This is a genomic window from Rhodococcus sp. AG1013 (assembly GCF_003350365.1).
In the GTDB taxonomy this organism is placed as follows: domain Bacteria; phylum Actinomycetota; class Actinomycetes; order Mycobacteriales; family Mycobacteriaceae; genus Prescottella.
This window is the reverse complement of the sequence record NZ_QQAT01000020.1, coordinates 1-56,569: the sequence shown is the minus strand read 5'-3', so window position 1 is coordinate 56,569 and position 56,569 is coordinate 1. Positions and strand designations below refer to the sequence as shown.

Sequence of the window (56,569 nt, the reverse complement as noted above, 5' to 3'; positions counted from 1 at the left end):
CGACTGGGGTTCGGTGTTCCTGGTGACGGTGCCGCTCGCGCTGGTCGCACTGGGGTTCGCCGTGTTCTTCGTGCCGAGCCACGTCAACGAGTCGACCGATCCGGTGGACCATCTGGGCGGGATCGTTTCCGTGGTCCTGGTGGCTGCACTGGTGTTGGGGATCAACTTCGCTCCCGTCGACGGTATGCGCATGACCGCGTTGTCGATGCTGCTGGTCGCGGCCGCCGCGGGCATTGCGTTCGGAATACGGCAGTTGCGGGCGAAGTACCCGCTGTTCGACCTGCGGGTGGCCCGCCGGCGGATCTTCTGGGTGGCGGCGGTCGCGGGCATCGTCGTGTTCGGCACCCTGATGGGGACGCTGTACATCGGGCAGCAGTTCATGCAGAACGTGCTCGGCTACTCCACGCTGGCCGCGGGCTCCGCGGGTCTGCCCGCGGCGGCCGTCATGGTGGTGGTGGCGCCGCAGTCGGCCAAGCTGGTCGAGTCGCACGGCGCGCGGTTCACCCTCTTGCTGGGATACACGGCGATCGTGCTGGGACTGCTGGTGGCCCTGCTGCTGTGGAAGGAGGACGCGCAGTACTGGAAGATCGCGCTCGGCTACATGTTCCTCGGCGCGGGCGTCGGACTCGCCGGCACGCCCGCCTCGCATTCGCTGACCGGGTCGGTGCCGGTGTGGCGGGCGGGAATGGCGTCGGGCACCGCGGACCTGCAGCGCGACCTGGGTGGCGCCATCGTGCAGTCGGTGCTCGGCGCGCTGCTCACCGCCGGATACGCGGCCTCGTTCGCTGCCTCGATCGCCGCCAGTCCGGACTCCGGCGCCGTCAGTGATCAGACCGAGGCCGCGTTGGAGAAGTCGTTCGCCGGTGCCGAGAACGTCGCGGAGCGGTACCCGCAGTACGCGGACGCGATCACCGCCGCCGCCCGTGCGGCCTTCCTCGACGGTGACACCCGCGCGTACAGCGCGGCGATCGTGATCGTCCTGGTCGGTGCGGCGCTCGTCTTCTTCGCCTACCCGCACCGCGATCGGGAACGGGAACTGTTCGCGCAGTATCACGAGACCGACGAGGCGACCGAGCGCGCCGACCGGTGATCCTGAGTAAATCGCGAGTACCGGGCGAGGTGTCGGTGAACACTGGTGGATGTCACCCGCACACTCCGACGGAAGGACTCCCATGCCTACACGTACCGCACACACCGCCTGGAACGGGACGCTCGAAAAGGGTTCGGGCCAGGTCGAACTCACCAGTTCGGGGGCGGGCACCTTCGAGGTGTCGTTCCCGAAGCGGGCCGCCGAGGACGCCGGGGGCACCACCAGTCCGGAGGAACTGATCGCGGCCGCGCACTCGTCCTGCTACGCGATGCAGTTGTCCGCCCTGATCGGCGAGGCGGGTGGGGTCCCGCAGAGTCTCGACATCCGGGCCGACGTATCGCTCGGCCCCGACGATCCGGGCTTCAAGCTCACCGGGATCACGCTCACTGTCCGCGGTGAGGTGGACGGCCTGGACGCTGCGGGGTTCGCCCGTGTGGCCCAGGCCGCCAAGGAGTCCTGCCCTGTGAGTAAGGCCCTCACCGGCGTCACGATCACGCTGGATGCCGCGCTCGAGTAGTCCGTATGGCGGGTGCTCGAACGTTACTGTGGCGGAATCGCTTCCGGTGACCTTGCGGTCAGGCTCGTTCGAGCCTCGCCCGGATCCGGTCCATCTTCGCCTTCAGTTCGTCCTGCGTGACGATGCCGCGGTCGAGCAGCGTGTGCGCGGTGGTGATGGCGGACCGGGAGTGGACCGGGAACTCGCTGTAGATGGTTTCGCCCAGTTCGTCCTCGGTGTGCCGGCGCTCGAGGTTGTCCCACGCGCCGCGCCACGACAGGCATTCGACCGTGGCCTGCATTGCCGACTCCCACGGGTCCGGCTTGCGGTCGGTGTCGGGGAGGGCTCCGCCGCGCTCGGAGCCTTCTTTCAGTGTGCCGAGGATGATCTCGTATCCCTGTGCCGTGGTCACTTGCCACCTCCCGAAGACGGCGCGGACGGCGCCTCGGATGCGTCCCAGTCGGCGGACGGCAGTGCCACACCGATCATCGTGTCGCGGGTGACGATCTTCTCGAGCTGTTCCTCGGTCCAGCCCTCGGTGCCCCCGGGGCGCATCGGCATGACCATGAACCGCGACTTCTGGTTCGAATCATGCACGCGCACTTCCACATCGGACGGTAAGTGTAGTCCGAACTCGGCGAGAACCTCGCGGGGGCGCCGCACCATGCGTCGACGGTAGTTCGGCGTCCGGTACCAGTCCGGCGACATGCCGAGGACGGGGCGCGGGTAGCACGAGCACAGCGTGCACACGATCACGTTGTGCACCGTCGGGGTGTTCTCGAGGACGTAGAAGTAGGTGTAGTCACTCGGTGTTCCGGAGCCGGTGGGGTCGGTCCAGTCGATGCCCACCTCCTTACAGGTCTCGGTCCCGTCCTCGAGCAGGCGCTTTTTGAACTCGGGATCGGTCCAAGCCTTGGCCACGAGTTTCGACCCGCCGGAGGGTCCGATCGACTCGGCCCACTCGGAGAAGCGGCGGTGATCCTCGGCGGAGAACAGACCCTTCTCGATCGCGAGTTCGCGCAGCGCGAGTTCCAGGACCTCGAACTCGCTGACCTCCTCGGAGGCCTGGATGGGCGCGTGTGCATCCTTGCCGGAATGGCTGTGTGAGTCGCTCACTTCTCCTCCTACTGGCCCTTCTCGGGAGCCCGGAGCCAGCCCTCCGCGCATTCGGTCTCGAGCGTGTCGATGTCGTACCCGGTGTAGCGGGGCCACAGATCGGTCTGCTTGAACGAGACGACGTAGAACGGTTCCTTGCGGCCGGTCTCGAGCTTGTCGAAGGCCTCGTCCTCCGGAATCACCCATTCGGGTCGGTGCGCGACGACGGTGCCGGTCTGGTTGCGCACGTAAGCCTGTGTGCGCGTGTGGAAGAGGCTGGTCTGGTCCTTGACGACCACGCGGTCGCCGACTTTGAACTTCGGCATCACTTCCTCGCCTCCTGCAGCCGTGCCCGCACCTCGTCGATCTTGTCGGAGAGTTCGTCGAGCGGAATCAGCCCCTTGTCGACCATCACCTTCGCGGCGACGGTGATCCATCGTGCGTAGTACGGGAGCCCGAAGTACTGGGTCTCACCGAGGTCGACCTCGGCCCGGCGGCGCATCTCGGAGTTCCACGAACCGCGCCACGCGAGGCATTCGCACGTGAGGTACGTGTTCATCTCCCAGTCCTCTTCCGGCTTCTCCTTGTACTCGACCGGGAGTGCCGGCTGCCCGCCGACGTCGTGCAGGACGTGCCGCAGGATGTCGTACTGCGCGTTGGTGATCGAGTACGGCGAGTCCTGCGCGTCGTGGACTGCGGGGGTGATCTTCGCCAGACCGTCGGTGAGGGTCTGGAATTGTGCCTGGGTGGTGCTCACGGAGGTCTCCCTTCCAAGTGGGTCCGGTGGTTCGTGGTGCTCCGAATCCTCGTCAGGTCCCCTCCTACGGTCGTGAGGTGCCGGTCGGCGCCTGCCCCGGCGTGGATGCGGGTGCCGTGGTGGGGGAGGCCGGGCCGCGCTGTGCCCGTTCGGTGAGGTAGGCGTAGACCAGTCCCAGGCTCAGCCACAGCGTGGCCTGCGTCGCCAGCGACGACACCCGGAACTGCCACAGCAGAGTTGCGGGGAAGTCCTCTCCCACCTCGTTCACGGTCGGCAGCAGGAGATAGCCGACGGTGACGATCGCGAGGAAGGTGACGATCGCGGAGGCGGTCCGTACCGTCCAGTAGTGTTGCGGCGCAAGCACCTTGGCGACGTAGACGGCGGCCCCCACGGCCGCGAGCCCGAGTACGAGGGCGGCCAGCCACAGCAGCGCCCGCTCGTTGATGGTGTCCGGATCGCCGACTGCGGGTGGATTGGCCGGGTACTTGAAGAACGGAACAGCTTCGATGGCGAGCCACCCCGCCCCGGCCGTGCCGAGCGCGAGGAGCGGGCCGGACATCGCGGTGAACCGGCGCGCATAGTGTGCGGCGACGCCGAAGATCGCGCCGATCGCGACCCCCGCCAGCGTTGTCGCAAGGATCAGCCCGGCCCGTTGTCCGCCTCGCGAGACCAGAGGTTCGTCGCTGTCGGAGTGCGAGTGCGTGGCGGCGGTGTCCCCGTGATCGTGGGTGGCGGCCGCATCGCTCTCGGGCGCGGATTCCTCGACCGTGATGGCAGTCGTGACGTGCGGTTCACCGAGCGCGAAGGCGACTGCGCCGGTGAGGAGTCCGGCGATCAGCCCGGCGAGAAGGCCTCGCAGCAGCAGGCTCTTCAACGATCCTGCTAGTGGCACGGGAGCCCCAGGAGGTGGCGGCCGTCGTGCATCAGTTCGTGCATGTACATCCCGGTGCGGGAGATCGCGCCCTGGTCGAAGCCGACGAGATAGAGCGTGAGCAGGGCGAGGAGAACCACACCCACCGCGACGAGCGCGATGCCGAGTGATTCGATCGCCCGATTCGGGCTGTGGACGAGAGTCATGGCTCCTCCTGGGGTGCGTCCGAACACCGCTGGCTTGTCATGCGCTGCGATCGAAGCGGCCGGAGAACTCGATTCGGCCGGGCGGCCGAAGCCGTGGGCGACCGCCGACTGTGGGAGCGGCCGACGGCCGGGCGGAAGGCGTCACTGACGCTACGCGGCCGATGCGGTGGATCTCGCGGACTTGTGGACTTCACACAACTGCGGATGCATCGTCGGACGCGACGGAACGAGACGGGATGTCGGGCAAACGGGTACGACTCCGGAAACCGGACTTTCGGCCGATTCGCCGACGTGGTCTGTGCAGTACTCCGCCCACTGACGACGGGGAGCTGGTCATGCGTGGGGGCGGCTACGTAGTGGATCCGGGTGGCGACAACGCGCTCGCAATCGCATTCGGTCTGCTCGGCGACGAGTGGAATCTGTGGATCCTCGACCATGCCCTGCGCGCGGCGCGACGGTACAGCGACTGGGCGGGTAGGGGAAGATCTCGAACTCGGTCCTGACCGGACGGCTCGCCTGGCTGACCGACGCGGGCCTGCTCGACAAGGTCGTGTTCCCGATCGCTTCGGCGCGGCCCGAGTATCTGCTCACCGATCGCGGCCGCGCGGTGTGGCCGATCCTGGCGGCGATGTGGTCGTGGGAGCGTGAGTGGGCGCCGGACGGTCCGGCCGGTCTGTTGCGGGTGCGGCACGTCGACTGCGGGGCCGAGTTCACCCCGGTGATGGTGTGCGCGCGGTGCCGGGAGCCGGCCGGGGTGGACGACGTGACTGCGAGTCTCGGTCCGAGCGGTGGCGCATCGCGCAGCATCCCGGCGGCGGCGAGTCGCCGTCGCACCGGGGCGGCCCGTCGGCGCGCGCAGCTGCCGCACACGATGGAACTGGTCGGTAGCCGGTGGTCGGCCGCGTTGCTCGGTGCGGCTCGTTCGGGGCGACGAGGTTCGGGGTGTTCGCGGAGTGGACGGGCGCGCCGTCGGCCGTCCTGGCGGATCGTCTGCGGGTCTTCACCGAACTCGGCGTGCTGAGCGAGCGCCCCGCGCCGGAGTATCCGGGACGGGTCACCTACCACCTGACACGGAAGGGCAGGGCGTTCTTCCCGGTCCGGGCGCCCAGGTCGCGCGTGGATAACAGTCCGTGGTAAATCTAGTGACCTAGATCACACCGCTAACTGAAGTGACGACGGTCGGGGCGTCGGATCGACGGAAGGGAAGGCACATGGGGAGCCTGAAGATTCACCCTCAGATCCGGATCACCGAGTACACCGCTTCCGGCGCATGGACTCCGGAGACAGTCCGACAACTCTTCGCCGATCGGGTGCGGGACCGTGGATCCCAGCTTGCGGTGGTCGATCCCGTGAACAAGGCCGAGCAGGTCGACGCGCTGCCGCGTCGGGTCACGTGGGCCGAACTCGATGTCGAGGTCGACCGGTTGGCGGCGGTGCTGCTCGAGGCCGGGATCAGGGCCGGCGAGGTGATCGCCGTCCAGTTGCCGAACACCGTCGAACAGGTCGTCGTCTTCCTCGCATCCTGGCGGATCGGTGCGATCGTGTCGCCGCTGCCGGTGCATTCGACCGATGCGGAGATCGTCGAGACGTGCAACGAGTCGTGTGCCAGCGCCTTCGTCACCGCGGGTCGGATCGGATCGAGCCCCGTCGCCGGTCGGGTGATGTCCGTGCGGCCGCAGATCCCCACGCTTCGGGTCGTCCTCAGCTACGGGGTGGGTGTGCCCGACGGCGTCGTGCGGATCGGGCACACGGTGCCGACGGCAGCCGACATCGAAAGGGTTGCCGAGTACGCGACAACGCACGTCGTCGACCCCAACGACTGCATCGCCATCTGCTGGACGGCAGGAACGGAGGGCGAACCCAAGGGGGTGCCGCACGCCCACTACGAGTCGCTCGCCCAGGCTCGGGCCCTCGTCCGATACGCGTCGCTGACCGTCGACGACGTGATCCTCAACCCGTTCCAGATGATGACTGCCGCGGGGATCGTCGGAACGCTGCTGCCGTGGCTCTCCGTCGGATGTGTGCTGGTGCAGCATCAGCCGTCCGACCTCGATGTCTTTCTGCGTCAGATCGCGGAGGAGAAGGTCACCTACACCGCGGGGCGGCCGGCGGCACTCGCTGAGATCGAACGGCGTGAGGGGCCCACGGTCGACCTGTCGACCCTCACCCGGATCGGCGTAGGCGCCGGACCGATGTCGCCCGACACGGTGCGGAAGTGGAAGGAGAGCTACGGGGTCGAGTTGATCAACTTCTTCGGCACCGTCGAGGGCGTGAGCCTGCGCTCGGCGCCGACGGGCGTGGCGCGGGGACAGCGGACTCTGCTGTATCCGCGGGCAGGCGACGCCACGAGAGCCGAGGTCGATTTGGTGGACGGCCGCACCGGAGACGAGATCGTCGTCCCGGGCGTTCCCGGGGAACTCCGGGTCAAGGGGCCGACGGTGTTCGCGGGGTACCTCAACCCGGCGCGGGACCGGGATCCGTTCGACGAGGACGGCTTCCTCCGGACCGGCGACCTGTTCGTGATCGACGGTCCGGGCGACGGGTACCTCAGGTTCGTCGACCGGGCTGCCGACCTCATCGTGCGCGACGGCGTCCCGATCGGGTCGGCCGAGTTGGAGATGCTGATCGCGGAGCATCCCTCTGTCGCGGAGGTGGCGGTCGTCGGATGCCCCGACGGCGGGACGGGCGAACGCGTCGTCGCGGTCGTGGGATGTCGGCCCGGATCGATCCTCGATCTCGACGAGTTGGTCGAGCACCTCGAGAGCCGGGGTGTCGGCGCCGACGAGGCGCCGCAGCGCCTGGTCGTCTCCAAAGCCCTGCCGCGCAACCGGTCCGGCAAGATCCTCAAGCGGGAGTTACGGGAGCAGTTGAGTCGCGGCTGACCGCCCCCGGTGGGCGCGGAACAGGATGCGGGCGGCATGTGTTCGAATGGCTCGTGACCATCGAGAACAATGCCGCCGTATCCGAATCCGATCAGCCGACCGTTTTGGTCGAGGTGTGGTCGGACATCGCCTGCCCGTGGTGCTACATCGGTAAGCGCCGCTTCGCGGCGGCCCTCGCCGACTTCCCGCACCGCGACCGTGTCGAGGTGGTGTGGCGGTCGTACCAGCTCGCTCCCGACACCCCGGTGGGTGCCCGGCGCAGTCAGCTCGAGGTCGTCGCGGAGCGTCGGGGCGTGCCGGTCGAGCAGGCGCGGGAGTTGTACGAGCACGTCGCCCGTACGGCTGCAGTCGACGGTTTGGTGATGGATCTCGACACCCTGACCGCGTCCAACACGTTCGACGCCCATCGCCTGCTGCATCTGGCCGGCGATCGGCAGGACGAGCTGCTCGAGGCGTTGTTCCGGGGATACTTCACGGACGGCAAGGTGATCGACGACCGGACCGTGCTCGTCGAGCTCGCCGCGAGCGCCGGCCTGGACGCCGACGAGGTCACGGCGGCGCTCGACGGCGACGCCGGCGCCGACCTGGTGCGGGCCGACATCGAGACGGCCCGCCAGCTGCAGGTGTCGGGGGTGCCGTTCTTCGTGGCGAACCGGCGTCTCGCGGTGTCGGGCGCGCAGCCGGCGGACGTGTTCGCGGAGCTGCTCCGTCAGGCGTACGACCAGACGGCAGGCGAAACCAGTGCAGCCCCCGGCGGTGACGCCGAGGGCTGCACTGACGATACGTGCGCGATCTGATCTAGCGGGTCACGCGGCGGTGGGCGCGTTCCGTGAGGAACGCGAACGCCAGCCCCAGCGCGAGCCCCAGCATGGCCTGCGTTGCGAGCGAAGAGACCCGGAACTCCCACAGCAGCGTGGCCGGGAAGTCCTCGCCGACCTCGTTGATGCCGGGAAGCGCGATGTACCCGATTGCAGCCACGACGAGGAACGCGGCCACCTGGCCGATGACGCGCAGCGTCACCAGTTGCTGGTTGCGCAGTGCGCGCCCCACGTACACGGCCACGGCGGCCAGTCCCAGGATCACCGACGCGAGCCACAGCAGGGTGCGCTCGTTGATGGTGTCCGGGTCGCCGACGGCCGGCGGATTCGCCGGGTACTTGAAGAACGGCACGGCTTCGATTGCGAGCCAACCGCATCCGGCGACGGCGATCGCCAGTAGCGGCCCGTTCAGGGCGGTGAAACGGCGTGCGTAGTGCGCGACGACCGCGAAGATCGCACCGAGCGCCAGCCCGGCCAGCGCGATTGCGAGGAACAGGCCTGCGCGCTGGCCGGTGCGGCGGACGAGGGGTTCTTCGTCACCGTGGGAGTGTCCCGCGGACTCTTCCGCGGCGCCGGGATCCGTGGTGACCTCGCCCGCGTGATGGTCCGCTGCAGGCGCCTCGGCGGCTGCTGCCGACTCCTCGATGTTGATCGCGGCCTGCACGTGCGGCTCGCCGAGCGTGCAGGCGACGGCACCGGCGAGCAAGCCCGCGATCAGGCCGGCCAGCAGCCCGCGGAGGAGGAGGGTCTTGAAACTGTCCGTGAGCGTGGTCAGTGGCACGGCAGGCCCAGCAGGTGCCGACCGTCATGCATGAGCTCGTGCATGCGCATGCCGCTGCGGGAGATTGCCCCCTGGTCGAATCCGACCAGGTAGAGGGCCAGCATTGCGAGGAGAACTACTGCGACGGTGATGGCTGCGATCGCTGCCGGTTCCGTCGATCCATCGCTCTGTCGAGCGCACTTTTGCACCCGGGGGTCACGGTGTCAATCGAGCGATGGACACCGTGACCGAACCGGACGATTTGTCCGATGTGGAGGGGGATTCGTCAGGAACCGGACGCCGCTGCGACGTCGAGCACCACGTCGAACTCGAGCAGCGACGCACCGCTGGCGACCGGCTTCGCGCGCTCGCCGGCATGGGCTTCGCGGGCCGGGCCGCTAGCCCACGCCTGGAACGCCTCGTCGGACTCCCACTGCGTGACGACGAAGTAGCGGTTCTCGCCCTTCACCGGACGCAGGAGCTGGAATCCGAGGAACCCGGGGGAGTTCTCGACGGCGTGGGCGCGAGCGGCGAACCGCTTCTCCAGCTCGGGGCCGGCGCCCTCGGGGATCTCGATTGCGTTGATCTTCACGACTGCCATGACGTGAGGGTACTCCGGACGTCGGTGGGTTACCGTCGGTCTTGTGTTGCACGACGAGGGTGGGACGGGCCGGCCGATACTGCTGCTCCACGGGCTGATGGGCAGCTCGCGGACGTGGGTGCGGCACGTGCCCTGGCTGCGGGACCACGGCCGTGTCTACACATTCGACGCCGCCGGGCACGGACGCCCCATCGCGTCGGCTCCCACGACCGAACTCTTCGTGGCCGACCTCGCGGACGCGCTCGACGCCGTCGACGAGCCGATCACCGTCATCGGCCATTCCATGGGCGCGCTGCACGCGTGGTGCTTCGCGGCCGCCCATCCCGGGCGGGTTCGCGCGCTGGTGCTCGAGGACATGGCGCCGGACTTCCGTGGTCGGACGGCAAACGATTGGGCGGCAATGGTTTCCGCGTGGCCGCAGCCGTTCCCCACCGAGGAGTCCGTCCTGGACTACTTCGGAGAGGTGGCCGGCCGCTACTTCCTCGAGTCGTTCGAGCGCCGCGCCGACGGTTGGTACCTGCACGGTGACGTCGAGACGTTCCGCGACATCTCCGAGGAGTGGGGCACCCGCGACTTCTGGGCGCAGTGGGAGTCCGTGACGGCCCCCACGCTGCTGATCGAGGGCGAGTTCACGATCACCCCGGAGGGACAGATGCGCCGCATGCTCGACGGCCACGACGACGCCCGCTACATGTGGGTCGCCCAAGCCGGGCACCTCGTCCACGACGATCAGCCCCAGCGGTACCGTGACGCCGTCGAGGAGTTCCTGAAGACGTTGGACTGATCGTCAGTTGCCCTCGCCGGCGAGGGCGAACAGTCCGTCCTCGGTCTGCTCGATCAACCCGTCGACGAGGAGCGAATCGAGTGCGCGATCGCGCTGCCCGGGGTCGCTGAGCCACACGAGGTCGAGTCGCGCGCGCTCCACCGGGTGGGAGCTGTCGCGCAGCACGTCCATCAGCTTCCCGCGGACCTGGCGATCCGTTCCCGCGAACTTCTGCACCTTGCGGGACTCGCCGACGTGCGCGGGCCGCCCGGCCTCCACCCATGCGCAGGTCGGCAGTGGGCAGCTCGCACAGTCGGGAGTCCGGGCGGTGCACACCGTGGCGCCGAGCTCCATCAGTGCGGCGGAGAACCGTGCGGCGCGGGCCCGGGTGCGCGGCAGGAGCGCATCGACGTCCGCCATGTCGCGCTTCGCGGACGGATTGCCCTGATCCGCCCGGCCGTGAACGGCACGCGCGACGACGCGTCGAACATTGGTGTCCACCACGGGAACTCGCTGCCCGTATGCGAAACATGCGACGGCACGGGCGGTGTAGTCGCCGATCCCCGGCAGGCCCAGCAGGACGTCGACGTCGGTGGGCACCTGGTCGCCGTGCCGGTCGGCCAGCACGCCCGCGCACTCGTGCAGGCGCAGTGCCCGGCGCGGGTAGCCGAGCTTTCCCCACGCGCGCAGCACGTCCGCCTGGCTCGACGCGGCCATCAGCGACGGCACCGGCCAGCGCCGCACCCACTCCTCCCAGATCGGCGCGACGCGGACGACGGGGGTCTGCTGCAGCATGATCTCGCTCATCAGGATGTGCCAGGCCGTCACGCCGTCGCGACGCCACGGCAGGTCCCGGGCCTGCTCGTCGTACCAGCGCAGCAGTGCTGAACCGTCCACCGACATCGAAACTCTCACCCTTCTCCGCACACTGCCGGGCGCTCGTCGCGCCGTCGCCATCGGTCCAACCGAGACGGCGGCCACGCGAAGGTGCACAATTGCCGCATGCCCAATTCCAACCCGATCTCCGCTTGGAAAGCCCTCAAGCAGGGTAACGAGCGCTTCGTCAGTGGCACCCCGCTGCATCCGAGTCAGGGTATTGCCGACCGCGCGAAACTGGTCGACGCCCAGCACCCGACGGCAGTGCTCTTCGGTTGCGGCGACTCCCGCGTCGCCGCCGAGATCATCTTCGACGTCGGTCTCGGCGACATGTTCGTCGTCCGCACGGCCGGTCACGTCATCGACAGTTCGGTGCTCGGGTCCATCGAGTACGCCGTCGAGATCCTCAACGTGCCGCTCATCGTCGTGTTCGGCCACGACGGCTGCGGCGCGGTCAAGGCCACGCTCGACGCCCTCGACAAGGGCCGGATCCCCAACGGCTTCATCCGCGACGTCGTCGAACGCGTGGCTCCGTCGATCCTGATGGGTCGGCAGGAGGGCCTCACGACCGTCGACGAGCTCGAGGGCCGGCACGTGGTCGAGACCGGTTCGCTGCTGATGCAGCGTTCGCGCATCATCGCCGACCGGGTGGAGAAGGGCACGTGCGCCATCGTCGGCGTCACCTACAAGCTCTCCGACGGCGACATCAAGCTGCAGGGTGTGGTGGGTGACATCGGCGAGTCGGTGGACTGAGGCCGAGCCGAACGTGTCCACTCGGCCACCGCGGCCGTGTTCGCAGACGCGACACGCCGGGACCGAAGAAGCGAGGGCAGGTCGTATGGAATTACGGTTGAGTCGTGCTTGAACCGAACGGACCGTTGCCCCCTGAGATCTACTGGCGTCGACGGGCGCTCGCCATCGGTGGTGTCGTCGTGGTCGTCGCGCTGCTGGTGTGGATCATCGCGTCGGTCCGTGGTGGCGGAGACGACCCGGAGTCGGCGGCCGCGGCGGGCACCTCCGAGCTCACCGAGGCGACCACCACCCCGGCGGCCGAGCCCTCGGACGGGTCGGGGTCCTCGACGGCCGATGCCTCGGGCACCAGCGTGTCCGGAACGACTGCGGCCTCCACGAGTGCCGGCCCCGAGGTGGCCCCGTGTGCCGACCAGTCGTTGGCGTTGAAGGTGTCGCCCGACCGTCCCCAGTACAAGGCGGGTGACGAGCCCAGCTTCTCGATCGCGATCACGAACATCGGTACCAGCAAGTGCGAGCGGGACCTGGGCTCGGGACTGCAGCAGGCGCTCGTCTACTCGCTCAACGGCAGCAACCGGCTGTGGTCCAACGTCGACTGCTACCCCGATGCGGATCCGGCGATGCAGGTCCTCGAGCCGGGTGGGCAGGCACGATTCACCGTCAAGTGGTCGGGCACCACCTCGGAGCCGGGATGCAAGGCCCCGCGCGTTCAGGTCGCGCCGGGCGCCTACTCGGTGGTCGCGCAGCTCGGCGAGCTGCGTAGCTCCCCGGAGCCGTTCAATTTCTCCTGACGCGGCGAACTAGTCGTACGGTCCGCTGATCGATGCCTCCGCGAGCCGTGAGAGGCCCTCGCGGATGTGCCGGGCCCACAGGCCACCGATGCCGTCGACGGACTGCAGGTCCGCGGCCGTGGCCGCGAGCAGCCCCTGCAGGGTCCCGAACGAGCTCACCAGCCGGTGGATCTGCAGGAACTGCAGCCGGGGCACCCGGGTGAGCACCCGGTAACCGCGCGGGCTCATCGGCGCGTCGAGCGCCTCGATGGTGCCCGGGTAACCGAAGGCGCGGGCCAGGGTGGTGAGGTCGAGCAGATCCACGTCGGTGAGCTTGTCGAGCGCGGACAGCGTGCTCTCCACCGCCGTCGTCGAGGCGGGCTCGGATCCGGCCAGGTAGTCGCGCACCATGAGCTGGCGGACCGTGTCGTTGTCGCCGACCAGTTCCTCGAGCTGCAGCGCGAGCTGCCGGCCGTCGGTGCCCAGCTCGAGCACGTCCTGTTCGATCTCGACGGACACCCGGCGCACCATCTCGAGGCGCTGCACCACGGTCAGCGCGTCGCGCAGCGTGACGAAGTCCTCGATCTCGACGACCGACAGCTGACGGGTGACCCCGTCGAGCCGAGCCTTGTACCGCTCGAGGGTCGCGACGGCCTGGTTCGCGCGGGACAGGATGGTCGCCGACCCGTTGATGACGTGTCGGATTCCGCCGACGTACACGCTCACGATGCTCATCGACTGGCTCACCGACACGACGGGGTAGCCGGTCTCGATCGCGGTGCGCTCGGCCGCGCGGTGGCGCGTTCCGGACTCCACGGTGGGGATCTTGTGGTTCGGCACCAGTTGCACGTTGGCGCGGACGATGCGGGTGCCGTCGGTGGAGAGGACGACGGCACCGTCCATCTTCGACAGCTCGCGCAGGCGGGTGGGCGCGAACTCGACGTCGAGCTCGAATCCGCCGTCGCACAGCTCCTCGACCTGGTCGTCGTATCCGAGCACGATCAGGGCGCCGGTGCGGCCGCGCAGGATGCGCTCGAGTCCGTCGCGCAGCGCGGTTCCGGGGGCCAGGCGCGCGATCGTTTCGCGGAGCACCGCGGACGGCGTGGCATCGTTCATCGCGAAATCCCCCCTCGTGCGGTCGGCGCTTTCCGGTCGGCGCCTCGGGTCCGATCGGACGGAATCCCGAGTGCGTTCGACGTCACATCTGGCCGAGCCGCATTCCGGCCGCGGTCGGGCCGCCTCTACATTACCTAGTTGTGAGCAGTACTTGGACCTTGCCCGATGACCTTGTCCTTCCCGAGCTGCCGGATTTCTTCCCGGCGCCGGGAGAGCCGCTTCCCCAGCACTGGTCCAAGTGCTTCGGCTGCGGTGACGACCAGCCCGCCGGTATGGCGATGACCTTTCTCGCGGGAGAGAACCTGTCCGTCACCGGGCGCCTCGAGGTTGCCAAGCGTTACCAGGGTGGCCCCGGCGTGATCCACGGCGGCATCCTCTCCACCGCGTTCGACGAGGTGCAGGGCATGGCGTGCATGGTTCTCGGCGGCCCCGTCGTCACCGCGCACCTCGAGATCGACTTCGCGCGTCCGATCCCGCTGGGTTCGGTGCTCGAGTTCCGTGCCCGCATCGAGGGCACGGTCCGCCGCAAGGCGTACACGACCTCGGAGGCGTTCATCGTGGAGGGGCCCGGCGTCGACCCGGAGACGCCCGTCGCGACCTCGCGCGGCCTGTTCCTGACCGTCAACCCCGAGCACTTCGCTCCGACGGCGGCCTTCGTCGACGGCGAACCGATGTCGCCGTTCGGCACGTCGGCGGTCTGACCCTCACCGAAGATTCAAGGCCCGCAGGGCATCTCCGACGTTTCCCACTTCGACGGGACGGATGCCCTTCGGGAGTTCGCCGGAGTCGAGCGGAACGACGGCGCGGGTGAATCCCAGCCGGGCGGCTTCCGCGACGCGGCGGCTCACACCCGCCACGCGTCGGACCTCACCAGCCAGGCCGACCTCGCCGAGCACCACGGTGCCGGCGGGGATCGACCGGTCCTTGCCGGCCGACGCGACCGCGACCGCGAGCGCTAGATCGCACGACGGGTCGGTCATCCGCATGCCGCCGACCGTCGCGGCGTAGACCTCGCGGTCGGAGAGTTTGATGCCGTGGCGGCGTTCCAGGACGGCCAGCACCATCGACACCCGCGCCGAGTCGAGTCCGCTCACGGCGCGACGCGGCGACGGGTTGTTGGTGGGCGCGACCAGTGCCTGGACCTCGCCGAGTAGGGGACGCTTGCCGTCCATCGTGACCGTGACGGCGGTGCCCGGCACCTCCTCGGCCCGGTGGTGCAGGAACAGCCCGGACGGGTCGCTCACCCCGACGATGCCGTCCTCGCGCAGTTCGAAGCAGCCCACCTCGTCGGCCGCACCGAAACGGTTCTTGATGCCGCGGATCATCCGCAGCGTCGAGTGCTTGTCGCCCTCGAAGTGCAGGACCACGTCCACCAGGTGTTCGAGCGATCGGGGACCGGCCACCGCGCCGTCCTTGGTGACGTGGCCGATCAGCAGCACCGGAACCCCGCTGGCCTTCGCGAGCGACGTGAGCGCACTGGTGATGGCCCGCACCTGCGTGACGCCGCCGACGACGCCGTCGACGTCGGCGGCGAGCATCGTCTGCACGGAGTCGACGATCAGCAGCGTCGGGCGGACCTGCTCGACGTGTCCCAGTACTGTCGCGAGATCCGACTCGGCGGCCAGATACACCCGTTCGTGCACCGACCCGGTGCGATCTGCGCGCAGCCGGACCTGACCCGCGGATTCCTCGCCTGTGACGTACAGCGCGCGGTCGTCGGGTCCGCGGCACGCCCACCGGTGCACGACCTCGAGCAGCAGCGTCGACTTGCCGACGCCGGGCTCGCCGGCCAGCAGCACCACCGAGCCGGGAACGACGCCACCGCCGAGGACCCGATCGAGTTCGTCGACGCCCGTCGGCTTGGCGCGAGTGGCGGTGCCGTCGATCTGGGTGATGGGGGACGCCGGCGTGGTCGGCAGCAGCGCGCTGGCACCGGCGCGTGCCAGTGACGCGCCCGGACGGGACGCGACCGCCGCGAGGACCGGAGCCTCGTCCATCGAGCCCCACGTGCCGCACTCCGGGCAGCGGCCGACCCACTTGGCCACAGTGTGCTGACACGACGAACACCGGAAGCTCGATTTAGCTTTTGCCACGCGCGCAGCCTAGTGGTCCCGACCGACAGAAGAGCCCGGGCGACGGTGTCGCCCGGGCTCTTCCGGAAGTACGTCCGATCCGACGGATCAGTGATGACCCTCGGCCACGTCGGGGGACATCTCCGACTCGTGGCGCTCGGTCTGCGGGCCGGCGTCGACCGGCACCTGCACGACGATGTCGCCGGCGTTCTCGAAGGAGAAGGTGACCGGGAACGTCAGGCCGGGCCGGACGCCCTCGCGGATGTCCTCGAGCGTGACGTCGATCAGGCTGACGTGCTCGGGCGCCTGCTCGGGCACCGTGACGTCGGGGTTGCCCGCACCGAGCGAGGCCTGCGGCTTGATGTCGCGGCCGCCTTCCTTTTCGTCGATGGTGACGGCGCCGGCGAAGTCGGTCTTGATGCCCTTCAGGCGGTCGGACTCGTGCTCGCTGAGGTTGATCGCGGTGAACGCGAGCTGCGCGTTGCCGCCCGGTTCGATGCTGAACTCCTCGGAGTTCGGGTACACGACGTGCACGTTGCGCAGTGCGATGTCGCCGCTGGTCGCCTTGTTGCCGTTCACCGCAGCAACCTGGGTGGCGGTCTGCGAGACCTGACCTGCGCCGCACGCGGACAGCACGAGCGTCGCGCCGGCAGCGAGAGCGACAGCGGCCATGACTCGGCGAGTCGGCGACGCATTGAGAGCAGTCACGGGTTGTCCTCCATGGGTCAGGTTCACAATCCACTAGGCAGAGTAGTAGTCGGCTCGGAGCGGCTGTGCGCTGGGTACTCGTTACGAGGTCGTGTCGGGCGCACAACGGTTGTCCGCGTGCAGGTTCGGTGGCGCCTCGCGGGTCGCTCGGCAGGCGGTTCGCGCGGCCCGAAATGCACGGTTGGTGCGGCCTGTCAAGCCCTAAGATCAGGTAAGGACGCCCCTGACCTGCACCGTTGATGGGACGATCGATTGGTCACGTGTTAAACTCGAAAGATCGAAAGGGGCACGGGACAGATGATTTTTAAGGTCGGAGACACCGTCGTATACCCCCATCACGGAGCGGCGCTGATCGAGGCAATCGAAACCCGCACCATCAAGGGTGAACAGAAGGAATACCTCGTTCTGAAGGTCGCGCAGGGCGATCTCACCGTTCGCGTTCCCGCGGAGAACGCCGAGTACGTCGGCGTGCGTGACGTGGTCGGCCAGGAGGGTCTCGACAAGGTGTTCCAGGTGCTTCGTGCGCCGCACACCGAGGAGCCGACGAACTGGTCTCGCCGGTACAAGGCGAACCTCGAGAAGCTGGCCTCGGGTGATGTGAACAAGGTCGCAGAGGTCGTTCGTGACCTGTGGCGGCGTGAGCAGGACCGCGGCCTGTCCGCGGGTGAGAAGCGGATGCTGGCCAAGGCGCGGCAGATCCTCGTGGGTGAGCTCGCTCTGGCGGAAGGCACCGACGACGCCAAGGCCGAGATCATTCTCGACGAGGTCCTCGCCGCCGCGTCCTGACAGTGGGTGAGAACCGAGGACCGGTCGTAGCGCTGGTCCCTGCGGCCGGACGTGGAGTCCGGCTGGGCGAGTCCGTCCCGAAGGCGTTCGTCGAGTTGGGCGGGCGCAGCATGCTGCGCCGAGCCGTCGACGGACTCCTCGAGTCGGGCGTCGTGGACACGGTCGTCGTGATCGTGCCCGAGACGCTCGTGGACGAGGCGCGGGCGGATCTGCCCGACGGCGTCGTCGTGGTTGTCGGGGGCGAGGAGCGGACCGACTCGGTCCGCGCCGGACTCGCGGCAGCCACGGGCGCCGAATTGGTGCTGGTGCACGACGCGGCGCGCGCTCTGACGCCGCCGTCGCTGATCGCTCGAGTGGTCGCGGAACTTCAGGCGGGACGCAAAGCGGTCATTCCGGTGCTGCCCGTCAGCGACACCATCAAGACGGTCGACGTGCTCGGTGCCGTCACCGGCACACCACCACGCTCGGAGTTGCGCGCCGTCCAGACGCCTCAGGGTTTCGAGGCGTCGCTACTGCGCCGCGCCTACCTGGACGTCGACGGCGACGCGACGGATGACGCCGGCCTCGTCGAGCGACTTGGCGAGCGGGTGCGCACCATCGTCGGTGAGCCCGAAGCATTCAAGATCACCACACCGTGGGATCTCGCTCTGGCCCGGATTCTGCTGGGGCAGGCGGGACCGGCGGAGTCCGAGTAAGTCTGAGTAAGTCTGAGTTTTTTTCGAGCACAGGGAGCCCTACGCGTGCGAGTCGGAATCGGCACCGACGTCCATCCGATCGAGCCCGGCCGTCCGTGCTGGATGGCAGGGTTGCTGTTCGAGGACGCGGACGGATGCTCCGGGCATTCCGACGGCGACGTCGCGTCGCACGCGCTGTGCGACGCGTTGTTGTCGGCCGCGGGCCTGGGCGATCTCGGTTCGGTGTTCGGCACCGGTCGTCCGGAGTGGGACGGCGTGAGCGGTGTGCGGATGCTCACCGAGGTCCGGAGCCTGCTGTCCGACGCCGGATACGTCGTCGGGAATGCGTCGGTGCAGGTCATCGGCAATCGGCCCAAGATCGGTCCGCGTCGGGAGGAGGCGCAGCGCGTCCTCGGGGACGTGCTCGGCGCACCGGTGTCGGTGTCGGCGACGACGACCGACGGACTGGGTCTCACGGGTCGCGGAGAGGGCATCGCTGCCGTCGCGACCGCGCTGATCATCCCCGCTGATCGCGACCGGTAGAATCGCACGTCGTGACCTTGCGCCTATACGACACCGTGACACGGGCTCCGCGTGACTTCGTTCCGCTGACCCCCGGACATGCCTCGGTGTACCTGTGTGGCGCCACCGTTCAGGGCGACCCCCACATCGGGCACGTGCGCAGTGGCGTCGCATTCGACGTGCTGCGCCGCTGGCTGCTCGCGCACGACTACGACGTCGCGTTCGTGCGGAATGTCACCGACATCGACGACAAGATCCTGAACAAGGCCGCCGAGGCGGGCCGCCCCTGGTGGGAGTGGGCCGCGACGTACGAGCGGTCGTTCGACTGGGCGTACCAGCAGCTCGGTGTGCTGCCGCCGTCCGTGGAGCCGCGGGCGACCGGGCACATGACGCAGATGGTCGAGATGATGCAGCGCCTCATCGACAACGGCCACGCGTACGCGTCCGCCGGCGACGTCTACTTCGACGTGGTCAGCTACCCCGACTACGGCAAGCTGTCCGGTCACAAGCTCGACGACGTCCACCAGGGCGAGAGCGTGGCCGAGGGCAAGCGCGATCCGCGGGACTTCACGCTGTGGAAGGCCGCGAAGCCGGGCGAGCCGTCGTGGCCGACGCCGTGGGGCCCGGGACGACCGGGCTGGCACCTCGAGTGCTCGGCGATGGCCGAGTTCTACCTCGGTAAGGCGTTCGACATCCATTGCGGTGGAATGGATCTGGTGTTCCCGCACCACGAGAACGAGATCGCGCAGGCGAAGTGCGCGGGCGACGACTTCGCCCAGTACTGGTTGCACAACGGCTGGGTCACCATGGGTGGCGAGAAGATGTCGAAGTCGCTCGGGAACGTGCTGTCGGTGCCGAACGTGCTCAAGCAGGTTCGCCCGCAGGAACTGCGGTACTACCTCGGCAGCGCCCACTACCGGTCGATGCTCGAGTACTCCGAGACCGCGCTGCACGAGGGTGCGGCCGCCTACCGTCGCTGCGAGTCGTTCGTGACGCGCGTCGTGGAGCGGGCCGGTGAGGTCCCGGTGGGCAAGTGGACGGCGGAGTTCGCCGCCGCACTCGACGACGACCTGGGTGTGCCGTCGGCGCTGGCCGAGATCCACGGCCGGGTCCGCGAAGGCAACATCGCGCTCGAGTCCGGTGATCTCGACGGTGCTCGCGCGCTGGCGTCGCAGGTGCGGGCGATGCTCGGCATCCTCGGTGTCGATCCGCTGGATCCGCAGTGGGCGTCCGCGACTGACAACTCGACGGCGCTCGATGCCCTCGACGTCCTGGTTCGGGCCGAGCTCGACCGGCGTCAGCAGGCCCGGGCCGACAAGAACTGGGCAGTGGCCGACGAGGTCCGGGACCGGCTGGCCGAGGCCGGTATCGAGGTCACGGACACCGCGAACGGGGCCGAATGGTCCCTCAAGCAAGCTTCTAACGAATCGGGACAGTGATGGCTGGAAATTCGAGCAGGCGCGGCGCGATCCGCAAGGACGGCACCAAGAAGGGGCAGGTCAGCGGGTCCGGCGGCAAGCATCGCCGGGGTCTCGAGGGCCGCGGCGCGACGCCTCCGGCGGAGGCCCGCACCAAGCATCCCGCCGCGAAGCGGGCCCGGGCCGCGGCGAAGGCGGCGCAGCAGCGTCCCACCGGCGGCGGCCGCCCCGGCGCGGGTCGTCTGCCGGCCGGCCGCAAGGCCGAGGACGGTCCGGAGATGGTGCTGGGCCGCAACCCGGTCGTCGAGTGCCTGCGCGCGGGTGTCCCAGCGACGGCGCTGTACGTCGCGGTGGGCGCCGAGAGTGACGATCGCCTCAAGGAATCCGTGCAGCGTGCGGCCGACATGGGGATCTCGATCCTCGAGGTGCCGCGCACCGACCTGGACCGCATGAGTGCCAACGGACTGCACCAGGGCATCGGCCTGCAGGTGCCGCCGTACAAGTACGCGCACCCGGACGATCTGCTGGCGTCGGCCCGCACCAACCAGGAGCCCGCGCTGCTGGTGGCCCTGGACAACATCACCGACCCGCGCAACCTCGGCGCCGTCGTTCGTTCGGTTGCCGCGTTCGGCGGTCACGGTGTGGTGATCCCGCAGCGTCGCAGCGCCAGCGTCTCCGCTGTCGCCTGGCGCACCAGTGCCGGTGCCGCGGCTCGCCTGCCTGTCGCGCGGGCCACGAATCTCACTCGCACACTGAAGGATTGGCAGTCCAAGGGTGTCCAGGTCGTCGGCCTGGACGCCGGCGGCGACACCACCCTCGACACCTACGATGGCACCGGCCCGGTGGTCATCGTGGTCGGTTCGGAGGGCAAGGGACTGTCGCGGCTCGTGCGCGAGACGTGCGACGCCGTCCTGAGCATCCCGATGGCCGGACCGGTGGAGTCGCTCAACGCGTCCGTCGCCGCGGGCGTCGTGCTGTCCGAGATCGCGCGTCAGCGTCGTAGCTGACGGAACTTGATCCGACATCCCGGTCGCATCTGAGCTGCGGCCGGGATGTCTTCTTCCACGACCACGGCGATCACGGGATAGCCCCCCGTGACCGGATGGTCGGCGAGGAACAGCACCGGCATGCCGTTCGGCGGCACCTGTAGCGCGCCGGTCACCATGCCCTCGCTCGGCAGTTCGCCGTGACGGGAGCGGTGCAGCGGTCCCGGCCCGTCGAGGCGTGCGCCCACACGGTCGGTGTCGGTGCTGACCGTCCACGTCCGGTGCACCAGGGCGGCCAGGGATGCAGGGGTGAACCAGTCGTCGCGCGGACCGGTGCGAACGCGTAGTTCGACGGGATCTCCGGGCGGCGCGGGTGGCGGGATCAGTTCCTCGATCGGCAGCTCGCCGTGGAGGCTTCCCACCGGCAGGCGGTCGCCGTCCCGGATCGGTTCGGGGCCGATGCCGGAGAGGGTGTCGGTGGCGCGGCTGCCCAGGATCGGCGTGACGTCGATGCCGCCGCGCACCGCAAGGTAGGTGCGTAGTCCCGCCGTGGCCAGCCCCAGCACCACCTCGTCGCCGTCGCGCACGTGCAGGGTGGAGTAGTGCGGGCGGGGTTCCCCGTTCACCGTGAGCGGTGCCCGCGCGCCGGTGACGGCGAGGGTGGCCGGCCCGACCGCCCGCACCCGCAGACCACCGAGGGTCACCTCGAGCGTCGCGGCGCGGGGATCGTTGCCGACGAGGCGGTTCGCGCCGTCGTGCGCGACGATGTCGGCGGCCCCCGAGACGCCGACGCCGAGACGCGCATACCCGGGCCGTCCCCGATCCTGGACGGTGGTGCGTGCGCCGGCGCGCAGGACTTCGAGCCATGCCATGGGTCGATTGTCCTCGATCCCGGCAGGAGGTCGCAGTGCTTACTACGATCGATCGATGCTGACAGCTGCGCTGTACGGTCTCGGGACGGCTCTACCGTTGCTCTTCGGTGCGTGGGTGGGCCTGCGCTACAGCCTGCCGCGGCCACTGCTGGCCGCGCTCATGGCCTTCGGCGCCGGCACGATGGTGGCGGCGGTGTCGTCCGAGCTCTTCGCGCCGGCGTTCGCGATCGAGGGCGTGTGGGTCGCCGGGACGGCGCTGCTGGCCGGCGCCCTCGTGTATGTGGTGGCCGATCACCTCATCGAGAACAAGCTCGGTCCCGCGGCGCTGGGGTGGGCGCTGATGCTCGGGGCCCTGCTCGACGGCATCCCCGAGAACACCGCCCTGGGCGTCTCGCTCATGGAGGGCGGGGGAGTGGTGCTGTTGGTCGCGGTCGCGGTCGGCAACGTGCCCGAGGCCGTCGCCGGCGCCGCGTCGATGCGCGAGCAGCCCGGCTTCAACTCGCGGCGGGCGTTCGGGGTGTGGGCCGCCACTGCCGCGGTCCTGGTGCTGGTCGTCGTCGCGGCCAACGCCGTCTCCGACACCATCCCGGACAGTCGAATTGCCGTCATCCAGGCCTTCGCCGGTGGGGCAACCATTGCGGTGCTTGCGGATTCGTTGATGCCGGAGGCGTACCGCGAGGGCGGTTGGTGGGTGGGGATCTCCACCGCACTCGGGTTCCTCGTGGCGTTCGCGCTGGGCGCCTAGGAGTGCGAACGCCACGAGCCACTCAGTCCGTGCGGAAGACGGTCCTGTGCCACGCCTTCCGGGCGTCGCGCGAGAGGTCGAACATCACGTGCTTGACGGTGGTGTATTCCTCGAACGAGTAGGTCGACATGTCCTTGCCGAATCCGGACTGCTTGACCCCGCCGTGCGGCATCTCGCTGATGATCGGGATGTGGTCGTTGACCCAGACGCAGCCGGCGACGATCTCACGGGTTGCGCGCAGCGCGCGGTGCAGGTCGGTGGTCCACGCCGATGCGGCGAGCCCGTACGGGGTGTCGTTGGCGAGGGCGATGGCCTCGTCGTCGTCGCGGAACGGTGTCACCGTCAGCACCGGGCCGAACACCTCGTCGCGGTAGATCTCGCTGTCGACCGAGGCTCCGGTGATCAGCGTCGGACGGTAGTACGCGCCCGTGGCGAGGGGTCCGTCACCGGCGCTGCCGCCGGTGACGATCGTTGCGTAATCGCGTGCGCGCGAGACCATTGCAGCGACGCGGTCGCGGTGTGCGTACGAGCTCAGGGGGCCCATGTCCGTCGCCTCGTCGCCGGTCGGACCCAGCGTGACCGACTCGTACAGCTCGGCCACGCCCGCGACGAACGCGTCGATCACCGACTCGTGCACGATCGCGCGGGTTGCGGCCGTGCAGTCCTGTCCGCCGTTGATCAGGCTCGCGGCCACGGCCCCGTGGACGGCGGCATCCAGATCGGCGTCGTCGAACACGACGAACGGTGCCTTGCCGCCCAATTCGAGGTGGACGCGCTTGGCATTGGTGGCGGCGCCCTCGAGGATCGAGCGCCCCACCGCGGTCGATCCGGTGAACGAGATCATGTCGACGCCGACGTGGCGTGCCAGCGCCGCGCCGGCCTCCTGGCCGCTGCCGACGACGATGTTGACGACGCCGTCGGGGACGCCGGCCTCGGTGATCGCCTCGGCCAGCAGCAGCGCGGTCAGGGGTGTGATCTCGGCGGGCTTGAGGACGACGGTGTTCCCGGCGGCGATCGCGGGGAAGATCTTCCACACCGCCATCTGCAGCGGGTAGTTCCACGGCGCGACCGCCCCCACGACGCCGAGCGGCTCGCGGCGGATGCTCGAGGTGTGCGTCGGCGAGTACTCGCCCGTCGCCTTTCCCTCGAGGATGCGCGCGGCGCCCGCGAAGAATTCGATGTTGTCGATCGAGCCGGGGACGTCGAACTCCCGTGCCAGCCGGATCGGCTTACCGCACTGCCGGCTCTCGAGCGCCGCGAGTTCGTCCGAGCGGCCGCGCAGGATGTCGGCGACGCGGAGCAGGAGCGCCGAGCGTTCGGCCGGGGTGGTCCGCGACCACGATCCGAAGGCGCGGCGCGCGGCTGCGACCGCGCGGTCGACGTCGTCGCTGCTCGCGAGGGTGACGGTGACGATCGTCTCGCCGGTCGAGGGGTCGATCACGTCCTGGGTGCAACCGGAGGCCCCTTCGCACCGGATCCCGTCGATGTACTGGTGCATCGTGTCCATGCTTTCGTCGTCGGAGTCTGAGAGCCGGGTGGTCAGGAGATGTAGATCTTGCGGAGCGTCTCGCGCACGGTCCACACGGTGCGCTGTCCGGCGTGCAGGCGGACGAGGGTGCCGGGGCGGAGATCGACTGCGGGAGAATCGTCCTCGAACTCGAGGGTGCCCTGGCCGTCGACGACGAAGAACACCTCGTCCGCCTCCACGTCGCGCGAGGTTCCCTGGGTGTGCTCCCATACCCCGATCGTCAACCCCGACAGCGACGACAGGGCCTGGTGGGCGGTGGTCGGCGATCCGTCGACGACGAGTTCGTCCGGGAGGGCCTTGTGGTCCAGAGTGACGTCGGGAACGACGACGCTGTCCTGGTGCGGGGCGGGCTGTGGATGCGTGGAAGTCATTGGTGGGCCTGTCGAGTCGTGTTTCGAGTAGTGAGGGTCGGACCCGAGCGAGGCCTGACACGGGCGCCCCCGAACGGGTGCGCCCATGCCGCGGTCACTCGTCGAGCTCGACCGGTGCGGTGTCCGCCGAGACGACGCCGTGGAGCATCGGCGGGTTGCCGACTCCCCAGCCGTACGCCAGCTTGCCCACCTCGAGCACGAAGAACGACTCGGTGGAGAGCACCCCGTCGATGGCGTGCAACTGGTCGTGCATCAGGCGGGTGAAGTCCTCGGTGTCCTTGCAGATCACCTCGACGATGACGTCGTACCGCCCCGACGTGACAATCACGTAGCTCGTCTGGGGCAGCGCCGCCACCGCCTGGCACACCGAGCGTGCGGTGCCGGCGCGGGTGTGGATGCCGACCATCGCCATACGGTCGAAGCCGATTCGCATCGGGTTGGCGATCCCGACGATCTGCAGGATCCCGGCCTCCTCGAGTCGCTGCACGCGGTATCGCGCCGACGAGGCGGGGATGTCGAGCGCCTCCGCGATCTGCCGGTACGGGAGGCGACCGTCCTTCTGCAGGAGCTCGATGATCTTTGCGTCGATCGTGTCGATGCTCGGTGTGTTCAAGATGACCTCCGAACCGGTTCGGTACGACTAGGAATCGAATCCCAGTCCTATGCTGTCGAGGAGTCGCAACCACAGGTTGCGGCGACCGTGGTCGTCCTCCCTGGCCAGCGACCATCTGGTCGCCTGGACACCAAAGTAACGCACCGGTTCCGGGGGAAACGGAACGGCGGGGCGCCGGATCATCGCCAGTTCCGTCCGTTCCGTCTTGCGTCCGGCCAGACGATCGAGCATCACCTGCGCACCGAAGCGGGTCGCGGTGACGCCCAGGCCGGTGAAGCCCGTCGCGTAGGCGACCCGTCCGCCGTACGCCGTTCCGGCGGTGAGGCAGAACCGTGTCGACGAGTCGATGATGCCGCCCCACGCGTGGGTGAACTGCACGTGGGCCAGTTGGGGATACGTCGTGGCGAAGTTCGTTGCGAGCCGCGCATACGTCTCCGGTCGGTCGAGGAGATCCTCGTCGCGACGGGAGCCGTAGTGGTAGATCGCGTCGTAGCCACCCCACAGGATCCGGTTGTCCGCTGTCTTGCGGTAGTAGTGGAACTGGTTGGAGGCGTCGGTGAGACCGAGGTCCCCGGTCCACTTGATCGACTCGAAATCGGCGTCGCTCAGCGGTTCGGTGACGAGCGAGTAGTCGTAGACCGGGATGGTCGTGTTCGTGAGCCGGCGCAGAAGGGGCTTGAATACGTTGGTGGCCAGCGCAACTCGCTGGGCTTCGACCCGTCCTCCCCGCGTGGTCGCGGCGATGCGCCCGTCGGGCGTCTTGTCGATCGACGTGACGGGTGTGTTCTCGTGGATCTCGACACCGAGGTCGAGGCATGCCCGCCGGAGCCCGAGCACGAGCTTGTACGGATCGACCAGCGAGTAGTCGGGCAGGTACAGACCGCCGACGTACGCGGGCGACGCGGTCCAGTCGCCGACCTCGGACGGCGGGATGAACTGCGACGGCTCGCCGTAGCCGCCGCTCATCTCGGAGTAGGCGCGCAGACCTTCGAGTTCCCAAGTGGTGCGGGCGAAGCTGACCTTGCCCGGCCGCCGGTAGTCGGCGTCGATGCCGTAGCGCTCGAGGGTCTGCTCGATCCCCGCGAGGTTGTCGAGCCCCATCCGGTGCATGGACGCGGCCTCGGACGGCCAGCGGTTCACGCCGTTCATGAGGCCGTGCGTGATGCTGGGGGAGCAGAAGCCGCCGTTGCGCCCGCTCGCGGCATGCCCGACGGTGTGGCCCTCGAGGAGTACCACGCGCTGGTCGGGGTCCGATTCTTTGGCCATCAGTGCGGTCCACAGGCCGGTATAGCCTCCGCCCACCACCAGCAGATCGGCGGACAGCGTCGTCGCGAGCGCCGGGAGGGGCGTCGGGGCGGGCGTCACGTCGAACCAGTACGGGGAGCGGCGCACCCCGTCGATCGTCGACGGGCTGGTGGTGGGCATGCGGAGACCTTTCATTGGAGAGCGTGTTCGTCGCGAATCAGCGGTTCAGGTGCATGACACCGGTGCGCAGGTCGGACATGTCGATCAGCGTGTGCTTGCCGCCGATCCGGCCCCAGCCGGTGCCCTTGCCGCCGGCGCCACCGAACGGCATGTTGATGTCCCAGAATCCGGTGCTGTCGTTGACGATCACCTGTCCGGTCTCGACCTCCTCGACGAATCGGTAAGCCTTGGAAAGGCTTTCGGTGAACACCGCTGCCTGGAGGCCGAGCGCGTCGCTGTTGGCCAGGCGGAGCAGTTCGTCGTCGTCGCGGCCGGTGATGACCGGCACGACCGGGCCGAACGACTCCTCCTTGCTGAGGAGGCCGTCCGGCGTGACGCCGTCCACGACGGTGAAGTCGTAGTACAGGTCGGTCGGGAAACCTGCGCGTCGACCGCCGCCGACGAGGATGTCGAACCCGCGCTCGCGGGCGTCGGCCAGGTGGCGATCCATCTTCGCGGCGACGCCCTCGTTGTTGAGCGGGCCGAGGTTGACCGCGGAGTCGAACGGGTCGCCGAGGCGGACCGTGTCGGAGTAGGCGACGAGCGCCTCGACGAAGGCGTCGTGCACGTCGGCATGCACGAGGGCACGCTCGGTGGCGCAGCAGACCTGGCCCGCGCAGTAGTACGCGGCGTCGGCGGCGGCCTTGGCGGCGGCCTCGACGTTGGCGTCGGCGAGCACGATGAGGGGGCCGTTGCCGGAGCACTCCATGATGGACCGCTTCAGGCCGGCGGTCGCCTGGATCTTCGCGCCGGTCTGCGACGAACCGATGAAGCCGATGGCGTCGATGCCCGGATGCGAGACGAGGGCGGAGCCGAAGTCGCCTTCTCCGGGAAGGACGTTCACGAGACCAGCCGGCAGACCGGCGGCCTCGAACGCCTCCATCGCAGCCAACACGGTCAGCGAGGTGTGGGTCGGCGGCTTGACTACGTGAGCGTTGCCGGTGGCCAGGCCCGGTGCGACGAACTCGGTGAGCATCAGCAGCGGGAAGTTCCAGGGCGTGATGATGCCCCAGACGCCGACCGGCCGGTAGAAGGTCCACATCCGCTTCTGCGGATCGTTCGACGGCAGGGTCTCGCCGTGCAGGCGGACGGCGTCCTCGGCGTGCAGGTGGAACAGCTGTGCCGCCTCGGTCACGTCGGCGATGGACTCGGCGAGCGGCTTGCCCTGCTCGAGAGTCTGCAGGCGGGCGAGGACGTCGATGCGCTTCTCGAGCTCGTCACCGATGCGGTGGCAGATCTCGGCGCGCTGCCAGACCCCCACCTTGCGCCATTCGGCCTGGGCGCGATGGGCGGCGTCCACGGCCTTGTCGAGATCCGAGGTGGAGGGGACCGGGATGGTTCCGATGTGGCCGCCGGTGACCGGGCTGATCACCTCGACGGACTCGCCGGTGCTGCCGTCGGTGTACGCGCCGTCCACGTAGAGCTGCTGGCGCGGGGCGGTCGGGATGGATGTCGTCATGAGAAACCCTCTTGGTGTGGGGTAGGGCTGCCGATGCCCTCGGAGTCTGTGCTGGGGATCACTCGTTCCGTGCGAGTGTGGTCACGATAACTGCAATCGGGGTCGATGTCACCCCCGATGGGCAAATAATGCGTCTTAAAGTTGTTCAAAGAGCAAATTTGAAGCTGATCTTCAGCTCAATGTGCGGTGCTGTCGAATGAGCTGTCCGATGCGCCAGGGGACAGTCGTTCGCCGGTCAGTGCCTCGATCACACGCGCGAGATCGTTCGAGGACAGGCCGCCCTCGGACCGACCGGCACGGCGTTCTACCTGCGGATGGCGCTGATTCTTCATGGCGCGAAGTCCTTTCGGGTGCCAGGGGTGTCGGTGGTCGAGCCGAGTTACAGGGCGCCCAGCGCTGCGGTCCCCGCGGCGCGACCCGAGTCGAGGGACGAGCTGACGGTGCTGGTGACCATGCCGGCCCAGAACACGGTCCGGTCGATCGGTTCGTACAGCCCGTCGCGGCGCGAGGTGGGCCCCGGGTAGGCGCCCCGGGCGTATTCGTCGAGGGACCAGTCGTAGGTCGACGCGGCCACGGTCTGCAGACCGGCATCACCGGCCATCGACCTGACCGCGTCCACCGACTGGGCCAGGCGCTCGGCTTCCGGCAGGGAGAGTAGTTCCCGCGCCTCGTCTCCGGTAGCCCAGGCGACGACGACCTGTCCCGAGTAGCCGGGTGCCGCGGCGGACCCGTTCCACAGGGTCGGCGGGTTCACCAGGTAGTCCTCCGCGAGGTCCCAGCCGTCCGGCAGGACCGGTGCGGAGAACTCCAGCAGGCCCTTGTAGACCGGCAGATAGACCACCTCGGAGATCCCCGAACGCTGGGTCGACGGCAACGGTGGGTCGAATGCGATCGCCTCTCGCTGTAGCACGCCCGCGGGCAGCGCGATCACGAGCTTGCGGGCGGTGAACCGGGTGCCTCCGGCGAGCACCTCCACGCCGTGGGAGGTGTAGGCCACCCGGGTGACCTCGTGATTCATTCGTACGTCGATTCCCTCGGCGAGAATCCGGACGATCTGGTCGTAGCCGCCGACGACTCGGAAATCCCCGTAGCCGTCGCTCGGAATCTCGCCGCTGTCCGGTGCCGTGAGCGCGGTCTCGAGATCCTCGACGACGTATCTGGCGGGGAGCTTGTCGAACTGCTCGCTGTCCACCTCGATGACCAGGAAGGCGAGCGGGTAGTTCGACCGGGTGATCCCCAGCCGTGCGAGGTAGTTCTCGGCGGTCTCGCCGGGATTCGGGGCAGGAGGCGGTGACGGCAGATCCGGCTTTCCCTGCGGGAAGTTGTAGAACTCCCACGTGTTCTGGTCCACCCAGGGCGAGCTCGGATCGAATCGGGACATCTCGGTTCCCCAGCGATGTGTCGAGATGTTCGCCGGCTCGACGATGTCCCACGTGGAGACGTCGGCGCCGTGGATGAGCTCGGCGCCCCGTTCCACCGGGATGCCCATGGTCGTTCGATCCGTCCACAGGCGCCCGCCGATGCGGTCGCGGGCCTCGAGGACGATTGCCGATCTGCCCGCGTCCACGACCGTTCGCGCCGCGCCCAGACCGGACACGCCGGCGCCGAGCACGATGACATCCGCGTCGTTCGAGGCGAGCGATCCGAGCGATCCGGTCTGCGCTCGGGCCTGCGGGGTGCGGGCGAAGAGGACCGCGGAGAGGCCGACGGCGCCGCCGTATCCGAGCAGTCGGCGTCGCGTCAGTTGGATATCTGGACCGTTGACTGGTTTCACCTGGGTTCTCCTGTGACGGCGTGCTGTGTGATGTGGCGCTGCCGACGCCATGAATGTGTGCTGAGTCACTCGTTCCGTCGAGTGCGGCCACGATAGCGACTCGGGAGGCGCCTGTCACTTCGATGAGCAAAAACAGCGGGTTCGTACTGTCAATTGAGCAAGTTCGATGCCGGAATTCTTCCGGCATCGGCAAGGATTACGAGGCGGTTCTGTCCAACGCCTACGGGCGTGAGTGAGGCTGTCGGGGCTTGTCATCGCTCGCGGCGTGATCCATACTTCGTCCGCCGCATCGACGTCGTCGGGTTCCGGGTTTCCGGGTCGATGGGTTCGATCCCCTTGCCGCGGGGGTCGATTCCGCACTGTTCCGTCCGAGTCACCGTCATATCCGGGTGCCCCTGTGGCGCCCCCCAACGGGACTTAGGAATGCCATGGCCGAAACAACGTCCACCGAACAGACCTCCACCTCACTGCACAAGACGATGCGCTGGTACGACGGCTTCGCGATGTCGCTGACGATGCCTGCCGCGTTGATCGCCTCGCTCGGCGCCTCGATCGTCGGCCTCGGCGGATGGGGTGCAGTGCTCCTGTGGAGCGTCTCGATGCTCCTCGCAACCGGGGCGAACTGGATCTACACCGAACTCGCCGCGATGTTCCCGGAGTCGTCGGGAGGTATCGCGGCGTACGCCGCCGAGGCGTGGAAGAAGCGTGCGCCGATCGTCGGACCGCTCGCCGCCATCGGGTACTGGTTCCCGTGGACCACATCGTTATCCGTCTACGCCGGCATCATCGGCGCCCTCGTCCAATCACAGTGGTTCCCAGATCAGGACTGGTCGTGGGAGGTGGGGCCGATCGAGCTGAACTTCCCGATCGTGGTCGGCCTGAGTGTGATCGGAATCCTCTACCTGCTCAACGTCGTCGGCGTTCGCATCACCATGACGTTCGTGTACATCACGGGCGGCATCCTGCTCATCCCGCTCGCGGTGTTCATCGTCGGACCACTGCTGTCCAACGGCTTCGACGTCTCCGGTCTGACCTGGAACCTGCACGGCGTCGAAGGCCTGCGCACGGCTCTCGTCTGGCTCTACGTCATGGCATGGACGTCGTTCGGCGTCGAGGTCTGCGCGACGTTCGCGCCGGAGTACCGGAACACCGTCTCCGACACGGCCAAGGCCCTCAAGGCGGGAGTCCTGTTCTCGCTCGGCGTCTTCGTGCTGCTGCCGCTCATCCTGACCGGGTACGTCGGCGAGGGCGCGATTGCGGACGCGCCCACCACGTTCTACGTCGAGGCCTTCCAGAACCTGGTCGGCGGCGCGGCTGACATCATGGTTCTGTTCCTGATCTGCTCGCTGCTGCTGATCATGGTGACCGGTCTCGCCGACGGCTCGCGCGTTCTCTACAACATGGGCAAGGAGGGAACGAGCCTCCGGCAGCTCGGCGTGCTGAACAAGCGCGGTGTTCCCGTCCGGGCGCTCACCGTGGCGCTGGTGGTCAACGTGCTGGTCCTGACCGTGCTCAAGACGCCGCTCGCGATCATCGTCACGGGCAACCTGGGCTACATCCTGACTCACATCTTCGCGCTGTCGGGTTTCTTCCTGCTGCGCAAGGACCGCCCCGACCTGGCCCGTCCGATTCGCCTGCCGGCAGTCTTCGTTCCGCTGTCGCTGGTGCTCTCGGCACTCCTTGCTGTCATTCTCGTCGTAGGAGCCACGGGATTCGAGGTCACGGGGTACGGCGGCTTCAAGGAGCTGTCGGTGGCGTTCGGCGTGCTGGCAGTGGCGGTCGCGCTGTGGCTGTACCGACGCAACGTGCAGGATCGGCGTTCCGTCCCCGAACAGGTGCAGTCGTGAGCGCTTACGGACTGCTCGCCGGCGCGATCGCATGCGAGGTCGTCGCGACGCTCTCGCTCAAGGCCGCCGACGGCTTCAGCCGGCTCGCACCGTCCGTGATCGTCGTGATCGGCTATGCGATGGCGTTCGCGCTGCTGGGGTTCGCCCTCCAGCGCGGCCTGGACGTCGGTGTCGGCTACGCGATCTGGTCGGCCGTCGGAACGACGGTCGTCGCCCTGCTCGGCGTTCTCGTGTTCCGGGAATCGCTGTCCCTCACGGCAATCGCGGGGATCGCGCTGATCATCGCCGGCGTCGTGCTCGTCGACCTGGGCCACCGCACGCAGGCGCCGTCGCCAGAGGGACCGGAAAGTGCTGCCGCCGTCGTGGAGGGCCACTGACGGTGCGATGACGGAAGGCCCCCGGTACCCGACTTGGGTACCGGGGGCCTTTCTCCGTGTCCGGGTCTCAGGCGTCGCGCGACGTGCGCGCGGCCCGTGTCGGCGCGCTGGCATGACTGTCGAGGATCAGTACGGCGGCGTGCAGCGACGTTCGGGACTCGGCGTCGTCGAGGTCTACGCCGAGGAGTCGTTCGACGGTCGCGAGCTTGGCGTACAGGGTGGGACGCGAAATCCGCAGTCGCTTGGCGAGTTCGGCCTTGTTGCCGCCGAGTTCGAGGTAGGCGCGCAACACGTCCAACAGGTCGTCGTCGTGCCGTGCGCGGTGCTCGAGCAGTCCGCGCAGTTCGGCCTCGGCGAAGGCCTGCACGCGCTGATCCGTGCGGATCAGGGCGATCAGCCCGCGTAGTCGGATGTCCGCGGAGCGGTGACAGACCTTGCCGTCCTGCGGCAGCGACTGCGCGACGTCGGCGATGTGCGCCGACTCGGCGAGGCCCCCTGCCGCGTCCAGCAGGCGCGTCGAGTCCGGGCCGACGCCGACGGTGCACCGCACGACGCCGTCGATCCGGCCGAGCGCGGCGTGGATCTCGGTGCACAAGGAGTGCAGGGCGTCGGGGCCGGAGCCGCTCGGGGGTTGCGAGACCAGGAGGTCGAACCATCCGGTCCGGGGATTGGTCGTGAGCGCCGTCAGCCGTGACGTCCGCACGGCGTGACGGATGGCGTCGAGCATCCGAACCCGCCGGCGCTGTGTGAAAACCTGGTCGGCGCTGGGTGTTTCACTGACGCGGATGGTCACGGGCAGATATGTCAGCGCGGGGCGCAGCCCCAGGGCATGCGCGCGGGCGGTGGCCTCGGCTTCGTCCTGGATGCGACCGCGGCGCAGTTCGTCGACCAGGCCGCTCTGCGCCTGCTGCTCGAGTGCGGTGCCCTCGCGTTCGACCATCCGGCCGAGTGCGAGTGCCTGCGCCGCGCGTTCGAGGGTCATCCGGGTGCGTGCGTCGTTCCCGATCGGGCGGGGAGCGACCAGTCGGCCCCACTCCTGGCGATGGGCGCCCACCGGGGTGGTGATCCAGGATTCCGGACCGCAGACCTCGGTCTCGTGCGAGACGGGCGTCAGTCGCGACCGGCGTTCCCAATCCGACAGCAGTTCCGCGGTCTCGACGTCCTGCGCGGCGAAGGCGAGGACCTGCCGTGCGAGGTCCTCGAGGACAACCGGTGCATCGAGGATGTCGGCGGCGGCATCGACGATCTCGCCGGGCGACGCCCGCTTCATGCTCAGGTCGGTGAACGCCTCGTGCGTGTTGCGGGCGAAGGCCACCTCCGCGTACTGGTCGGCCACGATCGAGCGATGCACCTCCTCGGTGACCTCGACGAATCGGACCTCCCGGTGCAGTGCGACGACGGGCAGAGCGAGTCGGTCGGCGGCCTCGGCGGCCTCCGGCGGGATCGCGTCGACGTGCAGACCGAGCTCGACGACCAGGCCGATCGCGTTGGCGGCGGCCAGGCCTTCGAGGTAACCGACGGGGTCGTCGACGAGCGCGCGCCCCGTGGTGAGGACCAGTTCACCGCCCTGGAGCAGGTTCGAAAGGTCGTACAGATCGCTGACGTGTACCCATCGGACCCGGCGGTCGAGGGAGCCGCCCCCGACCACCTCCGGTTCGCCCCGCTGGAGGACGGGGAGGTCGAGAATGTCGCGGACCGTCGGCTGCATTTACGAAGTGTAAAGCGCAAGTCGGATTCTCTTACAGAGTGCAGGCCTGCGGGAGGCGGTGAAGCGCAGACAGTGGAAGCAGCACGCGTGATCGCGCGTGTCGATCCACTCAGACAGGACTCCATTCATGACCCACAGCGACGGCGCGGCACGGACGATCGCGCACTGGTCCGACGGCAAGAGCTTCGCCGGCACGAGCGGCGACACCGCCCCGGTCACGAATCCGGCGACCGGCGCCGTGACGGGCCGGGTCGCGCTCGCGAGCGTGGCGGACGCCCGCACGGTGATCGCGGCGGCGTCGGCGGCGTTCCCGGCGTGGCGGGACAGTTCGCTCGCCAAGCGCACCGCTGTGCTGTTCAGGTTCCGGGAGCTGCTCAACGAGCGCAAGCACGAGCTCGCCGAGATCATCACGGCCGAGCACGGCAAGGTGGTCTCCGACGCGCTGGGTGAGGTGACTCGCGGCCAGGAGGTCGTCGAATTCGCCTGCGGCATTGCGCATCTTCTCAAGGGCGGGATGACCGAGAACGCGTCCACGTCGGTGGACGTGGCGTCGATCCGTCAGCCGGTGGGCCCGGTCGCGATCATCTCCCCGTTCAACTTCCCGGCGATGGTCCCGATGTGGTTCTTCCCGATCGCCGTCGCGACCGGCAACACGGTGGTCCTCAAGCCGTCCGAGAAGGATCCGACCGCATCGATCTGGATGGCCGAGCTGTGGGCCGAGGCAGGTCTGCCCGCCGGTGTCTTCAACGTCCTGCAGGGCGACAAGACCGCGGTCGACGAGCTGCTCACCTCCCCGGACATCAAGGCGATCTCGTTCGTCGGCTCGACCCCGATCGCGCAGTACGTCTACGCCACCGGAACCGCGCACGGCAAGCGGGTGCAGGCGCTGGGCGGTGCGAAGAACCACGCGATCGTGCTGCCCGACGCCGACCTCGACCTGGCGGCGGACGCGATGGTGAACGCCGGCTTCGGGTCTGCCGGTGAGCGCTGCATGGCCATCTCCGTGATGGTCGCGGTCGGTGACGTAGCCGACGAGTTGGTCGGCAAGATCGCCGAGCGCACGCGGGCCCTCCAGACCGGTGACGGCACCCGTGCGGTGGACATGGGTCCCCTGGTGACCAAGGCGCACCGCGACCGCGTCGCGTCGTACGTCGACGCCGGGGAAGCGGCCGGCGCGGCCGTCGTCGTGGACGGTCGCGGCATCGAGGCGAACGGGGGAGCGGACGGCTTCTGGCTCGGCCCCACGCTGCTCGACCACGTCACCCCCGACATGAGCGTCTACACCGACGAGATCTTCGGCCCGGTGCTCTCGGTGGTCCGCGTCGAGTCTTACGACGAGGCCCTCGCTCTGGTGAACTCGAACCAGTACGGCAACGGCACCGCGATCTTCACCAACGACGGTGGTGCGGCACGCCGCTTCCAGAACGAGGTCGAGGTCGGCATGGTCGGCATCAACGTCCCGATCCCGGTTCCGATGGCGTACTACAGCTTCGGCGGCTGGAAGAGTTCGCTGTTCGGCGACACCCACGCCCACGGCGCCGAAGGCGTCCACTTCTTCACTCGCGGCAAGGTCGTCACCACCCGTTGGCTCGACCCGAGCCACGGTGGCATCAACCTCGGCTTCCCGCAGAACAACTGAGCCGGAAAGGGACACCCGACATGACGATGACAACCGACGGCCCCGTCGTTCTTCCGACCGGCCAGGATCTGTCCGCCGCGCGCGCCGACGGCGAGCGTGCCTACGCGCTCGACCGCGCGCACGTCTTCCACTCGTGGTCTGCGCAGGCGCAGATCGCGCCGATGACCATCCTCGCCGCCGAGGGCTCGTACGTGTGGGACGGCGCCGGAAACCGACTGCTGGACTTCTCCTCCCAGTTGGTCAACACCAACATCGGGCATCAGCACCCCCGGGTGGTCGAGGCGGTGCAGCGCCAGGCTGCGAAGCTGTGCACCATCGCTCCGCAGTACGTCAACGACGCGCGTTCGGAGGCCGCCCGGTTGATCGCCGAGCGCACCCCCGGCGACCTGGACAAGGTGTTCTTCACCAACGGCGGCGCCGATGCGAACGAGCACGCGGTGCGGATGGCGCGGCTGCACACCGGCCGCTACAAGGTGCTGTCGCGGTACCGCTCGTACCACGGCGGCACCGACACCGCGATCAACCTCACCGGAGATCCCCGCCGCTGGCCCAACGACTACGGCAACAGCGGTGTCGTGCACTTCGACGGCCCGTTCCTCTACCGGTCGGCGTTCCACTCGGAGAACGAGGCGCAGGAGACCGAGCGCGCCCTCGAGCACCTCGATCGTGTCGTCCGACTGGAGGGCCCCGACACGATCGCGGCGATCGTCCTCGAGTCGGTCCCCGGCACGGCCGGGATCATGGTCCCGCCGCCGGGCTACATGGCCGGGGTCCGGGAGATCTGTGACCGCTACGGGATCGTCTTCATCGCGGACGAGGTGATGGCCGGATTCGGGCGGACCGGAAAGTGGTTCGCCATCGATCATTTCGACGTGGTGCCGGACCTCATCACCTTCGCCAAGGGTGTCAACTCGGGGTACGTCCCGCTCGGTGGCGTGGCGATCAGCGCGAAGATCGCCGCCACGTTCGCCGATCGTGCGTACCCCGGCGGCCTGACGTACTCGGGTCACCCGCTGGCGACGGCAGCGGCCGTCGCGACGATCGAGGCGATGGAGGACGAGGGCGTCGTCGACAACGCCGCCCGGATCGGCGCCGAGATCCTCGGCCCGGGTCTGCGCGCACTCGCGGAGCGGCACCCGTCGATCGGTGAGGTGCGCGGGCTCGGTGTGTTCTGGGCGATCGAACTGGTCGCCGACCGCGCCACCAGGGAACCGCTGGCACCGTACGGCGGGTCGAGTCCGGCGATGAACGAGGTCATCGCGGCGTGCAAGTCCGGCGGACTGCTGCCGTTCGCCAACTTCAACCGGATCCACGCGGTACCACCGTGCACCGTCACCGAGACCGAGGTGCGCGAGGGGCTCGCGATCCTCGACGCCGCGTTCGATATCGCGGACAACCACGCCGGTCGGTGATCCGACCGGATCAGTGATCCAGCCGATCCGCCCCTGGAGTCCATGGCGTCTCCAGGGGCGGATCGGCCTGTCGCCCGGGCTATCCGGTGGAAGGAGGAAGGCAGACACGGCACATCGGTGCACGGCAGCCTGCCGGGCTGCCCCAGGAAGTTCTGAACAAGATCGAAGACAGAAGGAGTAATTCCATGGGTTCGTCCACCACTCAGCTCGGTCAGATCGGCGCTGTCGCCGGCCTCGTCTCGGCGTTCGCTGCCCTCGTGGGAGCTGCCATCGGCGCCGCGACTCTGTTCATGTAGTCCGGGCACACAACGAAGAAGGCCGGAGGCAGAGCCTCCGGCCTTCTTCGTTGCGTTGTCGGGTCAGGCCGTGAACCCGATGTACTTGGTGTCGAGGTACTCGTCGATGCCTTCGACGCCACCCTCGCTGCCCAGCCCGGACTGCTTGACTCCGCCGAACGGTGCGGCGACGTCGGAGACGACGCCGCGGTTGACTCCCACCATGCCCGACTCGAGCGCGTCGGCCACCCGCAGGGCCCGGTCGAGGTTCTGCGTGAAAATGTATGCGGCGAGACCGTATTCGGTGTCGTTGGCCGCGGCGATCGCCTCCTCTTCGGTGTCGAACCCGGTGATCGCGGCGACCGGACCGAAGATCTCGTCGCGGACGATGCGCGAGTCGGTCGGCACCTGGTCGAGGACGGTCGGCTCGAAGAAGAAGCCGGGGCCGTCGACGGTCCGGCCGCCGGTGCGCACCCGGGCGCCCGCCGCGACCGCCTCGTCGACGAGTGCCGCCACGCTCGCGCGCTGCTTGGCGCTCACGAGCGGACCGACGTCGACGCCCGGCTCGTGTCCGGGTCCGACCTTCAGTGCGGCGATCCGCTCGGTGAGCTTTGCGGTGAACTCCTCGCGCACGCTGTCGGCCACCATGATTCGGTTCGCGGCCGTGCACGCCTCGCCGCCGTTGCGCATTTTGGCTGCCATCGCCCCGTCGAGGGCCGCGTCCAGGTCCGCGTCGTCGAACACGATGAACGGCGCATTCCCGCCCAGTTCCATCGACGTGCGCAGGACGTTGCGTGCCGACTGTTCGATGAGCACGCGGCCCACCGGGGTGGAGCCGGTGAAGGTGACCTTGCGCAGTCGCGGATCGGCGAGCAGCGCGCCGGACACAGCGGCGGCGTCCGACGTCGGCAGCACCGAGACCACACCGGCCGGTAGGCCGGCCTCGTCGAGGATCTCCGCGAACGCCAGCATCGTCAGCGGCGTCTCCGCCGCGGGCTTGACGATCATCGTGCAGCCCGCGGCGAGCGCGGGGCCGATCTTGCGGGTGCCCATGGCGAGCGGGAAGTTCCACGGGGTGATCGCCAGGCAGGGGCCCACCGGCACCTTGTTGACGAGGATTCGGCCGGCGCCGCCCGGCGATCGCGTCGAGCGACCCTGGATTCGAACCGCCTCCTCGCTGAACCAGCGCAGGAACTCGGCCCCGTACGCGACCTCACTGCGGCTCTCCGGCAGGGCCTTTCCCATCTCGGCCGTCATCAGCAGTGCCAGTTCCTCGGTCCGCTCGACGACGAGTTCCCAGGCCCGACGGAGGATCACGGATCGCTCGCGCGGGGAGGTGGCCGCCCACTCCGCCTGGACGCGGCACGCCACGTCGAGTGCGCGGATGGCGTCGTCGGCGCCGGCATCGGCAACCGTCGTCAGTGCCTCACCGGTGGCCGGATCGAACACCGGGAACGTGCCGCCGCCGACCGGCGCGGTGGACTCGCCGTCGATCCACAGCCCGGTCGGGACGCGGGAGACGAGGGTGGAGACATCAATCATCGTTCTGCTTCCGGTAGGTCCAAAGTGGATTGAGCGTCAATGACGTTCGGTGATCACACCGAGGCGCGGACGGCGTCCTCGATCACGTCGAGCGCGTCGGTGAGCAGATCGTCGCCGATGACGAGCGGCGGGAGCAGGCGCACCACGTTGCCGTACGTGCCGCAGGTCAGCAGGATGACGCCCTGTTCGAGCGCGTACGCGACGACCTTGCGCGTCAACTCGGCATCCGGCTCGGTGGTGCCCGGCACCACGAACTCCATCGCCAGCATGGCGCCGCGGCCGCGGACCTCGCCGATCGCGGGGATCTCCTCGGCCAGCTTCCGCAGGCGGGTCGTCACGACCTCCTCGATGTGGCGGGCCCGCGCGGGAAGGTCGAGTTCGCGCATCGTGTCGATCGCCGCGAGCGCCGCGGCACAGGCGATCGGGTTGCCGCCGTAGGTGCCACCGAGGCCGCCGGCGTGCACCTTGTCGAGCAGTTCGGCGCGGCCCGTGATCGCGGACAGCGGAAGTCCGCCGGCGATGCCCTTGGCCATGGTGATGATGTCCGGCACCACCTCTTCGTGGTCGCACGCGAACCACGACCCCGTGCGGGCGAACCCGGTCTGGACCTCGTCGGCGATGAAGACGACTCCGTTGGCGCGCGCCCACGTGGCGAGCGTCGGCAGGAATCCCTCTGCGGGAACGATGAACCCGCCCTCGCCCTGGATCGGTTCGATGATGATCGCGGCGAGCGAATCAGCACCGATCTGCTTCTCGATCTGGGTGATCGCACGCTGCGCCGCCTCCGGGCCCGTCAGTCCGCGCTCGTCCCGGAACGGGTACGACATCGGCATCCGGTACACCTCGGGGGCGAACGGGCCGAAGTGAGCCTTGTACGGCATCGACTTCGCGGTCAGCGCCATCGTCAGGTTGGTGCGGCCGTGGTAGGCGTGGTCGAACGCGACGACGGCGGTGCGCCCGGTCGCCAGACGCGCGACCTTGATCGCGTTCTCCACGGCCTCGGCGCCGGAGTTGAACAGCACGGTGCGCTTCTCGTGGTCGCCCGGCGTGAGCGCCGCAAGCTCCTCGGCAACCTGCACGTATCCCTCGTAGGGCGTGACCATGAAGCACGTGTGGGTGAAGCGTCCGGCCTGGTCGCGCACGGCATCGACGACGGCGGGATTCGACGCGCCGACATTGGTGACCGCGATGCCCGAGCCCAGGTCGACGAGCGAGTTTCCGTCGACGTCGACGATCACACCGCCGTCGGCGTCGGCGGTGTAGACCGGGACGCTGGACCCGACCCCTGCCGCGACGCTGGCGCGGCGGCGCTCCGTGAGTGCTCGCGAGTTCGGACCGGGCAGTTCGGTGACGAGGTTGCGCTTCTGCGGAAGCCGGTAAGCGATGGTGGTGGTGTTCATATCGTGGAGGACCCCTGTCGTGAAGATCTGACTGGTTCTATTCTGGGTCGCCGTGGAGCGCGGATCACCTGCCAGAATGGAGTGGGGGACTGCCCACGATTCACCATTTCGGACCGCACTCGGGCCGGGTCAGGAGTTGAGATGAGCGTGACCGTCCGGTGGGTGCTGGCGCAGCCGGAGTTGTCCCTGCGCCTGCGCGGTGGTGCTTCCGGACTCGACCGCGACATCGAGTTCGCGATCACGACCGAACTGTCGGACCCGTCGCCGTGGCTCTCGGGTGGCGAATTGCTGCTGACGACGGGTCTCGGGGCTCCGTCCGCGGTGGACGGCTACCGGGACTACCTGCGCCGTCTGTTCGACGCCGGGGTCGCGGCGGTCGGCTTCGGGGTGGGACTGACTCACTCCGAGATCCCGGAGGCGCTGATCGCGGCGGCCGACGAGACCGGACTGCCGCTGCTGGAGGTGCCGCTGCCCACCCCGTTCGCGGCCGTCACGAAGCGGGTCATGGACTGCCTGGCCGAGCAGCGTTACGACGCACTCCTGCGAGCGTCCCGCGCCCAGCCGCGGATGACGCGGGCCGTGGTCCAGGGCGGCGCCCGTGCCATCGTGCGGGAGCTCGCCGTGGCGACCGATGCGACGGTCCTGCTCTTCGACCGGCGCGGTCGGCTCCTCGAGCGCCATCCGACGAACGTGGACGGTGAGACGGTGACGGAGGTGTCCGACCTGATCGACTCGGTGTCGGAGGCTGCGTCGAGCATTGTCGCCCAAGCACATTCGGGCCACTCGATGACCGTTCAACGGATCGGGCTGGGCACCAGCCTCCACGGCTGTCTCGCGGTGGTGAGCCCCAAGCCGCTCGGCTCCGTCGACCAGGTTCTGCTGGGCCACGCCAACTCGTTGCTGGCGCTCGACTTCGAGAAGCCGGTGCGGCTGCGGGCTGCCCAGAACCAGCTCAACAGTCAGATCCTCGGGCTGCTGCTCTCGGAGGGCATCGATCTGGAGCCGGCCCGTGAACAACTCGCGCCGGCCGCGGACGACCGTGGCTTCGTCCGCGCCCTGGCCGGGGTCTGCCCGTCGTCGGGGGACGCCGAGGCGGTCGCGTCCTCGATCGCCTCGGCCATGAACGAGGCGGGTCGACCGCTGTTCCTGCGGCGGACCGAGGGACGAATGACGGTGCTGCTGCGCGGAACCGACGACGTCGCATTCGCGAGGACACTGCTCGCCGGCGCGGGGGAGTCCGTCCGCCGGTCCGCGCGGATCGGTCTGAGTGGTCCGCTGCCCGTCGAGCGCTTCGCGGAGGCGATCGACCAGGCGCAGCTGGCGGCATCGGCGGCCGGAGCCGGCGCCGCACCGCTCGAGTTCTCGGCACTGACGGGCAGCGCGCTGCTCACGTTCGACTCGACCCGTCAGGTACTGCGGTCGGTCGCCGACACGATGATCACTCCGCTCGCCGACCACGATCGTGACCACGGAACCGAACTGGTCGCCTCGCTGCGTGCGTTCCTCGAGGCGAACGGGCACTGGGAGTCGGCGGCAAACGTGCTGGGCGTCCATCGGCACACCCTGCGGAGCCGGATCGCGAAGATCGAGTCCCTGCTGGACTGCCGACTCGACGTCGCCCGGGTGCGCGCGGAGTTGCTCCTGGCGATCATCGCGTCCCAGGCGTAGCGCCCGGACCGAGGTTCCGGGCGCCACGCGGGAAGCGGAGTGGACTACTGCGCTACCGCGGCGAGCGCGGTCGCGAGCTCCGCGCTGATCGTGCACGCCCGCGCCAGGTCGATGTCGCCGTCGGCCTGGGCCTCGATCACGATCCGGCGCAGCCGGGCGACCACCGGCTCGTGCTGTGCGCGCCACCGCGCCGTCCGGTCGCCGGGGGACTCGCCGTCGCATCCGTGCGTCGCGACGGAGCCGGCCAGTGCGTGCAGTCGCCCGGAGATCTCGTCCCGCAGCGCCGCCGTTGCGAGCGTGTCCCAGTACGCCCGCCGGGGCCAGTGCTCCAGGCGATCGACGACACGGAAGATGCCCAGGTCGTCTCCCAGCGTCAGGTAGGCGTCTGCCACCCGGTCGATCGGAACCCTCAGTGCGAGAGAGCTCTCCGCGAACGGGAGCGCCTCGGCGAGCAGCGGCAGCGAGGTGCCGGCGATCGTGCCGTCGACGACGGTCGCGGGCAGGGACTTCGCGAGCAGTTGACGGACGCCCTCGCGGTACCGCCGTACCTCCGACTGCGGGTCGAGAGGCACGGGCCGGTTGCGCAGCAGCCACGAACACGCGCGCTCGATGAGCGCCTGCACCGCGTGCAGCGGACCCCACGCGTCGCGGTCGGCGGGGTCGACGACAGAGGTGGCGCGGGCCCACATCGCGTCCACCTCGAACAGCTCCGCCACCACCGCGTACGCCAGCGCGACCTGGGGTGTGCTCACCCCGAGTCGCTCCTCGAGCCGGTAGATCAGACCCGGCCCGACGTGATTGATCAACTGGTCCGCGATCTGCGTCGCGATGATCTCTCGGCGCAATCGGTGCTCGTGGATGTGACCGGGAACCCGGTCACGGAACGACGGCGGGAAGTAGTCGACGAGCAGGTGGGCGAAGATCGGTTCGTCGGGGACCTCGGAGCGGAGCAGGTCGTCGCGCACGGTGTTCTTCGAATGTGCCAGCAACGTAGCGATTTCGGGTCGGGTCAGGCCGAGTCCGGCTTCGGTGCGCAGCCGCAGTTCCTGCTTGCTCGGCAGCACCGCGCGGGTTCGGTCCAGCCCGCCGACCGCCTCCAGGTTGACGATCAGGCGATCGTGCCGTCCGAGCAGCGACACGGCCTGCGACTCGGCGAGGCTGATCGCCAGTGTCTGGCTCGCGCAGTCGCCGAGGACGGCGCCCGCCACGTCGGCGGTGCACTCGGCCAGCAGTGCGTGGCGCTCGTCCTCGCTCACCTCACCCGCCGCGACGGCGCCGTCCAGCGCGATCTTGAGATTCACCTCCCGGTCGGAAGTGGCCACGCCGGCGGCGTTGTCGATGAAGTCCGCGTTGATGCGGCCGCCGTGGACGGCGAACTCGATCCGAGCCCGCTGGGTGAAGCCGAGGTTGCCTCCTTCGCCCACCACCCGGCAGCGCATGTCGGCTGCATCGACGCGGACTGTGTCGTTCGCGGGATCGGCTGCATCCCCATCGGTTTCGGTCGAACACTTGACGTATGTTCCGACCCCGCCGTTCCACAGCAGATCCACCGGCGCTCGGAGGATCGCCCGGATCAGCTCGGCCGGCGCGAGTGCGTCGGCGTCGATGCCGAGTCGCGCCCGAACGGCCGGCGAAAGCGGTACCTGCTTGGCGGATCTCGGCCAGACGCCGCCGCCCTCGGAGATGGCGTCGCGCGGGTAGTCGTCCCAACTCGAGCCCGGCGTCTCGAACAGTGTGCGGCGCTGCTCGAATGAGGCGCCCGGGTCCGGATCGGGGTCCAGGAAGATGTGCCGGTGGTCGAAGGCCGCGACCAGCCGCAGTGTGCGCGAGAGCAACATCCCGTTGCCGAACACGTCGCCGGACATGTCGCCGATGCCCGCGACGGTGACCGGGTCCGTCTGGGTGTCGACACCCAGTTCGGCGAAGTGCCGACGGACCGACAGCCAGGCGCCCCGGGCGGTGATGCCCATCGCCTTGTGGTCGTAGCCGCGGGAGCCGCCGGAGGCGAACGCGTCACCCAGCCAGAAGTCGTACTCGGCGGCAACCGCATTCGCGACGTCCGAGAACCGGGCCGTGCCCTTGTCGGCCGCGACCACCAGGTAGGGGTCGGCGTCGTCGTACACGACGGTATCGGCGGGCGGGACGACGCGGCCGTCCACCAGGTTGTCCGTGACGTCCATCAGCCCGCGGATGAACGCGGCGTACCCCTCGGCGGGTGCGACGCCGCCGAGCAGCACGTACGAGCCCTTGGCGCCGGTCGGGACGATCGGCGAGTTCTTCACGGTCTGGGTGGTCATCAGCCCCAACACCTCGGTGCGGTAGCTCTCCGGTCGGTCCGACCAGCGCAGTCCACCGCGGGCGACCTCACCGGCCCGGACGTGGACACCCTCGACGCCACCGCCGCGGACGAAGATCTCGCGGTGCGGAACGATGCGACCGGGCTGCGTCAGCCGCGACGGGTCGAGCTTGAACGAGGCGTGCTCCTTCACCCGGCCGTCCGCGGTGCGCTGGTACCAGTTGGTCCGCAGCACCGCCCCGACGAAACCCGTCAGCGCGCGCAGGATCCGGTCCTCGTCGAGGGTCGCCGCCTCCTCGACGAGCGTGCCCAGTCGTGTCCGCAACTCGGTGACCCCGCGGTCGCGGTCGGCCAGTGCGGGGTCGAACCGGGCGTGGAACAGTGCCACGACACTGTGGGTGAAGGCGTTGTGGCGCAGCAGGGTGTCGACGAGGTAGGTGTCGGAGAACCCGAGACCGACCTGCTGGAGGTAGCGGACCATGCAGCGAACCAGCACGACGTCGCGCCAGCTGAGGCCGGCGACGGGGGTGAGCATGCAGAACCGGTCGATCTCGAGGCCGTCGGCGGTCGCGGTCTCGAACGCGTCGACGAGCAGTGCGGTGGCGTCGACCGCCCACGTCCGGTCGGGGCTGCTGAAACGGAATCGGTCCGCGGGGGCATGTTCGCCGCTCGGCCGCGGGGCGGCGATGGGTTCGTGTTCTTCGATGCGAAGGCCGAAGCACTCGAAGTCCCTCGCGACGTCGGACAACGGCGGTCGCGCGCCCGGCCACACCACGATCGCGTCCATGGTGTCGGGGGTTTCGGGGGCGTCGGGAGCGTCGCGGGGAGCGACCAGTTTCATGCGGGGGCGGTTGTCGGCGTTCGGAGCGGAGGGGAGCGTCATCGATCCCTTGCTGATGGTCATCACACACCTTGTTCGGTCGGCGGAGTCTGAGTCGTCGGGCCTGGACGCTCTGAGTGTGCCGTGCTCGCAAGGATTTTCGACTGGACAGTTTGTCGAGGCGGGAGGCTGCGATCCACCGAAACGCACATCCGCGCTCCGATGGTTCGGCAGGTACGGCCGGTCCCGGACGCGCCGTCCGGCCACCGGAGATAAACAAGCATGAGTGCTTGCTTTCTCGCGTGTCGAGTGAAATGCTGGCCCGCAGCCCATCGGAAGTGATCTATCTCACGCCCCTGTTCGGTGTCGTGGATCGGGTCGTTTGTTCGTGGGTTTGCTCGGGTCCGCTTCTGCCGAAGAAAGGTCGCGTCAGTGAAATCCAATCTGTCCGGTATCGATTCGTTGGAGTTGAATCTCGCAGCCCGGGTATGTGTGGGGGATGCGTTGACGCGGGTCGCGCGCGTGCTCGGAAGCCGTGAGGCGGTCATCGATCGTGGGCGGCCGGTCACCTACCGCGAACTCGACGATGCCGCGGAGGCCCTGGGGCGCGCGTTTCTCGACGCCGGGATCGAACGGCAGCAGCCGGTGGCGATGCTGATGGCCGACGGCTGGAAGCTTCTGGCCACGTATTTCGCGTGCGCGAAGTCGGCGCTGGTCGCGATGCCCGTGAGCATCGCACTGACGGCCGAGGACATCGAATGGATCCTGCGCGACGCGGGCGCCGCCGTCGTCGTGGCCGACGCCGCGTTCGTTCCGCTGCTCGAAGCGGCGCTGCCCCGACTCGACTCGGTGCGCACGGTGGTGGTCGTCGATGCGGCGGTCGACGAGATCGCGGGCCGCGCCGTCCAGCGTTGGGAAACACTCGTCGACCGCGGTGCCGACGGCCGCCTCGAGGTGATCGTCGAGGATCGGGACCTGGTCCAGTGCCTCTACACGTCCGGTACCACATCCCATCCGAAAGGTGTTCTCACCAGCCATGTCTCGGTGATGGTTGCCGGCCTGACGAACGCGCTGATGCAGGGTAGTTCGTGGGGGAACTCGCCGTCGACCCTGCTGAACGTGCTGCCGCTGTTCCACACCACCGGACTCAACACCCTCGTGCTCCCGATGCTCATGACCGGCGGGCGGGTCGTTCTCCCCGGACGGTTCGATCCAGCCGTGGTACTCGACGCGATCGAGAAGCACGATGTCACGCACGCGATGCTGCTACCGATCATGTGGAAGGCGCTGGTCGACGTGAACGCCGCCGCTCCGAGGAACCTCGAGTCGGTCCGGCTGTGCATCTACGCGATGGCGCAGATGCCGGCCGAGGTCCTCGACCGAGTGGACGCCGCCTTCCCGAACGCGGCGGTGATCCTCGGGTCGGGGCAGACCGAGGTGGTGCCGGCGACGGCGCTGCAGTGGCCTGAACATCGGACCACCAAGCCCGGCTCGTGGGGGCCGCCGGTACCGACGGTAGAGGTGGCGATCATGGACGCCGACGGAACCCTGCTGGCGTCCGGGGAGACCGGCGAGATCGTCTACCGCGGACCGCACGTGTGCAGCGGCTACTGGAACAACATGGAGGCGAACACGAAGGCATTCGCGCACGGGTGGTTCCACAGCGGCGACATAGGCCATATCGACGAGGAGGGCGTCGTGTGGTTCACCGACCGACTCAAGGACATCATCAAGTCCGGCGGCGAGAACGTCTCGTCGATCGAGGTCGAACGCGTCGTCGCCAATGTGCCCGGAGTGCTGGAATGTTCGGTGATCGGGGTGCCGGACGAGCGGTGGGGAGAGGCGGTGTGTGTGGCCGTAGTCCCGGTGCCCGATACCGGCGAGGACGGACTCGAGGCCCGCATCCTCGACCACGCGCGGCAGCAGTTGGCGGGCTTCCAGGTACCGAAGCGCGTCATCGTCGTCGAGGCGCTGCCCAAGACCGCGACCGGCAAGACCCGCAAGCACGAACTACGGACCGCGGTGCAGTCCCGGGTGTGACATCAGACCGCGACGAAGCGGACCGCGGTACCCGGCTGCAGCAGTGCGGGCGGGTCGCGGTCCACGTCCCACATCCGTTCGGGGGTGGTTCCGATCAGTTGCCAGCCACCCGGTGACGAACGCGGATAGATCCCCGTGAACTCGCCGGCCAACCCGACGGCGCCGGCGGGGACCTCGGTGCGGGGCGACGAGCGGCGGGGGACGTGCAGGCCGGTGTCCTCGCCGCCGACGAGATAGCCGAAGCCGGGGCTGAAACCGACGAAGGCCACCGTCCAGGTCCGCTCGGTGTGGGCGGCGATCACCCCGTCGACACTGAGACCGGTGCGATCGCCGACCTCGGCCAGGTCGGGCCCGTCGTAGCAGACGGGGACCGCGACTGGATCGGCCGCGGACATCGCGTCGTCCGCGATCGGCGCGGTCGAGCGCACCCAGGTCGCGATGCTGTCGGGGCGCGCATCGCGGAACCGCACCAGGATCGTGCGGGCCGCCGGAACCAGATCGGTGACTGCGGGGTGGCGGTGCGCCTCGAGCCCACAGAAGTGCGCGACCGCCGCGTCGAGTCCGTCGTACTCGACCAGCAGCGCCCGGTCGCCCATGCCGAGGATCCGCATCAGATGAACGGTTTCACATGGATCTGTTCGGTATCGAGGCGGGCGCGGATGGCCGCTGCCATCGCGACTGCCTCCGGTGTGTCGCCGTGCACGCACACGGTTTCCGCCGCGATCGACACCTGCGAGCCGTCGACGGCGTGCACCCTGCCGCTCGTGACGAGCTGGACCACTCGGTCGGCCACAACATCCGGGTCGTGCAGCACGGCACCGGCCTCGGTCCGGGGAACCAGGATGCCGGCGGGCGTGTAGGCGCGGTCGGCGAAAGCCTCGGTGACGGTGCGCAGCCCGGCCTTCTCGGCCTCCTCCAGGAAGACGGAGCCGGGCAGTCCGAGTACCGGCAACGACGCATCGACCGCGCGGACTGCAGCCACCACGGCACGCGCCTGTTCGCGGTGGTGGACGATCGCGTTGTACAGCGCGCCGTGCGGTTTGACATAGGTGACCGACGAGCCGACAGTACGGGCCAACGCGTCGAGAGCCCCGATCTGGTAGATCACCTCGGCGGTGAGGTCGACGGGTGCGATGTCGATGAAGCGGCGTCCGAAGCCGGCGAGGTCACGGTAGCCCACCTGCGCGCCGATCCTCACACCCTGCGCGACGGCCTCGCGGCATGTGCGGAGCAGCGTCGCGGGATCGCCGGCGTGGAACCCGCTCGCGATGTTGGCGCTCGTGACGAGGCCCAGCATCGCCGCGTCGTCGCCGAGCGTCCACGCGCCGTAACTCTCGCCGAGATCGCTGTTGAGGTCGATGTATGCCACAACTCGATCCTAGTTCCGCGGCCGACGCGCGGCGGACCTGCTTCTACCGTGCGGTCGGCCGGACGGTGAGGATCTGCGACGACGTCCCGATCGGGCCGCGGACGTCACTGACGACGCTGTGCGTGAGTCCGATGCCGGTTGCGCCGAAGCTCACGTTCGTGTCGAAACCGACCCATTCCCCGTGTGGTTCGGCGAACAGGTGGAAGGTGAGGTCCAGATTGGGGAAGGCCACGTCGGTCGGGCTGATACGCGTGGTCATCCCGTTGGCGATGTCGAGCAGGCCGGCGGTCCGCGCGACGGAACTGACCTGCTCGTTCGCGACGAGGTCCGCCGGGGTCCGCACCCAGAACGACCCGCGACCGGGTTCGATCTGGTCCCGCCGTACGTCCGCGGACTCGATGAATCCTCCCGGCCAGACCGTCGTCGCGTCCCACGACGGCATGTCCTCGGGCGCGGCGATGACGGGGAACGGAGTCGCGTGGAACGGCTGCGTCTCGAAGGCCTGCATCAGCCACGCCCGCGCGACGACGGCGGCGCGGCCGTCGTGGCTGAGCGTCGCCTCGACCAGTTCGATCGTGCGCCCGGCACGGATCGTGCGGACGGACGTCTCCACGACGCCGATCGGGAGGGTGCCGAGGATGTCGTAGGACAGTCGGCCGATGGCAGGGCGGTCGTCGCGGCGCCGATCGCGATCGGTCTCGATTGCGTGCGCCAGCAACCCCAGGGCAGGTGCGATGTGCTGTTCCTCGGTGTTCCAGGCGCCGCCGGTGTGGCTGGTTGCGAGGAAGGCCGTCTCGGACAGTCGCTCGAAGTAGTGAATCGGTCTCTCCCTACGGGTTCGGGTGCGCGGCGGAACGGTACTGAATCTAGGACTGCAGTACCGATCCGGGCACCCCCGATCGGGGGTGAGGCCGCGACATCGAGATCTGCCCGTCCGAACCTGGTCGCCTTCACACGCACTCCGCGCTCGACCAGCGCGAGCAGGTGCGGTAGGCCGTCGGCGTGCAAGCCCAGGTGGTCGATGCTCACCGCGGGCAGCGCCGCCAAGGTGTCGGCGAGGTGTGGAAGGTCGCGGGCATCGACGTAGAGCTCGGTGTGCATACCGGCCAGGTCGTGGATGCGTCGGGCGAGTCCGGCTAGGGCATGTCTCCTAACCTGCGAGGTGTTCGACCCAGGTGCGCACGGCTGACAGGAGCACACCAGCGCGGTACGTGAGGGCTGATCTGTCGTAGCGAGTCGCCAGCGCACGCCACTGCTTAAGAGTGCCGAACGACCGCTCGGTGACGTTGCGGCCCTTGTACTTCTCCGCTTTAACCGGACCGGACGACCACCGCGGCGGCCTTTACTGAGTCGGTGACGACTACGGGGCACGACCGTCGTCATCGAAGTTGGCACTTGTTTGGGTTGTTCGTTGAGAAGAGGCGATCGCCTCATCGTCATCCCATGGTCGCAAGCTGCTTTCGCAACCAGGATCGGTACTCGTCGTCGGACCAGCCACATTTCAGAACGAAGTGCTGATACGTGGTCGAATCGGTGACGAAAGCGAGAACGTCGGCGACCATGCCCTCGTGTCCGGTCTCGGCCAGCCCGTGTGCGACGAACCAGTCAGCCGCCGTCCGCAGTTCCATTCTTCGACTCTGCTCGAGCTCCTCGAGGCGGCGTGCCACGGTCGTGTCGATCGCTGCAGCGGTGTGGGCAACAGCCCATAACTGCGCGGACCGGGAATGCGCTGCGGTGAGGAAAACGGCCGCGGCATCGAGGGCGCGGTCGACATTCGGGTCCGCGAACGCAGCGCTCAGGTCCTCGGTGTCGAGAACCGCCCCGCCGCCAGTGAACTCGCGCATCACGACGTCGAGGAGCAGTGCGCCTTTTGTTCCTGCCCCGTGGACAGTAGCCGCAGCCACACCAGCACGTTCGGCTATGTCTGCGACGGTCGTGGCTACGAATCCGCCGGCGGTGAACAGGTCGCGTGCGGCATCAAGGATCTGCGCGCGAGTGTCGGCGGCCCGGGCGGCGCGCCGAGTTGAGTCGTATCTACGTGCCATAACACCTCGCTTTGGATATAGTCGACTATATCCAAAAGGGTTTGAGGGGGTTCGAGATGGCTCGCTACTTGTTGTGTGCCACTCCAGCAAGGGGGCACGTACACCCGGTGTTGCAAGTCGCATCCGGTCTGAAGGAGCGGGGACACGATGTCACGGTCCTCACCGGATCGCGGTTCCGTTCCGCTGTCGAAGGGGCAGGCGTCACCTTCCGGTCCCTGACCGGCGACGCGGACATCAACGATCGCGAACCAGATTCCTTCCTGCCCGGGCCCGTTCGGCCGCATTCGCAACCGTGCCCTGAATGCGGTCACCGCCTTCGCCTTCCGGGGCCTCGACCGCGCAACCGATCACGCAGTCCGGTCCGTGGCTGGACGGGGACTGGACGGCGGTCTCTTCGGAATCGCGCGGCACTACGACCGCTATCTGCATCTGGGGCCGGCCGAGTTCGAGTACCCGCGCAGCGACCTCCCACCAATCTTCCGGTTCGTTGGTCCCCTCGGACTCGGTCCCGCTCAAGACTCGGTAGATCTGCCGGACTGGTGGCCCGAGCTGGAAGGGCGCCGAGTCGTGCACGTCACCCAAGGAGCCGCCGCTAATGCCGACCTTTCAACGCTGATTCGCCCGACGATCGACGCACTCGCCGACACCGACCTGCTCGTCGTCGTGACTACCGGTGGTGAACCAGTCGAACACCTCGGAACACTTCCAGGCAATGTCCGCGCAGCAGAGTTCATCCCACACACAGCACTGTTCGCGCACGTCGACGTCTTCGTCACGAACGGCGGGTACGGCGGCGTGACGAACGCAATCGGCCACGGCATCCCTGTCGTCATCGCCCCCGGCGGTGAAGACAAACGAGAAGTCGCCGCACACATTCGGTACTTCGACGTGGGGATCGACCTCCGCCACGAACGCCCAGCCACCACAGAGATACGCGCGGCTGTCCATCGGGCTTTCGACGAGCCCCGACACCGCAAGGCGGCACAGGCCATCGTGCAGGCATGCACTCGGTATCGGCCGTACGACACGATCGCCGCCGAATTGACCGAAGCAACCTTCGAGCAGCGAATCAGCAAATCCAGCTAGAGCATGCCTCCTATTTGTCGAGGAGTCGGAGCCAGGTGCAGACCGCTGAGAGGATCACGCCTGCGCGGTAGGTGAGGGCAAGTTTGTGGTAGCGGGTGGCCAGTGCACGCCATTACTCGAGGGCGGCGAAGGATCGCTCGACAACGCCTGCGGCCCTTGTACTTCTCGGCGTCGAACAAGGCGGGACGTCCACCGCGGCTGCCTCGTCGGAGGCGGTGGCCCTTCTGATCGTCGGGTTCGGCGATTACCGCTTCGATTCCCCGCCCCCGTAGGTGGGCTCGGATCGCTTTCGATGAGTAGGCCGTGTCGCCGAGCACCGCGTCCGGCCTTGTCCGGGGGCGACCGGGACCAAGTCGGGCACCGACAATGCGGACATCAAGATCGGGAACATCGGAGAATCCCCAGCTTGACCTGGCCAGATCAGAAGGACCAGCGGTCGACCGTGTCCGTCGCAGAGTTGGTGGATCTTCGTGCAGAGACCACCAGGAGACCGCCCGAGTCCATGGTCACCCGACTCGTCGAGAAGGTTCGTGTAACTCGACGGATCCCCCTGTGTCACGTGCGAGGTTGGTGCCGTGCTGGTGAGCGCGGCAGATCGTCGAGTCCACCGACACGGTCCGATCGATCAGGCCGTTGGCATCGGCATGGGTCAGGAGCGCGGATATGATCGTGTCCCAGGTTCCGTCGCCGGCATAACGGCGGTGACGCTTCCAGATCGTCTGCCACGGAACGAAATCCGCAGGAACGTCACGCCAGGCGACTCCAGCCCGGTAGCGGTGGATGATGCCCTCGACCACCCGGCGGTTGTTTCGGAACGGGGCGCCCCCGTAATCCGTCGGAGGAGGGAGGCAGCGGTTCGATCAACGACCGCTGGGCATCTGTGAGGCATTCGGTGCGTGACACGACGAGCAGTGTCGCCGATCCAGCCGCCGCCATCCAGGAGACACGCTCTAGCAGCCTGCTTCCCGATCGCGTCCACGAAGTGCTCGTTTACCTGGGGATATGACACGTCCCCCTTTCGTCTGAGGCGGCCCGTCCGGCTGCCACGACCACACGTCTGCACCCTCCGGCACTGCGAGGGCGCCAAGAGGAGATCCTGAGAAGGTTCCATGGTCACCGTTGTATCTGCGTTGCATCGCTTCGCTGCTGTACTGCGCGAGCGGTCAGATCCCCATCCTGCGGTGAGCGGCGTCGGCTGGGGCACATGCCGTGACCGCCGGTCATGGCATGTGTCTTGAGCTCCGGGTGCTGGGATGTTTGCGCGTCGGGACCGCGGCGTCGGTTGTGTAGGGCGGGAACAAGCGCATGACGACAGGTATGAGTGCGACCGGTGTGGCATGGCGGAGTGCGGCCTCCGGACGGCGTCGATACAGCGAGGTGTTCCTCGATGTCGAGGCCCAGATTGGGATCTTCGAATCCATTGCAACTGAGGGGGAATCGCCGACGCGATCGCCAGTTTCGGCTGGGAGTCGGCGTAGATGGACTCGATGTGCCATGTGCAGCGCTGTGTCGAGGTGACCGGTTGATAGACCTGTTTGAGTTCTACCTGGTGTGGGCGTGCTCCGACCTGGGTTGGCAGGAAGATGACTTCGACGGCGGCCCCCACCGACCATTTGCTGCCCAATATGAGCCAGTTGACCTCGGGAGGCGGAACCGCCCGCCTAGCGTCGTGGCCTAACGGACCAGTTCAAAAGTGACAAGGGAGGCAGACGGAATGCGTGTTCCTATCGATCGAGACATGACATCGTGCTGCTGAGCACGTCCGATGCCGACTCGCGCGACGTCGTCGACATTAATCTCGGCGGCGCCTTCAATGTCTGCAGAGTCGCGGTCTTCCAGCCCCTCGCGAGGCTCAATCGGAGCATCATCAACATCGTGTCGGCGACCGGGACACACGGCAACGTCGGCCAGGCCAGCTACTCGGCGTCGAGGGCAGGGGCATCGGTTTCACCAAGTCGCTCGCGAACGAAGCTGCGCCGTAAGGGGTTCGCGCCAACTTCGTCGAAGCCGACATGACATCCGCCGGTCAACGAGTCGGTATGCAGTTCATTTCTCGAACGCATCCCGCTGCGCCGATGGGGCATCGCGGACGACGTCGCCGCGGTGGTGAGCTTCCTCGCGTCACCCAGATCCGCGTACATGACCACAGGTGTCCTCCAAATCGACGGAGGCGTGTCGCTGCGATGTCTACTTCGACCCTCAGTTTCAACCTGCGCTACCCGTACTCGTGGTTGGTGCTTGATGACCTGGCCGCTCAATACCCACTGCTTGTCGACGCGCTGCGATGGCGGCCGTATTGGGATCTGGACGATGAGAGCATCGCCGCCTTTGAACAGGCCTTCGGAAGGTTCGCATATCGGCAGATGTTGCGAGAGCACCACCTCGACATCCTTCAAGACGTGAGTTGCCTCGCCCGCCTACCGCGGATTGACCGCGACCGGTCAGCTCGACCACAACCTCCGATAGGAGGTGCCACACCGCGCGCGCGTCGCGGCGGCGCCGAGCGGGAAGATGCCCACACCTGCGTATGCGTTTCGTCGGGTGCGGTGGATGCATGGCAGGAACATCTCCGATCGAGACACGGTGGCGGAGGTCATGAACTTGCTCAGGCTGAATGGGTCAACTCTCGCAAAATATTGGGGACTGGTTCAGCGCGCGGCACTCATCCATTTCGGGAAGGCGTGTAGATGGATTTCAGTTTTGATGAAACGCAGCTTGCCGTCGAAGAAGCGGTCCGAGGGGTCCTCGCCCGTGAGTCGCCCTCTGCGCAAAAGTGGTCGATGCTGCAGGATGCAGGCTTGCACGTGCTCAGCATTCCGGAGGAGCACGGCGGCGCCGGCCTGGGCGCAGTCGAGGTCGGCATCGTTGCGCAGGCATTGGGTGAAGCTGCCGTAACAAGCCCGTTTGTGGGCGCCGGTATTGCCGGCCTGGTGGCCTCGCGGACTGCTCCGGGAATAGATATCGACGACTGGTGCAAGGGCATCGCGTGCGGCGATGTGACTGCAGTCAGTGCACGGGCGCCAGGACGCGCGGCCGTTCGTGAAGCAGTCCCGGTCGAAGGGGATGCCTTTGTGAACATCACTGGCGACTTCAGCGCGGCGCAGTGCGCTGAGGATGCACGGTGGCTACTCGTCCCGACCGCGACTGGGCCGGGCCTGATCGATGCAACACAGCAAGGCGTGACGGTCGTACCGATCGCGAGTTCGTTGGGCACCGAAGATCCCCGCGCACCCGTCGACTGTCAATTCCGACTCTTAGACGTTCGGTCCAAGCCGGTGTTCAGCGACCGTCACGATGCGCTGGATCTGTTTGCGGATCTTCACCGCACGGTATTCCTCTCCTATGCGAGTGGTCTCCTGAAGGGGGCGTTGAAGTTAACCGCGGATCATCTCAGTAGTAGGACACAGTTCGGGCGCCCGTTGGCAACGTTCCAGGCCGCATCGCAGGAGATTGCGGACATCTACGTCCTCTCGATCGCCTTGGAATCGACCTCCCTGTACTGCAATTGGACTATCGACAACGGCGGGAGTGCCAGCGCCGAACTCGATGCTGGCTTGTTCATGTTCGCGGGCGAGGGGCGCGCGGCGATGCAGATGTGTCACCACTTGCACGGGGGACTGGGTGTCGACGTCACCTACCCGATGCACAGGTACTTCTCATTAGCCAAGGATGTAGTGCGCCATTGTGGTGGCGAGAGACAGAATCTCAGAAGGATGGGTACACGATGTTCATTGGTCTGACTCCGGAACAGGAGTCACTTCAGAACGAAATCCGTTCGTACTTCGAATCTCTCGTGAGCGAGGAAGATGTATCTGCCCTACTGCACGACCGCCACGGCCCCGTGGCCGAACGGATCGTGCGGCAACTCGGCAAGGACGGTTGGTTGGGCGTCGGCTGGCCGAAAGAGTTCGGGGGGCGAGGTTTCGGCTCGCTAGAGCAGCAGATCTTCGAGTCGGAGGCTGTGCGCGCGAGCATCCCACTCTCGTCCGTCACCCTGCAAACGGTCGGACCGACTCTGCTGCGATACGGCACCGACGAACAGAAGCAACGCTTCCTTCCGGGCATACTGCGTGGCGAAATCGAGTTTGCGATCGGATACACCGAGCCGGATGCGGGTACCGACCTGTTCTCTTTATCCACCACGGCGAAGAAGCAGGCCGACGGTTCGTACGTCGTCAATGGTCAGAAGACTTACACCACCGGCGGGCATAGCGCGGACTACATATGGCTGGCCGCAAGGACCGGCAGTGTTGAATCGCGCCACCGAGGTCTGTCGATACTGATCGTCGACACCAACGATCCGGGATTCAGCTACACCCCGGTTATCTCACTCGACGGCGCACATCACACCAATGCTACCTATTACGAGGACGTGCATGTTCCGGCGTCGATGTTGGTCGGTGAGGAGAACAACGGCGTCAAGTACCTTATCTCCCAGCTCAATCACGAGCGGGTGATGCTGAGTCCGTCCGGGCGTATCGCTGCCATCTACGACCTCGTGTACAAGTGGGCTGCATCAGAGGGGCTGCTGGACCTTGACGACGTGAGGGAGTGTCTCGGAGAGATCCTCGCAGTCCTGAAGGTTAACAACGTATTGAACTGGCGTGTGGCGGCGTCCGCCGGCCCCGACGGGCCCAGTCAGGCGGATGCGTCTGCTTCCAAAGTGTTTCACACCACCCGCGTGCAACGCGTGGCCCGGATCGCCGAAGACATCATCTACGCGTGGGGTGACCTCGCTGATCCATACACGGCGCAGACCTTGAAATCACTGGATGTTCATTCCAAACGGAACGTGGTGATCACCTTCGGCGGCGGTGTCAACGAAGTGATGCGAGACATGGTCTCGGAGGTAGGATTGGGCCTACCGAAAGTTACCCGCAGATGACGACAATTCGCGGTCACATGGCGGGCGGCCTCCCTGCGCGTTGCACGATCCAGCGATGGGGAGCACGATCCGCGCGCGAGTAGTAGCACAAGTCGCCGCTCAATCACTGGAATCAGGGCATCACCGCCGTCTGCGCTGTGGCACCCACTGCGTGCTGGAAGCCGGGTGAGCGGCCGATGACCGTCACGGCGCTGCGACAGGAGAGAATGAGTTGGAACGCACGACGATTGCCGAGATGCTCCTCGATCGCCTCGGTGACCAGCAGCTCGGTGTCCGTACCCGTGAGCAGGACTGGACGTGGGACGAGGTGGTCCGCG

Annotated in this window: 56 protein-coding genes and 3 pseudogenes (1 of these 59 cut by a window edge); 29 read left to right on the top strand and 30 right to left on the bottom strand. The window is 68.1% G+C overall.

The annotated features are described in order from the left end of the window. On the top strand, positions 1-1,090 hold the 3' portion of the coding sequence (locus DEU38_RS21420; protein WP_114723422.1) for an MFS transporter. 497 nt of this gene lie to the left of the window's left edge; the window shows 1,090 of its 1,587 coding nt (coding positions 498-1,587); the start codon falls outside the window, past its left edge; its stop codon occupies positions 1,088-1,090. Between the two features lie 82 nt (positions 1,091-1,172). Continuing rightward, complete coding sequence (locus DEU38_RS21415) at positions 1,173-1,607, top strand: OsmC family protein (RefSeq protein ID WP_114723421.1); 435 nt, start codon at positions 1,173-1,175, stop codon at positions 1,605-1,607. 58 nt (positions 1,608-1,665) lie between these two features. Here DEU38_RS21415 and DEU38_RS21410 read toward each other — a convergent pair whose 3' ends face one another. From DEU38_RS21410 to DEU38_RS21385, 6 genes are all read right to left on the bottom strand, one after another. Next, the gene (locus DEU38_RS21410; RefSeq protein ID WP_114723420.1) at positions 1,666-1,998 is read right to left on the bottom strand and encodes an SH3-like domain-containing protein; all 333 of its coding nucleotides are present in this window, start codon (positions 1,996-1,998) and stop codon (positions 1,666-1,668) included. Further along, positions 1,995-2,702, bottom strand: coding sequence for a thiocyanate hydrolase subunit gamma (gene scnC / locus DEU38_RS21405; RefSeq protein ID WP_114723419.1), 708 nt, complete (start codon positions 2,700-2,702; stop codon positions 1,995-1,997). Before scnC ends, DEU38_RS21410 begins: the two co-directional genes overlap by 4 nt. An 8-nt stretch (positions 2,703-2,710) precedes the next feature. Next, positions 2,711-3,007 (bottom strand): SH3-like domain-containing protein, encoded by a 297-nt coding sequence (locus tag DEU38_RS29870; RefSeq protein ID WP_397484739.1) that lies wholly within the window; start codon positions 3,005-3,007, stop codon positions 2,711-2,713. Continuing rightward, on the bottom strand, positions 3,007-3,396 hold the full coding sequence (locus DEU38_RS29865; RefSeq protein ID WP_220181948.1) for an SH3-like domain-containing protein: 390 nt from the start codon (positions 3,394-3,396) through the stop codon (positions 3,007-3,009). The genes DEU38_RS29870 and DEU38_RS29865 overlap by 1 nt, the downstream gene beginning before the upstream one ends. A gap of 106 nt (positions 3,397-3,502) precedes the next feature. After that, positions 3,503-4,330 (bottom strand): CbtA family protein, encoded by an 828-nt coding sequence (locus DEU38_RS21390; protein ID WP_114723416.1) that lies wholly within the window; start codon positions 4,328-4,330, stop codon positions 3,503-3,505. Further along, entirely contained in the window at positions 4,321-4,515 is a 195-nt protein-coding gene (locus tag DEU38_RS21385) for a CbtB-domain containing protein (RefSeq protein ID WP_107984711.1), read from the bottom strand. The genes DEU38_RS21390 and DEU38_RS21385 overlap by 10 nt, the downstream gene beginning before the upstream one ends. A gap of 335 nt (positions 4,516-4,850) precedes the next feature. On the opposite strand from DEU38_RS21385, the gene DEU38_RS29400 reads away from it, so the two are divergent. The 5 genes from DEU38_RS29400 (at position 4,851) to DEU38_RS21370 (ending at position 8,194) form a co-directional block, all read left to right on the top strand. Beyond that, positions 4,851-5,018: a hypothetical protein gene (locus DEU38_RS29400; protein WP_258558087.1), complete on the top strand. Its 168-nt coding sequence runs from the start codon at positions 4,851-4,853 to the stop codon at positions 5,016-5,018. Then, on the top strand, positions 5,000-5,536 hold the full coding sequence (locus DEU38_RS29395; protein WP_309473106.1) for a winged helix-turn-helix transcriptional regulator: 537 nt from the start codon (positions 5,000-5,002) through the stop codon (positions 5,534-5,536). Before DEU38_RS29400 ends, DEU38_RS29395 begins: the two co-directional genes overlap by 19 nt. After that, on the top strand, positions 5,458-5,652 hold the full coding sequence (locus DEU38_RS29390) for a helix-turn-helix domain-containing protein (protein WP_258558086.1): 195 nt from the start codon (positions 5,458-5,460) through the stop codon (positions 5,650-5,652). The genes DEU38_RS29395 and DEU38_RS29390 overlap by 79 nt, the downstream gene beginning before the upstream one ends. Positions 5,653-5,726: 74 nt before the next feature. After that, a complete protein-coding gene (locus DEU38_RS21375; protein ID WP_114723415.1) occupies positions 5,727-7,397 on the top strand; it encodes a class I adenylate-forming enzyme family protein in 1,671 nt (556 codons plus the stop codon). Between the two features lie 59 nt (positions 7,398-7,456). Then, positions 7,457-8,194 carry a DsbA family protein gene (locus tag DEU38_RS21370; protein ID WP_254622940.1) on the top strand — a complete coding sequence of 246 codons (738 nt, stop codon included), beginning with the start codon at positions 7,457-7,459 and terminating at the stop codon, positions 8,192-8,194. Position 8,195: 1 nt separating this feature from the next. Here DEU38_RS21370 and DEU38_RS21365 read toward each other — a convergent pair whose 3' ends face one another. The 3 genes from DEU38_RS21365 to mhuD all read right to left on the bottom strand — a co-directional run bounded on the left by DEU38_RS21365 (position 8,196) and on the right by mhuD (position 9,576). Further along, a complete protein-coding gene (locus tag DEU38_RS21365) occupies positions 8,196-8,996 on the bottom strand; it encodes a CbtA family protein (RefSeq protein WP_114723413.1) in 801 nt (266 codons plus the stop codon). Then, entirely contained in the window at positions 8,987-9,136 is a 150-nt protein-coding gene (locus DEU38_RS21360) for a CbtB domain-containing protein (protein ID WP_258558093.1), read from the bottom strand. Before DEU38_RS21360 ends, DEU38_RS21365 begins: the two co-directional genes overlap by 10 nt. Positions 9,137-9,261: 125 nt before the next feature. Next, positions 9,262-9,576 carry a mycobilin-forming heme oxygenase MhuD gene (gene mhuD / locus DEU38_RS21355; protein ID WP_114723411.1) on the bottom strand — a complete coding sequence of 105 codons (315 nt, stop codon included), beginning with the start codon at positions 9,574-9,576 and terminating at the stop codon, positions 9,262-9,264. 43 nt (positions 9,577-9,619) lie between these two features. Here mhuD and DEU38_RS21350 point away from each other — a divergent pair, with 43 nt between their 5' ends. Then, positions 9,620-10,360 (top strand): alpha/beta fold hydrolase, encoded by a 741-nt coding sequence (locus DEU38_RS21350; protein WP_114723410.1) that lies wholly within the window; start codon positions 9,620-9,622, stop codon positions 10,358-10,360. A 3-nt stretch (positions 10,361-10,363) separates the two neighbouring features. On the opposite strand, the gene DEU38_RS21345 is transcribed toward DEU38_RS21350, so the two are convergent. Beyond that, positions 10,364-11,242: an A/G-specific adenine glycosylase gene (locus DEU38_RS21345; RefSeq protein WP_114723409.1), complete on the bottom strand. Its 879-nt coding sequence runs from the start codon at positions 11,240-11,242 to the stop codon at positions 10,364-10,366. Positions 11,243-11,341: 99 nt separating this feature from the next. Here DEU38_RS21345 and DEU38_RS21340 point away from each other — a divergent pair, with 99 nt between their 5' ends. Continuing rightward, positions 11,342-11,968 (top strand): carbonic anhydrase, encoded by a 627-nt coding sequence (locus tag DEU38_RS21340; protein WP_114723408.1) that lies wholly within the window; start codon positions 11,342-11,344, stop codon positions 11,966-11,968. A gap of 104 nt (positions 11,969-12,072) precedes the next feature. Continuing rightward, positions 12,073-12,756: a hypothetical protein gene (locus tag DEU38_RS21335; RefSeq protein ID WP_114723407.1), complete on the top strand. Its 684-nt coding sequence runs from the start codon at positions 12,073-12,075 to the stop codon at positions 12,754-12,756. Positions 12,757-12,765: 9 nt separating this feature from the next. Here DEU38_RS21335 and disA read toward each other — a convergent pair whose 3' ends face one another. Continuing rightward, positions 12,766-13,851, bottom strand: coding sequence for a DNA integrity scanning diadenylate cyclase DisA (gene disA / locus DEU38_RS21330; RefSeq protein WP_114723406.1), 1,086 nt, complete (start codon positions 13,849-13,851; stop codon positions 12,766-12,768). A gap of 140 nt (positions 13,852-13,991) precedes the next feature. Here disA and DEU38_RS21325 point away from each other — a divergent pair, with 140 nt between their 5' ends. Next, the gene (locus tag DEU38_RS21325) at positions 13,992-14,552 is read left to right on the top strand and encodes a PaaI family thioesterase (protein WP_114723405.1); all 561 of its coding nucleotides are present in this window, start codon (positions 13,992-13,994) and stop codon (positions 14,550-14,552) included. A 3-nt stretch (positions 14,553-14,555) separates the two neighbouring features. On the opposite strand, the gene radA is transcribed toward DEU38_RS21325, so the two are convergent. Together radA and DEU38_RS21315 are read right to left on the bottom strand one after the other, a co-directional pair. Then, entirely contained in the window at positions 14,556-15,944 is a 1,389-nt protein-coding gene (gene radA / locus DEU38_RS21320) for a DNA repair protein RadA (RefSeq protein WP_114723404.1), read from the bottom strand. An 87-nt stretch (positions 15,945-16,031) separates the two neighbouring features. After that, positions 16,032-16,631 (bottom strand): hypothetical protein, encoded by a 600-nt coding sequence (locus tag DEU38_RS21315; protein WP_114723403.1) that lies wholly within the window; start codon positions 16,629-16,631, stop codon positions 16,032-16,034. Between the two features lie 297 nt (positions 16,632-16,928). Between DEU38_RS21315 and carD the strand changes: the two genes are divergently transcribed. The 5 genes from carD to rlmB are packed head-to-tail and all read left to right on the top strand — an operon-like array spanning position 16,929 to position 21,038. After that, positions 16,929-17,417: an RNA polymerase-binding transcription factor CarD gene (gene carD, locus DEU38_RS21310; protein WP_005515676.1), complete on the top strand. Its 489-nt coding sequence runs from the start codon at positions 16,929-16,931 to the stop codon at positions 17,415-17,417. 2 nt (positions 17,418-17,419) lie between these two features. After that, positions 17,420-18,112, top strand: a complete 693-nt coding sequence (gene ispD / locus DEU38_RS21305) for a 2-C-methyl-D-erythritol 4-phosphate cytidylyltransferase (protein ID WP_114723402.1) — start codon at positions 17,420-17,422, stop codon at positions 18,110-18,112. A gap of 45 nt (positions 18,113-18,157) precedes the next feature. Continuing rightward, positions 18,158-18,634, top strand: coding sequence for a 2-C-methyl-D-erythritol 2,4-cyclodiphosphate synthase (gene ispF / locus DEU38_RS21300; RefSeq protein ID WP_114723401.1), 477 nt, complete (start codon positions 18,158-18,160; stop codon positions 18,632-18,634). Positions 18,635-18,645: 11 nt separating this feature from the next. Then, positions 18,646-20,052, top strand: a complete 1,407-nt coding sequence (gene cysS / locus DEU38_RS21295; protein ID WP_114723400.1) for a cysteine--tRNA ligase — start codon at positions 18,646-18,648, stop codon at positions 20,050-20,052. Continuing rightward, positions 20,052-21,038, top strand: coding sequence for a 23S rRNA (guanosine(2251)-2'-O)-methyltransferase RlmB (rlmB, locus tag DEU38_RS21290; RefSeq protein ID WP_114723399.1), 987 nt, complete (start codon positions 20,052-20,054; stop codon positions 21,036-21,038). Before cysS ends, rlmB begins: the two co-directional genes overlap by 1 nt. Here rlmB and DEU38_RS21285 read toward each other — a convergent pair. Further along, the gene (locus tag DEU38_RS21285) at positions 21,023-21,889 is read right to left on the bottom strand and encodes a biotin-dependent carboxyltransferase family protein (protein ID WP_181818886.1); all 867 of its coding nucleotides are present in this window, start codon (positions 21,887-21,889) and stop codon (positions 21,023-21,025) included. The genes rlmB and DEU38_RS21285 overlap by 16 nt on opposite strands. Before the next feature lie 55 nt (positions 21,890-21,944). On the opposite strand from DEU38_RS21285, the gene DEU38_RS21280 reads away from it, so the two are divergent. Further along, the gene (locus DEU38_RS21280; RefSeq protein ID WP_114723397.1) at positions 21,945-22,634 is read left to right on the top strand and encodes a ZIP family metal transporter; all 690 of its coding nucleotides are present in this window, start codon (positions 21,945-21,947) and stop codon (positions 22,632-22,634) included. Between the two features lie 22 nt (positions 22,635-22,656). Here DEU38_RS21280 and DEU38_RS21275 read toward each other — a convergent pair whose 3' ends face one another. The 6 genes from DEU38_RS21275 to DEU38_RS21250 all read right to left on the bottom strand — a co-directional run bounded on the left by DEU38_RS21275 (position 22,657) and on the right by DEU38_RS21250 (position 29,843). After that, complete coding sequence (locus DEU38_RS21275) at positions 22,657-24,132, bottom strand: gamma-aminobutyraldehyde dehydrogenase (RefSeq protein WP_114723473.1); 1,476 nt, start codon at positions 24,130-24,132, stop codon at positions 22,657-22,659. A 41-nt stretch (positions 24,133-24,173) separates the two neighbouring features. Beyond that, a complete protein-coding gene (locus DEU38_RS21270; RefSeq protein WP_114723396.1) occupies positions 24,174-24,533 on the bottom strand; it encodes a cupin domain-containing protein in 360 nt (119 codons plus the stop codon). Positions 24,534-24,627: 94 nt separating this feature from the next. Further along, positions 24,628-25,146, bottom strand: a complete 519-nt coding sequence (locus DEU38_RS21265) for an Lrp/AsnC family transcriptional regulator (RefSeq protein ID WP_220181944.1) — start codon at positions 25,144-25,146, stop codon at positions 24,628-24,630. A 27-nt stretch (positions 25,147-25,173) separates the two neighbouring features. Then, the gene (locus tag DEU38_RS21260) at positions 25,174-26,571 is read right to left on the bottom strand and encodes an FAD-binding oxidoreductase (RefSeq protein ID WP_114723394.1); all 1,398 of its coding nucleotides are present in this window, start codon (positions 26,569-26,571) and stop codon (positions 25,174-25,176) included. 37 nt (positions 26,572-26,608) lie between these two features. Next, positions 26,609-28,069, bottom strand: a complete 1,461-nt coding sequence (locus tag DEU38_RS21255; protein ID WP_114723393.1) for an aldehyde dehydrogenase — start codon at positions 28,067-28,069, stop codon at positions 26,609-26,611. A 379-nt stretch (positions 28,070-28,448) separates the two neighbouring features. After that, complete coding sequence (locus DEU38_RS21250; protein ID WP_181818885.1) at positions 28,449-29,843, bottom strand: NAD(P)/FAD-dependent oxidoreductase; 1,395 nt, start codon at positions 29,841-29,843, stop codon at positions 28,449-28,451. Positions 29,844-30,271: 428 nt separating this feature from the next. Between DEU38_RS21250 and DEU38_RS21245 the strand changes: the two genes are divergently transcribed. Continuing rightward, positions 30,272-31,690, top strand: a complete 1,419-nt coding sequence (locus DEU38_RS21245; RefSeq protein ID WP_114723391.1) for an APC family permease — start codon at positions 30,272-30,274, stop codon at positions 31,688-31,690. Continuing rightward, a complete protein-coding gene (locus tag DEU38_RS21240) occupies positions 31,687-32,067 on the top strand; it encodes a multidrug efflux SMR transporter (RefSeq protein WP_181818884.1) in 381 nt (126 codons plus the stop codon). The genes DEU38_RS21245 and DEU38_RS21240 overlap by 4 nt, the downstream gene beginning before the upstream one ends. A 67-nt stretch (positions 32,068-32,134) precedes the next feature. On the opposite strand, the gene DEU38_RS21235 is transcribed toward DEU38_RS21240, so the two are convergent. Further along, positions 32,135-33,775 carry a PucR family transcriptional regulator gene (locus tag DEU38_RS21235; RefSeq protein WP_114723390.1) on the bottom strand — a complete coding sequence of 547 codons (1,641 nt, stop codon included), beginning with the start codon at positions 33,773-33,775 and terminating at the stop codon, positions 32,135-32,137. Positions 33,776-33,902: 127 nt separating this feature from the next. Here DEU38_RS21235 and DEU38_RS21230 point away from each other — a divergent pair, with 127 nt between their 5' ends. Both DEU38_RS21230 and DEU38_RS21225 read left to right on the top strand, forming a co-directional pair. Further along, positions 33,903-35,414 carry a CoA-acylating methylmalonate-semialdehyde dehydrogenase gene (locus tag DEU38_RS21230; RefSeq protein WP_114723389.1) on the top strand — a complete coding sequence of 504 codons (1,512 nt, stop codon included), beginning with the start codon at positions 33,903-33,905 and terminating at the stop codon, positions 35,412-35,414. Positions 35,415-35,434: 20 nt separating this feature from the next. Then, the gene (locus tag DEU38_RS21225) at positions 35,435-36,826 is read left to right on the top strand and encodes an aspartate aminotransferase family protein (protein ID WP_181818883.1); all 1,392 of its coding nucleotides are present in this window, start codon (positions 35,435-35,437) and stop codon (positions 36,824-36,826) included. 359 nt (positions 36,827-37,185) lie between these two features. Here DEU38_RS21225 and DEU38_RS21220 read toward each other — a convergent pair whose 3' ends face one another. Together DEU38_RS21220 and gabT are read right to left on the bottom strand one after the other, a co-directional pair. Next, complete coding sequence (locus tag DEU38_RS21220) at positions 37,186-38,643, bottom strand: NAD-dependent succinate-semialdehyde dehydrogenase (protein WP_114723388.1); 1,458 nt, start codon at positions 38,641-38,643, stop codon at positions 37,186-37,188. Positions 38,644-38,696: 53 nt separating this feature from the next. Beyond that, positions 38,697-40,043, bottom strand: a complete 1,347-nt coding sequence (gene gabT, locus DEU38_RS21215; RefSeq protein WP_114723387.1) for a 4-aminobutyrate--2-oxoglutarate transaminase — start codon at positions 40,041-40,043, stop codon at positions 38,697-38,699. 141 nt (positions 40,044-40,184) lie between these two features. On the opposite strand from gabT, the gene DEU38_RS21210 reads away from it, so the two are divergent. Next, on the top strand, positions 40,185-41,711 hold the full coding sequence (locus DEU38_RS21210; protein ID WP_114723386.1) for a PucR family transcriptional regulator: 1,527 nt from the start codon (positions 40,185-40,187) through the stop codon (positions 41,709-41,711). Between the two features lie 44 nt (positions 41,712-41,755). Here the strand turns inward: DEU38_RS21210 and DEU38_RS21205 are convergent, their stop codons facing one another. Continuing rightward, positions 41,756-44,911, bottom strand: a complete 3,156-nt coding sequence (locus DEU38_RS21205) for an NAD-glutamate dehydrogenase domain-containing protein (RefSeq protein ID WP_181818882.1) — start codon at positions 44,909-44,911, stop codon at positions 41,756-41,758. 348 nt (positions 44,912-45,259) lie between these two features. On the opposite strand from DEU38_RS21205, the gene DEU38_RS21200 reads away from it, so the two are divergent. After that, complete coding sequence (locus DEU38_RS21200) at positions 45,260-46,867, top strand: class I adenylate-forming enzyme family protein (protein ID WP_258558084.1); 1,608 nt, start codon at positions 45,260-45,262, stop codon at positions 46,865-46,867. A gap of 2 nt (positions 46,868-46,869) precedes the next feature. Here the strand turns inward: DEU38_RS21200 and DEU38_RS21195 are convergent, their stop codons facing one another. The 5 genes and pseudogenes from DEU38_RS21195 to DEU38_RS21170 form a co-directional block, all read right to left on the bottom strand. Then, entirely contained in the window at positions 46,870-47,478 is a 609-nt protein-coding gene (locus DEU38_RS21195; protein WP_114723384.1) for an allophanate hydrolase subunit 1, read from the bottom strand. After that, positions 47,478-48,236 (bottom strand): LamB/YcsF family protein, encoded by a 759-nt coding sequence (locus DEU38_RS21190; RefSeq protein WP_114723383.1) that lies wholly within the window; start codon positions 48,234-48,236, stop codon positions 47,478-47,480. Before DEU38_RS21190 ends, DEU38_RS21195 begins: the two co-directional genes overlap by 1 nt. A gap of 43 nt (positions 48,237-48,279) precedes the next feature. Further along, positions 48,280-49,056, bottom strand: a complete 777-nt coding sequence (locus DEU38_RS21185) for a thioesterase family protein (protein ID WP_114723382.1) — start codon at positions 49,054-49,056, stop codon at positions 48,280-48,282. Positions 49,057-49,154: 98 nt separating this feature from the next. Continuing rightward, positions 49,155-49,376, bottom strand: a pseudogene (locus tag DEU38_RS29385) (2-pyrone-4,6-dicarboxylate hydrolase); the annotation flags it as partial. A gap of 296 nt (positions 49,377-49,672) precedes the next feature. Continuing rightward, positions 49,673-50,281, bottom strand: coding sequence for a TetR/AcrR family transcriptional regulator (locus DEU38_RS21170; protein ID WP_181818880.1), 609 nt, complete (start codon positions 50,279-50,281; stop codon positions 49,673-49,675). Between the two features lie 56 nt (positions 50,282-50,337). Here DEU38_RS21170 and DEU38_RS29860 point away from each other — a divergent pair. Continuing rightward, a pseudogene (locus tag DEU38_RS29860) lies at positions 50,338-50,496 on the top strand (glycosyltransferase); the annotation flags it as partial. Positions 50,497-50,521: 25 nt separating this feature from the next. Then, a complete protein-coding gene (locus tag DEU38_RS29375) occupies positions 50,522-51,367 on the top strand; it encodes a glycosyltransferase (RefSeq protein WP_114723380.1) in 846 nt (281 codons plus the stop codon). 506 nt (positions 51,368-51,873) lie between these two features. Here the strand turns inward: DEU38_RS29375 and DEU38_RS28880 are convergent. Next, positions 51,874-52,203: pseudogene (locus tag DEU38_RS28880) on the bottom strand (transposase); the annotation flags it as partial. Between the two features lie 910 nt (positions 52,204-53,113). On the opposite strand from DEU38_RS28880, the gene DEU38_RS29855 reads away from it, so the two are divergent. From DEU38_RS29855 to DEU38_RS21135, 4 genes are all read left to right on the top strand, one after another. Continuing rightward, entirely contained in the window at positions 53,114-53,383 is a 270-nt protein-coding gene (locus tag DEU38_RS29855; RefSeq protein WP_181818877.1) for an SDR family NAD(P)-dependent oxidoreductase, read from the top strand. Positions 53,384-53,428: 45 nt separating this feature from the next. Then, on the top strand, positions 53,429-53,770 hold the full coding sequence (locus tag DEU38_RS29850; protein ID WP_114723378.1) for an SDR family oxidoreductase: 342 nt from the start codon (positions 53,429-53,431) through the stop codon (positions 53,768-53,770). A gap of 284 nt (positions 53,771-54,054) precedes the next feature. Further along, positions 54,055-55,107 (top strand): acyl-CoA dehydrogenase family protein, encoded by a 1,053-nt coding sequence (locus DEU38_RS21140; protein ID WP_114723377.1) that lies wholly within the window; start codon positions 54,055-54,057, stop codon positions 55,105-55,107. Next, positions 55,092-56,252 (top strand): acyl-CoA dehydrogenase family protein, encoded by a 1,161-nt coding sequence (locus tag DEU38_RS21135; protein WP_114723376.1) that lies wholly within the window; start codon positions 55,092-55,094, stop codon positions 56,250-56,252. The genes DEU38_RS21140 and DEU38_RS21135 overlap by 16 nt, the downstream gene beginning before the upstream one ends. Positions 56,253-56,569: the final 317 nt, after the last annotated feature.

Coding starts and splice junctions, on each gene's coding strand:
- DEU38_RS21415 (WP_114723421.1), top strand. CDS start 1,173: ATGCCTACACGTACCGCACACACCGCCTGGAACGGGACGCTCGAAAAG.
- DEU38_RS29870 (WP_397484739.1), bottom strand. CDS start 3,007: ATGCCGAAGTTCAAAGTCGGCGACCGCGTGGTCGTCAAGGACCAGACC.
- DEU38_RS21385 (WP_107984711.1), bottom strand. CDS start 4,515: ATGACTCTCGTCCACAGCCCGAATCGGGCGATCGAATCACTCGGCATC.
- DEU38_RS29400 (WP_258558087.1), top strand. CDS start 4,851: ATGCGTGGGGGCGGCTACGTAGTGGATCCGGGTGGCGACAACGCGCTC.
- DEU38_RS21375 (WP_114723415.1), top strand. CDS start 5,727: ATGGGGAGCCTGAAGATTCACCCTCAGATCCGGATCACCGAGTACACC.
- mhuD (WP_114723411.1), bottom strand. CDS start 9,576: ATGGCAGTCGTGAAGATCAACGCAATCGAGATCCCCGAGGGCGCCGGC.
- DEU38_RS21345 (WP_114723409.1), bottom strand. CDS start 11,242: ATGTCGGTGGACGGTTCAGCACTGCTGCGCTGGTACGACGAGCAGGCC.
- DEU38_RS21340 (WP_114723408.1), top strand. CDS start 11,342: ATGCCCAATTCCAACCCGATCTCCGCTTGGAAAGCCCTCAAGCAGGGT.
- disA (WP_114723406.1), bottom strand. CDS start 13,851: ATGAACGATGCCACGCCGTCCGCGGTGCTCCGCGAAACGATCGCGCGC.
- carD (WP_005515676.1), top strand. CDS start 16,929: ATGATTTTTAAGGTCGGAGACACCGTCGTATACCCCCATCACGGAGCG.
- rlmB (WP_114723399.1), top strand. CDS start 20,052: ATGGCTGGAAATTCGAGCAGGCGCGGCGCGATCCGCAAGGACGGCACC.
- DEU38_RS21285 (WP_181818886.1), bottom strand. CDS start 21,889: ATGGCATGGCTCGAAGTCCTGCGCGCCGGCGCACGCACCACCGTCCAG.
- DEU38_RS21280 (WP_114723397.1), top strand. CDS start 21,945: ATGCTGACAGCTGCGCTGTACGGTCTCGGGACGGCTCTACCGTTGCTC.
- DEU38_RS21275 (WP_114723473.1), bottom strand. CDS start 24,132: ATGCACCAGTACATCGACGGGATCCGGTGCGAAGGGGCCTCCGGTTGC.
- DEU38_RS21270 (WP_114723396.1), bottom strand. CDS start 24,533: ATGACTTCCACGCATCCACAGCCCGCCCCGCACCAGGACAGCGTCGTC.
- DEU38_RS21260 (WP_114723394.1), bottom strand. CDS start 26,571: ATGCCCACCACCAGCCCGTCGACGATCGACGGGGTGCGCCGCTCCCCG.
- DEU38_RS21255 (WP_114723393.1), bottom strand. CDS start 28,069: ATGACGACATCCATCCCGACCGCCCCGCGCCAGCAGCTCTACGTGGAC.
- DEU38_RS21245 (WP_114723391.1), top strand. CDS start 30,272: ATGGCCGAAACAACGTCCACCGAACAGACCTCCACCTCACTGCACAAG.
- DEU38_RS21235 (WP_114723390.1), bottom strand. CDS start 33,775: ATGCAGCCGACGGTCCGCGACATTCTCGACCTCCCCGTCCTCCAGCGG.
- DEU38_RS21230 (WP_114723389.1), top strand. CDS start 33,903: ATGACCCACAGCGACGGCGCGGCACGGACGATCGCGCACTGGTCCGAC.
- DEU38_RS21225 (WP_181818883.1), top strand. CDS start 35,435: ATGACGATGACAACCGACGGCCCCGTCGTTCTTCCGACCGGCCAGGAT.
- DEU38_RS21220 (WP_114723388.1), bottom strand. CDS start 38,643: ATGATTGATGTCTCCACCCTCGTCTCCCGCGTCCCGACCGGGCTGTGG.
- gabT (WP_114723387.1), bottom strand. CDS start 40,043: ATGAACACCACCACCATCGCTTACCGGCTTCCGCAGAAGCGCAACCTC.
- DEU38_RS21210 (WP_114723386.1), top strand. CDS start 40,185: ATGAGCGTGACCGTCCGGTGGGTGCTGGCGCAGCCGGAGTTGTCCCTG.
- DEU38_RS21205 (WP_181818882.1), bottom strand. CDS start 44,911: ATGACCATCAGCAAGGGATCGATGACGCTCCCCTCCGCTCCGAACGCC.
- DEU38_RS21195 (WP_114723384.1), bottom strand. CDS start 47,478: ATGCGGATCCTCGGCATGGGCGACCGGGCGCTGCTGGTCGAGTACGAC.
- DEU38_RS21170 (WP_181818880.1), bottom strand. CDS start 50,281: ATGGCACGTAGATACGACTCAACTCGGCGCGCCGCCCGGGCCGCCGAC.
- DEU38_RS21140 (WP_114723377.1), top strand. CDS start 54,055: ATGGATTTCAGTTTTGATGAAACGCAGCTTGCCGTCGAAGAAGCGGTC.
- DEU38_RS21135 (WP_114723376.1), top strand. CDS start 55,092: ATGTTCATTGGTCTGACTCCGGAACAGGAGTCACTTCAGAACGAAATC.